The sequence below is a fragment of the Pseudarthrobacter sp. YAF2 genome (assembly GCF_052113345.1).
In the GTDB taxonomy this organism is placed as follows: domain Bacteria; phylum Actinomycetota; class Actinomycetes; order Actinomycetales; family Micrococcaceae; genus Arthrobacter.
Window position 1 is genome coordinate 1 of record NZ_JBFRDA010000020.1, and the last position, 55,369, is coordinate 55,369.

The window sequence follows — 55,369 nt, forward strand, 5'->3', positions numbered from 1 at the left end:
TCTAGACGATATGAAGTGAAACGGTTACTCCTGTCCGGGTCCGGCCCATTATCGCCGGGCGGTCCTGCAGCGCCGGCTGGATGTGATGCTGCTGGCCCTAGGCGGGAACTGGCGCTGCATGCCCTGTTCCCGGCGCTGATGTCCCTTATCCCGGACGGGTAGGGTCTGGCCAGGAGTATGGGGGCCGGGGCCTTCTGTTTCACAGGGGTCCGTGGGTTGCCATTAACGGCTCCCGTGCCTGSGAGGCCCATCCGGGGTGCAATGGTAGTGCCACATGTGAGGTTTGGGAGGTCCCGGCTATGTTTGAGCATACTTTCATTGGTCTGGATGTTCACGCGGTTARTGTGGTCGGCCATGCGCTGAACCCGGGCACCGGTGAAATCAGCCACCATACGATGGCTGCTGACCCGGCCCTGGTCCTGGAGTGGGTCCGGCGGTTTGAGCCGCCCGTCAAGGTCGTTTATGAGTCGGGTCCGACAGGGTTTGTCCTGGCCAGGTATTTGCGGGCCGCGGGCGTCAACTGCGTGGTGGCGGCGTCATCGAAGCTGCTGCGTGCGCCCGGTGACCGGGTGAAAACTGATCGGCGGGACGCCCGGGTGTTGGCCGAAATGCTCGCGGTAGGTTCGGTCACCGAGGTGCGGATCCCGGACCCTGACGAGGAAGCCCTGCGGGATCTGTCCCGGTTGCGCTCCGGTGCAGCGAAGGATCTTGCGCATGCCCGCCAGCACGTGAATGCCATCCTCCTCCGGCACGGCCTCCGCTATCCCAAGGACACCAGATGGACGCAGGAACACCGCCTATGGTTGCACCGCCAACGCTTTGACGAACCTGCTCTGCAGTTCACTTATGAAGCCGATGTCGAGCAGGCCGAACTACTCGCCGCACATCTGAAACGAATCGATCAGCAGGTCGCTGCCACGGCCGCGGCGTGCCCTTACACGGCGGTGATTAATGCGTTGATGTGTCTGCGCGGCATCCAGCTCACAACCGCGTTCGGGCTGGCGGTGGAGATCGGGGACTGGACCCGCTTCACCGGCTCGTCCATTGGTTCCTACCTCGGCCTGGTCCCCAGCGAGGAGTCCTCCGGCCAGTCGCGGCACCAAGGCCCGATCACCAAAGCCGGGAATACTTACGCCCGCAAACTCCTCATCGAAGCGGCCTGGCAGCACCGGCGCCCCTATACCCGCCCCGGCGAACGGCTGCTGCGCCAACTTGACCAGGTCGCCCCGGCCACCCGCATCCGCGCTTTGGAAGGAAACCATCGGCTACACCGCAAATGGGAACACTTCGATGAACGCCACAAAATGTCGGTGAAAGCCAACACCGCGATCGCCCGCGAACTCGCCGGTTGGTGCTGGTCACTGGCCGCCCCGCTCCAGAAAGGAAGAGCTATGAGCGCGGCCTGACCAGAGCGCGCCGGCCGAAAGTGAACGGCAGGGGCAGATGGCAGCAAGCGGGAGCTAACTCGAGACAGCGCTATGAGCAGACAGGCCCCAAACCCGTTGACGCTCGATTCTAGACACCGATACGCTCCAGCCGAACAAATCGTCATGCGGTAACCAACCCGCGAATATCAGCCTGACACTGCCAGCCGAAAAACGACCAGCTACCCCCCGCGTCCTTTGAGCATGTTCAGGCCGAAGGACGCCAACAGGGGATTGGACGGATCATCAGTGATGCCTCGTGCCGCGGCCTTCAGTTCCGGGGCCAGGGGGACCGGCTGGATCACCGCGTCCAGCCGGGGCGACCAGAAGAACGGTACCGAGTAGCGGTCAACGCCCGGTGGCGGCGCCTGGACGCGGTGGATGGTGGCGGCCAGGTACCCCTCGGTGGCTACTTCCAGCATCTCACCCAGGTTCACCACCAGCGCGCCCGGCAGCGGTTCCACCGGCAGCCAACGGCTGGTACCCGGCGGCAGCACTTCAAGTCCGCCCACATTGTCCTGCAGCAACAGGGTTACGAAGCCGTAGTCCGCGTGCGAGCCCACGCCCTGGTCACCCGCGGCCTCCACCACGCCGCCCACATAGTGCACCAGCTTGCCCATCCACGCGGGGGCATCCCGGAAAGGTTCGTCGAAGTAGTCTTCCGGCAGCTGCAGCGAGACCGCAATGGCCCGCAGCAGTTCCATGCCCACTCCGGACATCAGTTCGGCCCACTCCATGGCGGTCCGCCGGAGTTCGGGGAACGTCTCGTCGGGCCAGAGGTTGGGGCCCTGTAAGAGCCAGTACGGCTGGTCTGCCGGAAACTCCGAGACCGGCTCGCGGTCCGGCGAATAGTCGATCTGCTCCCGGGCGTCCGCACGCCCCTGCGTGACTTCCGTGCCCATCCGGGTGTAGCCGCGGAAGTGCGGTGACAAACGGTTGTCCAGCTTCATCCGTTCGTCCAGGGGCAGGCTGAACAAGCGCCGGATGGTTTCCAGGAGCTGTTCGGCCTGCCCGGGCCGGCCCCCGTACCCCGTGATTTGGAAGAACCCGACAGTGTGGGTGGCGTGCCGCAGCTGTTCGATGAACTCCGGGCTGAAAGAGCCGTCCGCCCGCCGTGCGGAACGCAGGTCCAGAACAGGTATGGCGCCCTGGTCGTGTGACATGCTCGCAGACTAGCACCGCGCAGGCCGGCTTTATAGGCTTCCTTCATGGACCCAACTGAGCTGAGGAACATCTGCCTTTCGTTTCCGGGAGCGTACGAGGATTTTCCTTTCGGACCCGAAACCTCAGTCTTCAAGGTCCGTGCTCACATTGCCGGGGGCACCCGGCACGAGGCCAAGTTGTTTGCCGTGTCCACCATGGATGAGCGCGACTTTTCGGTGAGCCTGAAGTGTGAACCGTCCCTGGCGGTGCAGCTGCGCGCCGTGCACCCGGAGATCACCGGCGCATGGCATATGAACAAGACCCACTGGAACGGTGTACGCCTGGACGGCAACTTGCCCGCGGGGATGATCCGGGACATGGTGGAGGACTCGTATGACCTGGTGGTGGCCGGCCTGAGCCGGAAGCAGCAGGAGCAACTGGGGTGGGCACGCCTTGAAAGGGCCGGCAGTGATGACTGACAACGCACACGGGGCAGGCGGCCTTAATTACCCCGGCATTGGAAGCACTGAAACCGGCGCGGCGCCGGCGGGGTATGACCGTGTCCTGGAGGAGGCGCTCCTTGGCTCCGGGCTTGAGGTCTACCGGCGCGTCGCGGACGGCATCCTGGGCTGGGAACTGCAGCGACGGGCGGGGCTGCGGGTCCGTGCCGGGTCGCCGAGGGCGGTGCCTGGCGCGCTGGTGGTGAGCGGATTCGGTGCAGGGCCCTTCCGCCTGGATGCGCCCTGCCAGGTGGTGTGGGTCCACGAGCCCGCGGACCTGGATGGGCCGCAATCGGCAGGCTTTGGTTACGGCACGCTGCCCGGCCACCCCGCCCGTGGCGAGGAGTCCTTCGAAGTGGAGATCAACGGCCAGGGGGAGGTATGGCTTCGAATCCGTGCTTTCAGCAAGCCCGCCAACTGGTTCTACGCCGCCGGCGGACTGGTCACCCGCGCGGCGCAGCGGCACGTTACTTCCCGGTACATTGAAGGCGCACGCTCTCTCGCCGCGGAAGGAACATCCCAGTGATCTTTATCGTCGTCAAGTTCAAGGTCAAGCCCGAATGGTCGGAACGCTGGCCGGACCTCGTTGCGGACTTCACCCAGGCCACCCGGCAGGAACCGGGCAACCTGTGGTTCGACTGGTCCCGCAGCCTGGAGGACCCCAACGAGTACGTCCTGGTGGAAGCCTTCAAGGACGACGCCGCCGGCGACCACGTCAACAGCGGCCACTTCAAGAAGGCCATGGCGGACATGCCGCAGGCCCTTGTGGAAACACCGAAAATCATCAGCCGCCAGCTCGATGGCGAAGGCTGGGACCTGATGGGCGAACTCACCGTCTAATCCTCGTCGATTGCTCCGTACCTGTCGTTTCGAGCCGCTAAAACGACAGGTACGCAGCAGTCGATAGCATGAACTCATGTGGATCGGCTGGATCGAGTTCGATATCCTCCTGGGCGACGTGCACAGCCTCAAGGAGAAACGCTCCGTGGTCCGGCCCCTCCTCGCTGAACTCAAGCGCCGCTTCGAGGTCTCGGTCGCCGAAGTGGGTGACCACAGCCAGTATCGGCGCACGCAGCTTGGTGCTGGCCTGGTGGCAGCAGACCGGCCGCACCTCATCGAGGTGCTCACCGCCGTCGAACGCTTCGTGGCCGGCCTCCCCGAGATCGAACTGCTCAGCGTCCGCCAGCGGGAGCTCCACAGCGAAGACTAGTCACCGCCTTCACCCTTCGCCTCTCAAGCCCGGCCAGGGAAACCCTGGTGGCGTGGGCCCCCATCGATTGCTTAGCACTTGTCGTTTTCAGGCCCCAAAACGGCATCTACACAGCAGTCGATGAGGGGTGTGGATAACTTCTGCGGCCTTTGCCCGATTCTGGTCTTATGGACCGATGAAGACCCCACGCCCCCTGCCGGAGGTGCTCCGCGGCCGTCCATTCACCCTCGTCGACGCCTCGATCGCCGGGGTATCACCGCGCCGCTGGCGGCACAGTTCCATGGAGCGCTTTGGCCGGGGCATACGGATGGAACGTGCGACGGCGGAACTCCCGTTGAGCACGCGGGTGCGGCCATTCATAGAGGCCAATAAGAGATGCGCAGCATCCCACCTCACTGCCGCAGAGCTGCTTTCGCTGCCTCTTCGGCTGCGAAAGGAGAATCCAGACATGCACCACATCATCCGTCCCGAAGGCGAAGCGTATCTGGACCGGCCGCACGTCATCGTGCACAGGATGAAGCTCTACGATGATGAAGTCACGGTGCATCAGGGCATACCTGTCACGACACCGGAACGGACCTGGCTGGATCTCGCTGAAGTCCTGAGCCTGGACGCGCTTGTGGTGGCTGGCGACAGCTGTGTCCGGGTGCCTCGGCCCGAACTTGAGGGCCGGGACATGCCGCTGTGCACCATCGCTGACCTTCAAAGAATGATCGACCGGCACAAGGGGAAGCGCGGCCTGCGCAAGGCCAAGGAAGCCATCAAGCTGGTGCGGGTGGGCTCCGATTCGCCGCAGGAGTCCCTCCTGCGGCTCGCGATCATCCGTAGTGGGCTGCCCGAACCCGAGCTGAACGTCCCGATCATCACTGATGACGGCACCAGGCACCACGAGCCGGACCTGTCCTACCGAAAATACAGAATCGGCATCGAGTATGAGGGCGAACACCACGGCGACGACAGCCAAATCGCCCGGGACATTGCGCGGTCGGAACGCTACGCCGCACTGGGGTGGACGGAGGTCAGGATTTCCAAGCGACACATGGTCAATGACGCCAAGCCCGCTGCGGCCAAGGTCCAGGTTGCGCTGGTCCAGGCCGGTTGGCGCGGAGGTGATTAAAAACGATTGCTCCGCAGTTGTCGTTCTGAGGACTCAAAACGACAACTGCGGAGCAATCGATGGGAGGGCCCACGCCGCCAGGGTTCCCTGGCCGAGCTTGCGAGGCGAGGGTGGCGGTAGGGAGGGTCAGCCGAAGTACTTCGGCAGCGTCCCCTCGTGGGCTTCGCGGAGGGCGTCCAGGGACAGGCCCTCCACGCCGTTGATCTCGAGCTTGCCGCTGGCCGCGTCCACCACGCCGATGCGGGTGTGGGCGAAGCCGCGGGCGGTGCACATGTCCGTGAACCGGACTTCCTCGGAGCGGGGGACGCCCACGACGGCACGGCCCTGCGATTCGGAGAAGAGCGCCGTGAACAGATCCACGCCGTCCCGGTCCATGACGTCCTGCAGTGCGATCCGGGCACCCACGCCGTAGCGCAGCGAGGACTCCACCAGCGCAGCTGCAAGGCCGCCTTCGGAGAGGTCGTGCGCGGAGTCGATCATGCCATCGCGGGATGCGTTGATCAGGATCTCGCCCAGTGCGCGTTCGGCCTCAAGGTCCACCTTCGGCGGCTGGCCGCCCAGGTGGCCGCGCATGTTCGCCCACTCGGAACCGTCCAGCTCGGCACCCGTGGTGCCCAGCAGGTAGATGGCCTGGCCGTCCTCACGCCAGCCCGACGGCGTGCGGCGTGCGACGTCGTCGAGCTTTCCCAGGACCGCCACCACGGGGGAGGGGTGGATGGGCGTGGTGCCCGTCTGGTTGTACAGCGACACGTTGCCGCCGGTGACCGGGATGCCCAGCACCATGCAGGCGTCGGACAGGCCGCGGATGGCTTCGGCGAGCTGCCACATGACGTCCGGGTCCTCGGGGGAGCCGAAGTTCAGGCAGTCGCTGACGGCCATGGGGATGGCGCCGGCGGTGGCCACGTTGCGGTAGGCCTCTGCCAGTGCCAGCTGCGCGCCGTGGTACGGATCGAGGTAGGTGTAGCGGCCGTTGGCGTCGGTGGCCAGGGCTACGCCCAGGCCTGATTCCTCGTCCACGCGCACCACGCCGGCGTCGTCGGGGAACGCCATGGAGGTGTTGCCGCCGACGTAGCGGTCGTACTGGTTGGTGATCCAGGACTTGGAGCACATGTTCGGTGATGCCACGAGTTCGGTGACGGCCTTGGCCAGTTCAGCGGGGGCGGCCGGGCGGCCGGCGTCCTGCACCGAGCCGGTGAAGGTGTCGGCCTGGACGGCGTCCTGCCACTCGGGACGGGCGAACGGGCGGTCGTAGACCGGGCCGTCGTGGGCCACGGTGCGGGGATCGACGTCGACAATCACGTCGCCTTCCCAGGTGATGATGAGGCGGCCGGTGTCGGTCACCTCGCCCAGCCAGGAGTATTCAACAGCCCACTTGTCCATCACGGCCTCGAACGCTTTCACGTTCTCCGGCGTGACCACGGCCATCATGCGTTCCTGGGACTCGGACATCAGGATCTCGCCCGGGGTCAGCGTGGGGTCGCGCAGCAGGACCGAGGTCAGCTCAACCTGCATGCCGCCGTCGCCGTTGGAGGCCAGCTCCGACGTGGCACAGGAAATACCAGCGGCGCCAAGGTCCTGGATGCCTTCCACCAGGGAGCCCTTGAAGAGCTCCAGGCAGCACTCGATCAGCACCTTCTCCGCGAAGGGGTCGCCCACCTGCACGGCGGGGCGCTTGGAGGGCTTGGTGTCGTCGAAGGACTCGGAAGCCAGCACAGACGCGCCGCCGATGCCGTCACCGCCGGTGCGCGCACCGAACAGGACCACCTTGTTGCCCTTGCCGGAGGCGTTGGCCAGGCGGATGTCCTCGTGGCGCATGACGCCCACTGCCAGGGCGTTTACCAGCGGGTTGCCCTGGTAGACGGAGTCGAACACCATCTCGCCGCCGATGTTCGGCAGGCCCAGGGAGTTGCCGTAGCCGCCGATGCCGGCCACTGCACCGTGCATGACGCGGGCGGTGTCCGGGTGGTCGATGGCGCCGAACCGCAGCGGATCCATCACGGCAACGGGGCGGGCACCCATGGAGATGATGTCGCGGACAATGCCGCCGATGCCGGTCGCGGCGCCCTGGTAGGGCTCAACGAACGACGGCGAGTTGTGCGATTCGATCTTGAAGGTCACGGCCCAGCCGTCCCCGAGGTTGGTCACGCCGGCGTTTTCGCCGATGCCCACCAGCATGTCCTTCTTCATTTCCTCGGTGACCTTCTGGCCGAACTGGCGCAGGTGGTTCTTGGAGGACTTGTAGGAGCAGTGTTCGCTCCACATGACGGAGTACATGGCCAGCTCGGCACCGGTGGGGCGGCGGCCCAGGACCTTGACGATCTCGTCGAACTCGTTCCGCTTCAGGCCCAATTCGGCCCAGGGCAGCTCGGTGTCCGGAGTCTTGGCTGCGTTCTCGACGGTATCGATGTTGAACTTCTTGGTGGTTTCGGTGGTCACTTGTCGCCTCCCACAATCTTGTTCAGTACGGAGGTGAAGAAACCCAGTCCGTCGGTGTCGGAACCGCCGATGCCATCGAGCGATTCGGGGCCGAAGCCCGGCTCTACGGCGTGCTCGGGGTGGGGCATGAGGCCCACCACGTTGCCTGCTGCGTTGGAGATGCCGGCGATGTCGCGGCGGGAGCCGTTCGGGTTGAAGCCGACATAACGGAACACCACGCGACCCTCGGCCTCAAGGGCGTCCAGGGTCTTTTCGTCCGCGATGTACTGGCCATCCTGGTTCTTCAGCGGAATGGTGATCTCCTGGCCCGCCTGGTAGTCCAGCGTCCACGCGGTGTTGGCGTTCTCAACACGCAGCACCTGGTCGCGGCAGAGGAACTTCAGGTGATCGTTCTTGATCATCGACCCGGGCAGCAGGTGCGATTCGGTGAGGATCTGGAAACCATTGCAGATGCCCAGGACGGGCAGCTTGGCGTCACTGTTGGCGGCGTCGATGATTTTGGACATCAGCGGCGCAAAGCGGGCAATGGCGCCGGCACGGAGGTAGTCGCCGTAGGAGAAACCACCGGGGATAACCACGGCGTCCACGTCGCCGAGCTCCGTGTCGCCATGCCAGAGTTCGACGGCGGTGGCGCCGGCCAGGCGCACGGCGCGGGCAGCGTCGCGGTCATCCAGGGTGCCGGGGAAGGTGACGACGCCGATCCGGGCGCCTGCCAGGCGCGGCTCCGCCGCAACGGCGACGGCCTCGCCGATCAGGGGAAGTTCAGTCATCTCAGGCCTCGACAACCTCGACATTGACGACGTCCTCGATGACCGGGTTGGACAGGAGGGTTTCGGCGGCGTCGCGGGCCTGTGCCAGGATTTCCTCCGTCACCTCGCCGTCGACCGTCAGTTCGAAACGCTTGCCCTGGCGGACAGAGCTGAAGCTGGTGAAGCCCAGCCGGGGGAGAGCGCCAACAATCGCCTTCCCCTGCGGGTCCAGAATCTCGGGCTTGGGCATGACGTCAACAACGATCCGGGGCATCCGGCAACTCCTGTGCGTGAGCTTGGGTAAGGGCGCCGCGGAGTGGTGCCGTCTCACGCCGTACCGGGATGTGGGAGACAGTTGGTCACCTGCGTTGGTTCACCATGAGGTCGGGCGCTCCGCGAGCTTGCCCTATCATTCTACCGGCCCGGGCTCGTCCCTCCGCATTCGGCAGATTCATGGAGCAGAACCCGTTCCGGCAAGTTCAGGACAGGGGCCAGGCGGGTGTGCTTCTGGAGTTGCCGGAGGGCGTTCACTAGGATTGGTTGATGGCGCAAAATTCAAGGTCCGTGCTCTTGCCGATGGTTGCCGCGGCCGTGTTTGCCGGCTTGGGCAGGATGGTGCTGCAGAAGGTGAAGGCAGACCGTTTGGCCCGCGAGACGCGGGTGGCCGGCCCACTGGACGAAAAAACCCGGCAGTGGATCAGCGACGTGGTGCGGACCCCCCGCCACTAGCTGCCCGCATCCTTCCCCAGTAACGCCGGGGCGTCCTTCGAGGCGCCCTTTTTGTGTGTTCGGATGCTCCGGCGGCCGCGCATATGACAAGCGAAAATTTCCCGAATGTGCTCTATGTCATATCTCGCTCTCAGTCTGTACTCTGTGAACAGTCTGGTCTCAGCAAATTACAAGATCTGTAATTAACTCTGCAGTTCCAGTCGTTTGGGGCGCCCACCAAGGCTGGGCGGTACATCGTGAAAGGGTTGCGCGTGAAATCAACTGGAAAGAGCCCCTTGCGGGCCGGGGGACTTCGGAAAGCGGCCGCCCTGGCCGTCGGGTTGCCCCTTCTTATAAGTTCGCTGGCAGTTGGGCCGGCCACGGCAGCCCCGGTGGGCCAAAGCCCGGAGAAGGCCGCCGCCAACGCGAAAGCCAGCCAGTTCAAGGACGGCCGGTACATCGTGGTTCTGGCCGGCCCGGCTGCCGCAGCCTACGAAGGGGGAGCCGCCGGGCTTGGCGCCACCAAGCCGCAGCAAGGCCGGAAGCTCGATGCCGGCAGCCCAAACTACAAGGCCTACGACGCGCACTTGCGCCAGCAGCAGCGTGACGTTGCGGCCGCCCAGGGGGTATCCCCGGCCAAGCAGTACACCGCCGCCCTCAACGGGTTCACTGCGGAGCTGACCGCTCACCAGGCGACGGAATTGTCCAAGGACAAGCGCGTGCTTGTGGTGGCGCCCGACGTTGAGAACAAGCCCGACTACACCACCACCGACTTCCTCAAGCTCACTGGTCCGGACGGGACCTGGGCCAAGCAGTTCGGGGGTGAAGCCAACGCCGGCAAGGGCGTCGTGGTGGGCGTCATTGACTCCGGCTACGCACCGGACAATCCCTTCCTCCAGGGCGATCCGGTGCAGCCGCTGCATGGTGCCCCGCAGGTGGGCGTCCCCTACCGCACCGGCGACGGCAAGATTGCCATGCTCAAGGCGGACGGCACCACCTTTGAGGGCGAATGCCAAAAGGGCCAGGGAACCGGGGCTGCCTTTGACGGCTCGCTCTGCAACTCCAAGGTCATCGGCGCCCGCTATTTCGCCGACTCCTTCCTCCAGTATGTGACTCCCGGCAACCGTGCTCCCGAGGAGCAGATTTCCCCGGTGGACGTGGGCAGCCACGGCACCCACACGGCAACAACGGCAGCCGGCAGCGCCAACGTGGAGCAGGTGATCGACGGCGCCAGCTTCGGAAAGAGCTCGGGCGTGGCTCCGGCGGCCAAGGTCTCGGTCTACAAGGTCTGCTGGGAGGACACCAACCCTGACACCGGCGGCTGCTACTCGTCATCTTCGGTTGAGGCCGTTGACGCGGCCATCAAGGACGGCGTGGATGTCCTGAACTACTCAATTTCGGGCAACAACGACAGCACCACCGACCCCGTGGCGCTCGCATTCCTGAACGCCGCCGCCGCCGGCGTCTTTGTGTCGGCCTCTGCAGGCAACTCCGGTCCGACGGCGTCAACTGTGAACCATGCCTCACCATGGCTGACCACCGTGGCGGCCTCCACCTTCCCGAGCGACCTGTTGGGAACGGTCAAGGTTTCCGATGGTTCGCTGTACCGCGGGGCGTCCATCATGAAATCGGAGGTTGCGGACAAGCCCGTCGTGGTGGCCGCTGCTGCCGCGGCCCCCGGGGCTGCAAACGCCAACCTGTGCGGACCCGGAACCTTGGACCCCGCCAAGGTAGCCGGCAAAGTGGTGGTCTGTGACCGTGGAGTGGTGGACCGCACCGCCAAGAGCCAGGAAGTCTCGGACAAGGGCGGCGTTGGCATGATTCTGGTGAACCTCACCAGCAGCTCCGAGGATGCCGACAACCACGTTGTTCCCACCGTCCACGTCAACGCCCCCAAGAGCCTGGAACTGAAGTCCAAGCTGCAGGCGAACCCGGCACTGACGGTAAGCCTGGTCAAGGGCGACCTGACCGGACTTCCCCCGGCTCCAGCGCCCCAGATCGCGGGCTTCTCGTCCCGCGGGCCCACCCTCGCATCGGGCGGTGACCTGCTCAAGCCTGATATCTCGGCCCCGGGCGTGAACGTCCTCGCCGGCGTCTCTACGATCGGCAACCACGGCGACCAGTTCGGATTCATGTCCGGCACCTCCATGGCCGCGCCGCACATCGCCGGTTTCGGCGCCCTGGTGCTCAGCAAGCAGCCGAAGTGGTCGCCCGCCGCAGTGAAGTCCGCCATGATGACCACCGCATACCCGCTGGTCAATGCGGATGGTTCGCCCAACACGGATCCGTTCCAGGGCGGCGCCGGCCACATCGACGCCACCCGCGTCCTCGATCCAGGCCTCGTTTACGACTCCGGCATCCAGGACTGGCTTGGTTTCCTGAACGGCCAGGGCGTCGACACGGGCGCCCCGGGGGCCGGCTCCATTGCTGCCCGGGACCTCAACCTTCCCTCCATCGCTCTGGGCAGCCTCGTGGGCGAAGTCCAGGTCAAGCGCAAGCTGACGGCCCTGGTGCCGGGCATGTACCGGCCCGAGGTGAACATGCCGGGCTTCAACGTCAACGTCGAACCTAAGGCGCTGAACTTTGCCAAGGCCGGCCAAACCCGTGACGTTACCCTGACCATCCGGAACGTCAGCGCACCTGTGGGCCAGTTCAGCACCGGAAGCCTCACCTGGAAAGGGCCGCGGTCCGCAACATCGCCGATTGCGATCCGCCCGGTCGATGCCCAGATCGCTCCGTCGTTCTCGTACAGCTCGGCCACCGGCACGGGCAGCGGCTCCATGGAGCTGGTGTCCGGCTCGGACAGCCCCATCGCCGTTGGAGTGGAGGGTCTGGCGCCACTGAGCCAGACCGCCATCACCAAGACCCCGGGCGAGTACGCACCCACGAACGACGCCCACAATGCCTTGGTCCAGGTGCAGGTTCCCGCCGGCTCCACCTTCGCGCGGCTGGGCATCCAGGCGCAGTCGAACGACGTCGACTGGGACATGGTGGTGTACGCACCCAACGGGTCGGGTGGCTTGACGGCCACCCAGGTGGCAACGGCCTCCGCGAGCGAGTTCCTGGACCTGGAAGCGCCGCGGGCCGGCACCTACTACGTGGTGGCCAACCTGTACGCCACCCCGGATAACGGGCCGGCCACTGCCTCGGTACAGGCTGTGAGCTTTGCGGGCGATGCCGGCAACCTCACCGTCAACCCCAACCCGATCGTGGCGCCCAACGGGACGGCAACCTCGGCCACCCTGAACTGGACCGGCCTTGCTGAGGGGTCTTACCTTTCGCGGCTGAGCCTGGGCAGCAACGGCATCAAGACCTGGGTGAACGTGCAGGTGGGTTCCGGCTCTGCCCCGGCTCCGGCCGGCGCTCCCCAGATGGGCCTTGCGCAGGCTCTACCCGCAGCCTGAGCATCAACTAAGTATTGGGGGGAGGGTCCCGGACGGTTCGTCCGGGACCCTTTTTTGTGCCCGGCCGCTGAAGACTAGGTGGCGTTACCGCCCAGCAGGGGAGCCATGGCCCTCCACCGGGCGATCTCGCAGCCATCCGTCCGGGTGAAGACCGAATGGACCGCGCGTCCATGGAACGTGCCGGAAACGACGGCAACCTGTGGTCCCCCGTACTGCTGGGTGCACAATTTCGGGGGCCCGGGCTTGGGAAAGAAGACGTCTTCCCCGAATTCCTCCACGGCAGCCAGGGCGGCCTCCGGTTCCGGCAGGGTGGTCCCGGCCGCCGGAGCTCCGTCCTCTGCCACCAGCCGGAACACATACTCGGGAGCGTCCGGATCCTCCCGGACGCTGATGGCCAGGTCGATCACTTCTGCGCTCCTTCCGCAAGGGCGCCAAGGTCCAGGGCAAGCCTCTCCCGCAGCGTGGTGGCCTCCGCGGCAAAATTGCGCTGGTGCTCAACGTAGGAGGCCTTGCCCTGCGGGGTTTCGATGGGAATGGCGGGGTAGCCCCACTCGGCGAGGTCATACGGAGAAGCCTGCATGTCCATGGCCCGGATGCGCCAGGAGAGCTCGAAACAGTCCATGACCAGTTCGCTCGAAAGTGCGGGCAGCAGCTTGTACGCCCATTTGTAGAGGTCCATGTTGGCGTGCAGGCATCCCGGCTGCTCCAGATGGCGCTGGGTTTCACGGCTGGGTGAAAACTCGTTGAGCGGGACGGCGTCCGGGGTGTAGAACCGGAACGCGTCAAAGTGGGTGCACCGGATCTTGTTGTCCTCCACCACCTTGTCCGTACCCGCTGATCCCAGCCGCAGCTTAAGGTATTCGTGGCGGAGGTCGAACTTGTCCTGCCGGTAAACCATGGCCCACTCGTGCAGGCCGAAGCAGCCGAACTGTGCGGGCCGTGCCGCCGTGCCGCGAAGGATGACCTCGGCGAACGCCATTGCGTCCTTGCGGTCGGCGAGGAAGGCGGCCCGGTCAAAGGTGACTGCCGTGCTCCCCGCAGCCAGCCCCAGCGAGGCAAGCTCGCCGTCGTCGAGCGTCCGGTAATGCTTCCACCCTTGCCGCGCGGCTGCCTGCCCGCCGGTGAGGACGGTGCCGGCTCCCGGGTGCCAGCGCTTCAACTGGCCCGGCTTCTGGGTGTAATAGGTGAAAAGGAAATCCTCGACCGGATGCTTCTGCCCAGCCGACCGGCGGGCAAGGTAAGGATCGGCGTAGCGGCTGACGCGCTGCAGGTGGGCTTCCTCCCGTGCCTGCGCGCTGTCCTCCGCCAACAGGCTAAGAGGCTCCACCGGCGGCACCGAGCACATCCTTGGCAGCGTCCCACGAACTGATTTCACATCCGTTGGTCCGGGCGAAGGAGGACTCGACGGCGATTCCATCCACGACCCCCGTCACGGTCGCTTTTTGCGGGCCACCATACTGCTGGGTGCAGGGCTGGGCGCTTCCAGGTGCGGCCGGAGCCAGGATGGCGGGGTTTGCCTTGAGGGCCGCGCAGGCAGCGTCCGCATTTGGGTGGCTGCTTTCCGCGGCGGGGTTCCCGGAGGTGCAGACCAAGGTGTAGTCGAGTTCGGGTGCGCTCTCGGACGGCACCACGGTAATGGCAAGCTCGGCGTTTCCCTGCCCCGGCCCGTTGCCGGGACGGGAAGTTGTGGGAGCTGGGGCGGCAGCCGAGGTTTCAGTGTCGGGGGATGGGGCTGCAGGGGCGCTGCCGGACGTGGACGGCCCGCTGTTGGGTGAGCCGCCGCATCCGGAGAGCAGCCCGGCGCTTATGGCCAGGACCGCTATGAACAGCCGTAAGTTACGCATCAGGCCGCCTCCCTTCGTCAGGCAATTCTAGTCGCCCGTGGTTCGGGAAACCCCCGGCGGGCAGGTGGGACTGTCTCGAAGCCGACGTTCAGCGGGTGTTTTCCGACGTTGCAGCGATCAGTCCCATCATGGAGGCGTGCAGCTCGGAGACCTGTTCGCGGGTGAGGCCCAGCCGCTCCATCATGGTTCCCGGGACCTGCAGTGCCTGCTGCCGGAGCGCCCTGCCCTCGGGCGTCAGCACCACCGCGAGTGCACGTTCGTTACCCTCCGCACGGCCCCGCGTGATCAACCCCGCAGCCTCGAGCCTGCGCAGGAGCGGAGAGATGGTGGCCGGCTCCTGGGCCAATGCCTCACTGATGTTCCGTACCGTGCGCGGGCTGGTCTCCCAGAGGCAGAGCATCACCAGGTACTGCGGATGCGTGAGGTTGAGCTTCTCCAGTACCGGCTTGTAAGCGCCCACGACGCTGCGCGCGGCCACGGTCAGGGCAAAGCAGAGCTGATGTTCCAGGAGCAGGTCTTCGTCCTGGGTGGCATCGACGGGTGTGGCAGTCATGGCATCCTTACATCGTTAGTGCACTAATGATTAGTGTACACTTGTTGGACATCAGCAGTTAATGGAAGGAACGCCTTCATGGGCAGGGACAGGTCCAAGGACAAGGGCAATGCCTCCCAGCGCTTCATGCGCGCCACGGGAAAACTCAGGGCTGTTTTCGGCCCGGCCAACCGCTCCGCGCTGGCGCATGACATGACCGAGGAAAACCGACGGTTGCTGGCCCAGCGCCAAGCCGAAACACAGCAGTGGGAGACCATCACCAGGCCGGACGGCAGCACCTATGTGGTGCCCAGGAACCCTGAGGACCGCTCCCTGCGCTAGGCTTTCCACCCTGTGCGGCCGGCGCCTTTTTCCCACCCCGGGCTTAGAATGAGGGCACTGCTTCCCGTTGGAAGCAACAGCGCTTTCGCCCGAGTTTCGGGGAAGGGGGTGGAAAATAGTGGCACATGTCCTCAGCGGCTTCATGGGCCTGACCGAGAGGCTCCGCTTCATCTTCGGTCCCGCCACCCGACTGGATGCCGACACGCCCGTGGTACACAAACACGACGAATTTGAGCAAGCCTCCGAAGAGGACCTTGCGCATTTCGTGGTGGAAACCGATTCAACAGGCCACCACTACGCTGTGCGGCGGGAAGACCTGGAACGCGAAACCTGATACTAAAAAGCCGGGCTGTCGTTACGAAGGTAACGGCAGCCCGGCTTTTCTTTGTCCACTCAGCGGCCGGTGCCGCCGTAAACCGTCGCTTCGCTTTCGCTGTCGAGGCCGAACGCCTGGTGGATCACGCGGACGGCCTCATCCAGCAGGTCGGCGTGGGTCACCACCGAGATGCGGATTTCAGAAGTGGAGATCATGTTGATGTTGATGCCGGCGTCGGACAAGGCCTTGAAGAACGTGGCCGAGACGCCGGGGTGTGAGCGCATGCCGGCGCCGATCAGGGACAGCTTGCCGATCTGCTCGTTGTATTCGATGGACTCGAACCCGATCTGGTCCTGGGCGGCGTGAAGGGCGGCCAGGGCATCGGCACCCTCGACAATCGGCAGGGTGAAGGAGATGTCCGTCTTGCCCGTGCCGTGGGTGGAGACGTTCTGGACGATCATGTCGATGTTCGAGTGGGCGTCGGCGATGACCTGGAAGATCGCAGCGGCCTTGCCGGGAATGTCGGGGACGCCGACCACGGTGACCTTCGCTTCGGAACGGTCATGCGCAACGCCGGAGATGATTGGCTGCTCCAAGGCAACTCCCTCTTGAGTGGTGATCTTGTCGTCGGCGCTGGGAATGACCCAGGTGCCTTCATGTTGGCTGAATGAGGAACGCACGTGCAGCGGGACCCCGAACCGGCGGGCATATTCCACACAGCGCAGGTGCAGAATCTTCGCGCCCGAGGCGGCGAGTTCCAGCATCTCCTCGCTGGAAATGGTGTCGATCTTCTGGGCCGAAGGGACAACGCGGGGATCGGCGGTGTAGATGCCGTCAACGTCCGTGTAGATCTCGCACACATCCGCTTCGAGCGCCGCCGCAAGCGCCACAGCCGTGGTGTCCGAGCCGCCACGGCCCAAAGTGGTGATTTCGTTGGTGGCCCGGCTCATGCCCTGGAAGCCCGCAACAATGGCGATGTTGCCCTTGTCCAGCGCGGTGCGGATACGGTGCGGGTCGACGTCGATAATCCGGGCCTTGCCGTGGATGCCGTCGGTGATCATTCCGGCCTGGGATCCGGTGAAGGACTGTGCGGACGCGCCGAGCTTGTTGATGGCCATGGCCAGCAGCGCCATGGAGATGCGCTCGCCGGCGGACAGGAGCATGTCCATTTCGCGGGCGGGGGCGGAATCGGTCACCTGCGCGGCCAGGTCCAGGAGCTCGTCCGTCGTGTCGCCCATCGCCGAGACGACCACCACCACCTCGTTGCCGGCCTCCTGGGCATCGACCACGCGCTTGGCAACGCGTTTGATCCCTTCCGCGTCCGCCACGGACGAGCCGCCGAATTTCTGCACGATGAGCTGTTTGGTCACCGCGCCGGCGGCGGGCGCCACCTGCGGCTGGGTTGCGTTGTGCAGTTCGGTAGTGGGCGTACTCATGCGCGTACCTTCATCGGATCAGTTGGAGTTTTGGAGGCCATGAAGCCTGGCGGCGCGACTTCCTCCGACAGTTTATCGCCGCGCCCGGAGGGACGTTGAATTATGACCACATACCGGCCATGGCCGGTGCCGGTGGCCTGGGGGGCCCACCTTTGGTGGAGTACGACGGCGGGACGCCCCCGCGTGCCTCAGGCCAGGGCGTTTCGACGGCCTTCGAAGGCGCGGCCCAAGGTGACCTCGTCCGCGTACTCGAGGTCGCCGCCCACCGGGAGGCCGGACGCCAGGCGGGTGACGGTGATCCCGATTGTCTTGAGCATGCGGGCAAGGTAGGTTGCCGTGGCCTCGCCCTCAAGGTTCGGGTCTGTGGCGATGATGACTTCCTGGATGGCGCCGTCATTGAGGCGGGTCAGCAGTTCCCGGATCCGCAGTTGCTCCGGTCCGATGCCGGCAATCGGATTAATCGCGCCGCCGAGGACGTGGTACCGGCCGCGGAAGGACCGGGTGCGCTCCACGGCCAGGACGTCCTTGGACTCCTCGACCACGCAGATCAAGGCGGGATCCCGGCGCGGGTCCCGGCAAATATTGCAGAGCTCCTGCTCAGTGACGTTGCCGCAGACCGTACAGAACTTGACCCTCTCCTTGACCGTGGTGATGGCCTCAACCAGCCGCTTCATATCCTGGGGATCGGCTTCAAGGATATGGAACGCCAGCCGTTGCGCCGACTTGGGTCCCACCCCTGGAAGGCGTCCGAGCTCGTCAATCAGCTCCTGGACAGCACCTTCGTACACAATTCCCTCTTTAAATTCGATGTGAATGGCGGCCCTGTCACCAGGTGCGGACCGCCCGTTCGTTGTGGCGGCCGGTCAGTACCGGGGCGTTATGGGACTTCCGTCCGTGGACCGTTCCTCGATCAGCTTTCCGCCCAGAATACGCTCCACTGCTGCGCGTCCGAAGACACCGGACTCCTCGATGGTTTCGTCGTCGGCGCTCGGGATGTCCTGGACGTACGCGCTTGGTGCCGCTACGGCCCTGGAGGGCGCCTTCGCACGGCCGGCCTCAGCTTCCGGGCTGTTGGACAGCCGTTGGTAGAGGCTCTGCCGCGTTTCAGGCCTTCCGGCTGACGGTGCGGCCGCGGGAGCCTGTGGCCGGGACGGGGCAGCCGTAGCGGGCCCGGCTGATGCCATGGCGAGTTCGGGTTCCGGTGCGGGCTGGGCCGGTGCCGGCTGGTACGTTACCCGGGCGGAGTCCTCATGGCTGCTGTGGTTAACAGTTCCCACACCCCAGTCCGCCTCGTCCGGTGTCCTTGTCGCAGAGGCCGGGATGGTAGGCGGTACCTGGGCGGTGGCCGGCTCGTAACGCGGAGCCGGGGCCGGCACAGCCGGCGATTCGTCCACGGAAGCACCGACGGGTGGTGCACCAACGTTGCTCTTATCTCCGACCACCCAGACGCCGGGCGCCTGCTCCACGGCCCGGGCCCAAGGATCGTGCGCGCCGCCGGCAGGTGGGGTCTCTCCGTGTCCGGTGGCACTGGCCGGGGCGGTGGCGGGTCCCTCGTTCCGCGCGGCTTCCGAGTGGTTGCTGCTGGCGGGCCTGCCCTTGCCGGCAGCGGTGGCCGGCGGTGCGGCGGGGCTGGCGGTACGTGCCGAAGGTTCCCAGTCCATGGGGGGTTCCTCGTCCAGCGGCGGCGCATCCTCGTCCCGGGGCGGGCCCCAATCGTCGTCCGAGTAGGAGTAGTCCCCGCCCGAGGAGGGGAAGGAGGACTGCGCGACTGCGGGGCCGGACGCCTTGCCCGGGGCTCCGTCGCCTTCGGATGCCGGCTGGATGGCCTCCCTGCGCTGGTTGTCTTCGGCGGGAGTGGCTGCGGCGCGTGCGGGCGAAGGTGCCGGTGCGGCCGGGGGAGGTGCGGATCCAGGTGCCGCCAAAGGTGAAGGTGCGGATGCAGGTGCATGTGCCGTTGCGGGTGCAGCTCCAGGTGCAGCCGGTGCAGGTGCGGCCGTGGCGGCGGCAGCCTTGCCTGCCGTGCCCGCAGGTGATTCGGCGGGAGCGGGAGCAAGTCCCCAGGCAACGTCAGCTGAAGTGGCCGGAACCACCGGGCTGGCCGGCACTTTTGGGTTTGGCTCAGAGCTCGCCTGGCTGGCGCCGCCGGCAACCGCGTTGATCTGCAGATCGATGCCAACCGTCTTGTGGATGGCCTGGCGCAGATTGTCGGAATGGTCCGCCCGGCCGAAGGCCCCGGCGAGTCCCGACGTGGTGAAGGAGAGGGTCAGGATACTGCCGTCAAAGGCACTGACCTGGGCGTTGGGCTCCACCAAGGCCCAGGTGCTGCGCTTGATCTTCGACAGGGTCTGCAGGACATCAGGCCAGGCCCTGCGGAGGACTTCGACGTCACCCATCGCCGGAGGAGCTGCCGGGGCGGACCGTACCGGGTCTTCTGCTGGCGTTGCGTGGGAGGCTGCAGCCGCGGTGGGCGTCTGAGGTGCTTTACCGCGCGCGGGTTCCTCCACAGGCCAATCGTTGGTGCTTACCCGTGGGGGAGTGAGGGCACTGCGGGAATCCGGAGCGGGCGGGGCGCCCTGGCTGTCCCCGGATTCCGGTCCTGCAGACGGGGCCGATCCTGCAGACGGGGCCTGTCCCGCGGAAGGGGCCGCTACCGCGGGCGCGGCGGGCCCGGCATGCGCTGGGCTGGCCTGTTCGGGTTCCTGCGGGCGGGCGGCAGGTGCTGCCGCCGTAGCGCTCGTTGACTGGTCCGGCGAGTCCCGGCCAGGCCGGGGCACGGGCGGGACCGCTTCCCGGGCAGGCCGTGGGCTGGAGGAGGCGGGACCGGAAGCCGCGCCGGCGGGCATCTGTGCAGGTACTGAAGGCGCAGGTGCGGAGACTGTAGGCACAGGTGCGGGAACTGGGGCCGCCGGTGCTGGGGCCGCCGGTACTGAGGGCGCCGGCGCGGTTGCCGCTGCCGGCGTGGCCGGGGCGGCAGCACCGACGTCGTTCCCGGCATAATTGAGGCGCCGCTCCACCCGGTCGATCCGTGCTGCCATGCCGCGTTCGTTCTGCTCGGAGCTGGGCAGGAGGATCCGGGCGCACAGCAGCTCAAGATGCAGCCGTGGCGATGTGGCTCCCGTCATCTCGGTCAGGGCCGTGTTGGTGACATCTGCTGCCCGCGAGAGCTCGGCGGCACCCAGGTTGTGCGCCTGGTTCTGCAGCCGGGCGATCTGGTCCGCCGGCATGCCGCGCAGGATGGCATGGGCGCTTTCCGGCATGGCCTGGACAATGATGAGGTCGCGGAAACGCTCCAGCAGGTCTTCCACGAACCGCCGCGGATCATGGCCTGTCTGGATGACGCGGTCCACGGCACGGAAGACCGTTGCGGCATCAGAGGCGGCTACGGCCTCCACGACGTCGTCCAGCAGTGAAGCGTGGGTGTAGCCGAGCAGTGCGACGGCGAGTTCATAGTCCAGCCCGTTGGGTCCGGCCCCTGCCATGAGTTGATCAAGGACGGACAGGGAGTCACGGACAGATCCGCCGCCGGCACGGATGACCAGTGACAGGACGCCGGGAGCCACAGGAACGTTCTCCTGGCGGCAAAGGAGCTCAAGGTACGCCATCAGTGGCTCGGGCGGCACCAGCCGGAACGGGTAGTGGTGCGTCCGGGAGCGGATGGTGCCGATGACCTTGTCCGGCTCCGTGGTGGCGAAGATGAACTTGATGTGTTCCGGCGGCTCCTCAACGATCTTCAGGAGGGCGTTGAACCCGGCGGAGGTGACCATGTGGGCTTCGTCGATGATGAAGATCTTGTACCGGTCCCGAACCGGGGCATAGGTGGCGCGCTCCCGGAGGTCCCTGGCGTCATCCACGCCGCCATGGCTCGCGGCATCGATCTCGATGACGTCGAGGGAACCCGAGCCGCCGCGGGCCAGTTCCACACAGCTGGGGCAGGTTCCGCACGGGGTGTCGGTGGGGCCCTCGGCACAGTTGAGGCAGCGCGCCAGGATACGGGCGGAGGTGGTCTTGCCGCAGCCCCTGGGGCCGGAGAAAAGGTAGGCGTGGTTGACGCGGTTCTTGCGCAAAGCCATCATCAACGGTTCGGTGACATGCTCCTGCCCGATAACGTCAGCGAACGAGTCGGGACGGTATCTGCGGTACAGGGCGGTAGTTACTGTCACAGAGAAAACCCTACCAATCCGGGCTGACATCCTGCCGCCCTGTGGGGGAATAGTAAAGACCCCCCATGCACCCGCCAGAGCCCATTTACCCTTGCTACCTTCCGGTCCTGGGGGAGTTCAACAGGATGACGCCACATGAGGGGCCGTCAAACACTTTACCTGAACATACGGCGCGACTCGAATCGACCATCCGCGACCGTGACAGCGGTGGCGCAAAGCGGAAAACGTCGGTCAGGTCGTGGAATTCCATTGCTTATCCCCCGGACACCCACGATCATTTGTATATACACCGATTGGGGCAATCTCAAGATTGTGAGCTGCGTGGCCTGGCTGAACGGACCGGACCCGGCAGCTCAACGGTGCGGCAACACGGAATGGGCGCGTTGGGGGCGTCCATTGCCGGGCCGGGGACGCAGCCTGGCGGGGCCCTGAGGGTCCTGCCGGGCACGTTCGAAAACAAGCCCTTCCCGGGCCAATTGGGCGATGCGGAAAAGTTCAGGTAATCTGGTACCTGCTTTTGATTCAGAAGCAGTTGGAGAATTCGCCTAGCGGCCTATGGCGCACGCCTGGAACGCGTGTTGGGTTAACGCCCTCGGGGGTTCAAATCCCCCATTCTCCGCCGGTTGGGACCCGGTCCTGGCAGCTGCCAGGACCGGGTTCTTTCTTTTAATCAACCCGGCATTCCCCATGGGATGGCGGGCAGCAGGTCAGGCCAAATCCGCGGCGGGTCCGCCCAGGCGCCGCAACCGCTCCAGCGCAGCTGATTCACTGGGACCCTTACGCCTGCGAAGTCCGCCAAGGGCGAGATGGACGACGCCGAGCACCACCTTCGTTGCCAGCCTCACCGGCAAGGGGAAGGGACCCAGCCGTGGAACAGTCAGGCCCAGCATCCGGCGGTACCGGGGCTCCAAACTGTAGACGGCACCGGCGAACAAGACGCGGTAACCCGGCCTCAAAAGTGGATGGAGGGGAGCGTTGCGGATGAACTCCACCGTTTCCTTTACCCGGCTGTCTGCCCGCAGTTCGCCCTGCTCATACCAGGCGTCCAACTGGCTGCGCATCTGCGCCCCGCTGACCGGCGGCTCCTCCACGCCCATGAGCAGGCCGGCCTGGGCCCACTCTCGGACATACGCATCCTCTCCGCCGGGGATGGGGCCGCCCCAGATTTTGTGGGCGGCCAGGAACCCGTCCGTAAAGGCGATGTGGATCCAGGCCGCCAGCCCTGGATCGTTGGCGCTGTACGCGCGTGCCGCGCCGCCGTTGTCCTGGTAGCTGCCTTGCACCGGCTCATGGAGGCGGCGGACGCGCCGTGATGCCTCTTCCGAGGCAGCCGTAGAACCGTAGGTCACCGTGAAAATCCAACGGATGGTATTGGCGAGCCGGCGGAGGGGATCCTCGCGGAAATTGGAGTGCTCGTGTACGCCTGCCAAGGCCCCGGGATGGAGCGACTGCATGAGCAGCGTCCGGATTCCCCCCACGATGGGTGACATGGAGCCGTGCACCGCCCACACCGCCGAACCTGGCAAGTGGTAGCCGGCGTCGTCGCCCTCCGCGAGCCGCAGGGACCATTCCGGCGGTGCGTCGGCGTTCCCGGAGAACGTCTTCTTGATTTCATCCCGCCACGTACGAAGGGCATTGCGCATGAGCCATTCTTGCCCATTTCAGCCAGCGCGTCAGTCTTCGGAGCAGGGTGCAGGCGCCGCCCACCCCTAAGGCCCACAAAAAACCCGCATTGTCCTGCTCCAGGGTTCCCCGGCGGACTGACCTGTGGTCCCATGGGACGTACCGTCGAGACAACGTGCGGCACGCCCCGTCCTGGAGTGAATCAATGGGCAAGCATTGGGTGCCCGGTAACAGCAAGCCGGTCCAGCGTACATTCCCCCACGTGGCCCGTGCCCTGGCCACTGCCGGTGTGCTCGCGGCTTCCGTCTATGCCGTCAATCTTTCCATCGATTCAGCAGGGCCGGTACGGTTGGCCGGCGCGGTGGACCGGACCGGGACTCCCGGTGCCGTGGCGTCGGCCGGGGTGTTCGGGGCTGCCAACACCCAGCCGGTGCAAGGCAACCCTGAGACGCCGGCCTCGGACCAGGTTGGTGCCGGGTCCCTTCCGCCGGCGATCGCCTCCGATCCCCATGCCACCCTGGCTTTCCCGCATGCAGCGATCGGCGGTTTCCAGGATCCAGCGGCCGGCCTGACAGTCGGACCGGCAGGTGTGGGCCGGCCACCGGAAGGCTTCCTGATGGCACCGCTCCAGTTGCTCGTTCCGAGCTCGCCCTTCGGTTTCCGGGTGAGTCCACTCAGTGGGACGGCGGGGGACTTCCACCTTGGCCAGGACTATGCGGCCGCCTGCGGAACCCCTGTCTATGCGGCCGACGCCGGGGTGGTTCGGGCTGCAGGATGGCATCCCTGGGGCGGTGGCAACCGGGTGGAGATCGATCACGGCGACGGCCTCGTCACCACGTACAACCATCTTGAGTCGATTGGCGTCCATACCGGAGACCGGGTCCAGGTGGGCCAGGTCATCGCCCGCGTGGGAACCACCGGCTGGTCCACGGGCTGCCACCTGCACTTCGAGACCATCCAAAACGGCCGCTACACCAATCCGTTGAACTGGAGCTTCCTCCAGCTCCGCGCCCTGGGCCAAGCGCTTCCGGCCGGCATGGTTTCCTACGGTCCCGGCCCGGGGTTGTCCGACGGCAGGATCAGCTGGACCATCCCGCTCCTGGTGGACCGGGGCACGTCCCCGGCCGCCGGCCTGGAAGCATCGCCCGTGCCGTCGCCGCTGCTGCCTGCCACGGAGCAATACGGCACCGTCCTGCCAACGTCCAACGGGCAGTTGACGACGTCGGCCCCGCCGGCGGCTGCGGCGCCTTCGCCCGGTGCGCCGTCGCCATCGTCCGACCCTGCACCCAGCGTCCCGACGGCGTCCCCGTCGCCGTCACCGACGGATCCAACTGCCACACCCACTGATCCAGCTCCGGCGCCCGCTCCGACGACTGATCCGACGACGTCGCCCACTGATCCGTCGCCGTCGCCGTCGCCGTTACCGACTGATCCGACTCCCGCACCCACTGATCCAGACCCGGCGCCTGTCCCGACGACGGTTGACCCGGCGCCTGCCCCGACGACGGTGGACCCGGCGCCTGCCCCGACGACGGTGGACCCGGCGCCTGCCCCCACGACGGTCGAGCCCACACCCGCCCCGACGACGCTCGAGCCGGCGCCTGCCCCCACGACGGTCGAGCCCACACCCGCCCCGACGACGTCGTAGGCCAAGGAATTTTTGGTCCGGACCCGTACACCGTGCCGACGGCAACGAATTCCCCGTATGAGCTTCCTTCCGCAGACACAGCGCCCGGCACCCCTCTACCCGATCCCGCTGCACCTCAATGACGGCACCAGGACGAGTTTCGGCCAATTCAAGGGAATAGTCGTGTTGGTGGTCAACGTCGCCTCCAACTGCGGCTTCACGCCCCAGTACGCCGGCTTGGAGGCCCTCTACGGAAAGTTCCGCGAGCGCGGGTTCGAGATCCTGGGTGTCCCGTGCAACCAGTTCGCCGGCCAGGAGCCCGGAACGGACAGCGAAATCGCGGAGTTCTGCGAGCGCAACTTCGGGGTTACGTTCCCACTAACTGCCAAGGCGGACGTCCGTGGCAGGAACCAGCACCTGCTGTATTCCGAGCTCACCAAGTTCCGGACCGGCCTGCTTCCGGGGGTGGTGAAGTGGAATTTCGAGAAGTTCCTGGTGGGCCGTGACGGCACTGTCGTGGCCAGGTTCGGTCCCACCGTCGAGCCGGATTCGCCCAAGGTCATCGAAGCGATCGAGGAAGCGCTGGGCTGAAAGGCCGGGCCGGCCGAATTAAGTCTGCAGAAGCGCAGTTCTTTTTATTTTTTCCACATCAGCTCCGGCGATTCACCCCAAGTTTGCCAAATGTCTGATTGGATAAATATTACTGAAGGGTACAAGGGAAGAACGGCTTCCCACCGACCATAGAGGTAGCAATGGAGCACATCGAGGCCGAGCATCCCCGGCCACGCCACTTCCTACTCCACTTGAGCGATCCCCACCTGTTGGGAGGTCCAGAACCCCTCTACGGAACCGTCGACAGCGAAGCACGCCTCATCCAGCTCTTCGAGGAAGTCAAGGCGTCCGGCGCGAGGCCGGAGGCAGTGATTTTCACCGGCGACCTTGCCGACAAGGGCGATCCCGAAGCGTATGTGAAACTGCGGGCCATCGTGGACCCTGCGTGCGAGGAGCTCGGCGCCGAGGTGATCTGGGCCATGGGAAACCATGACGACCGCGCAAACTTCCGCCGGGGCCTGCTGGACCAGCCCGGCACCGATGAACCGGTGGACCACAGCTATTTCATCAACGGGTTGCGCGTCATCACCCTGGACACCACCGTCCCCGGGTTCCACCACGGCGAGCTGAGTGCCGGGCAGCTGGAGTGGCTGGCGCGGCAGCTGGAAACGCCTGCCCCGGACGGAACCATACTGGCGCTCCACCACCCGCCGGTCCCTTCGGTACTCGATCTTTCGGTGCTGGTGGAACTGCGTGACCAAGCCTCGCTGGCAGCGGTGGTCCGTAACTCTGACGTCCGCACCATCCTGGCCGGCCACCTGCATTACTCCACCACGGCCAGTTTCGCCGGCGTCCCGGTCTCGGTCGCTTCCGCCTCCTGCTACACCCAGGACCTCAACGTTCCGGTGGGAGGCACCCGCGGGCAGGACGGCGGCCAGGCCTTCAACCTGGTGCACGTGTACGAGCACACGATTGTGCACTCCGTGGTGCCGATGGGCCATGCGGCCACTGTGGGTGAGTACGTCTCGCCTGAGGAAACCGCCCGGCGCCTGGAAGCTGCCGGAGTCCGGATCCCGGAAACCGCCAAGCAGCGTCGCAGCACCAAGCAGGGAGTGAGCAGCCGGAACTAGGAGCGGCGGGTTCCTGGGAGAGTCAGTCGGTAAGTCCGGGCATTCGTGCCTGGACTTACTTTTCCCAGGGCGCCTTGATAGGGAAGTACTTTTCCAGGAAGTCGGTCACGGCTTCTGCGCGCTCGTCGGCACTGACTTCGGGGAAACTGCCGTCGTTCAGGCAGAAGAAGTCCATGTTCCGCTTGGCGAGGAGCTTGGGCAGGTAGTTCAGGCCCGCCCGCATGGTGGTGTCCACGTAGCGCACCTTCGCTGCTGTCTGCGTGACGGCGCGCCCCGTCAGCAGGGCGTAGTAGTGGTAGAACGAGTTGGTGACGGAGATGTTGTCGGCCGCGCGGAACCTGCTGGCCGCCGTCTTCCGGAACTCCTCCGGGAACTCCTCCTCCATCTGGGCTACGAGGCTGCGCCGCAGGGGAGCGGCGGTGTGCTCCAGGTGGCGGGTGGTGATCCGGCCGAACCGGTTCCAGAGGAGCTTGCGGTTGACCCGGGCGGCGTTTTCAAACCCGCTGCGCTCCGCGGCGTTCTCGCCCAGGCCGATCCTGGTTTCGGCCTCGATGAACTTGGTGATGCCGCCAGGGGTGAAGAACATGTCCGGGCCTACCGGCCGGCCAAAGAACATGTCGTCGTTGGAGTAGAGGAAGTGCTCGGACAACCCCTCGATGTGGTGCAGCTGGCATTCGACTGCCTGGGAATTGTGCGTGGGCAGCACGGAGGAATCGGCAAAGAACTCTTCGCTGCGGACGATCGTGACGGACGGGTGCTCTGCCAGCCAGGCGGGAGCGGGGGAGTCCGTGGCGATGAAGATGCGGCGGATCCATGGTGCGAACATGTATACGGAGCGCAGTGCGTACTTCAGCTCGTTGATCTGCCGGAACCGGGCCTCATGGTCGTCGCCCTCGCCAAGGACCACGCCCTGCTGCTGTGCGCGGCGGGCGGCAATGTATTCCGGAGAGCTTCCGTCCACCCAGGAAAAGACCAGGTCGATGTCGAAGCTGATGTCGCTGGCATGGTCGGCAAACATGTTCTCGATGGTGGGCCAGGTGTGGCCGTAGCGTTCCACGGTGCCGCGGACAGCGTCCTGCCGCAGCATGGTCCGGCGGGTCAGGGAGTTCTCGATGGGGAGGATCAGTTCCTCGCCTTCGAAGGACCACAGCTCGATCTGGACGCCGGCGGACGCGCCGAATTCGAAACCGCCCACCGGTTCCACCCGCGGGCGGTACAGGCGGAAGATCCGGGCCTGCCGGTTGGAGGACAGCTCACCGTCGGCCACCAGGACGGAGGTCTTCTTCTTGGCATCCACGGTCATGGAGTAGAAGGGCTCGTCCCGGCACGCCTCCACCAGGGCCGCGCGGAGTTTCTTCCGGTTCTTCCAGTCCAGCGCCACCACGGGCCGGTCGTTGTTGCCGCGGACCAGGAGGTAGGCGAGGCCGGCGTTCGCCAGGACGTTGCGCAGGAACAGCAGGTCTTCCACCATGGCCTGGTAAGGGGTCCTGGTGTCGTTGATCAGGGCGTATCGGCCCTTGTGCCGGATGACGTCGGGGCGGTGCCTGAGCCGCTGCTCCGCCGCCGCCGACGTAATCTCAGCGTGAAATTGTTCCTCCACGGACGCTTGGCCGCCGTAGTAGACCTCGTCCTGGACCGGTGCTTCTGTAATGGTTGTCTCCGTGGTGGTCGAAGTAAGCTTTCTTACCTGCATGATAGTCCTGCCGTAGTAACAGCAGGTTTCGGACCGCCGCGGCAGGGGCTCAGGCGCCCAGTGCCTCCCGCCAGGCACGCAGGAAAGCGCCGCCGGCGTCGTCGTGGATCACCGTGGTGTCCAGCCCCAGGTCCGCTGCCGTAAGAACCGGGTAGGGCTTGCTGGGCACGCCATCCGCGGGCCGGACGTCAACGTGCTTTACCGGGTGGTCGTTGTGGTGCAGCCAGTCGGCCATCGCATAGTCGGTCCGGGAATCGCCCACCGTCCGCCAGGCCTGCGGCGTGATGCCTTCGGCGGCCAGCAGTTCCACCGCGCGGCTCGCGCCGAGGTCCTTGCCCAGCCGCACGGACTCGATGTCCGTGGAGATGATGGTGGGATCCACCCGGTAGTCCACTTCGTCGTCGGAATTGGGCGCATGGTGGTCCAGCCGCACGACGCCCAGGCCGTGCCGGCCCATGAGCTCCATGGCGTCAGCGTCGAACAGTTTCTGCTCGGCCAGGTAATCGGCGCTGGGCACGTCGATGTGCTGCTCCACCGAGACCATGGCCCGTTTGGTTTCGTCAAAGAACATGTGGGCGGCGTAATCCTCCGCCACCAGGCGCCGGACGTCATCGCCGTACCCTGCGGGCACGGCCAGCTCCCGGTCCACGTGGATGGGACCGGGCCCGGTGGAGGTGTAACTGAACCATACGGCGCCCTTTTCGCAAACAGCGTGGATGACGGTTCCTGCCGGGATCCCGGCGGCGATCATCGGTTCCATGACCTGCTCCCGGATGAACGCGTCCGAGCGGCCAGTGTTGAAGACGACCGGAATTCCGGCCGCTGCGAGTGCCACCAGGTCAAGGATGATGTCCGGCTTCACGTCGCGCGTCACCGGGCTTGCCACCGGCCCGTCCACATCCAGCAGCAGCGCCAGCGGGGGCGTGGCAGGCAGGCGGGTTCCGGGCGCGGACATGGCAGGGGACTCGGATGCGGTCATGGTTCCATTCTGTCAGCAGGGACCGCCCTGTTGCCCGGGAACGGAGCGATGTGACGGATGGTCACTGTTTGGCTACAACCTGGCGCCGGACCGCCGGGATACTTTCGCTGGGGCAACGCGGTGCCTACTGTTGCATGGTGATATTCAAAGCTGTGGGCGAGGGCCGCCCTTACCCCGACCATGGTTACAGCACCCCGAAACAGTGGGCGTCGCTGCCGCCGCGGCCGGTCCGGCTGGACGAACTGGTGACCACCAAACGCACGCTGGACCTCGAAGCGCTGCTGGCCGAAGACTCCACCTTCTTCGGCGACTTGTTCCCGCACGTGGTGCAGTACCAGGGAACCCTTTACCTGGAGGACGGCCTGCACCGTGCGGTCCGGACGGCACTGCACCAGCGCACCGCGATCCACGCCCGGGTCCTGGTGCTCGATGGCTAGCCGCGGGCCGAAGGACCTCAGCGTCCTGCACGGCCACCGTGTGGTGTCCGGCGCCGAGTTGCGGGCTGCGATGGAGGCGGCCAAAGACGCCGACGAAACGGCCCGGGTCCGCCGCCGCGTTCTGCACGGTGTGGTGCTGGTCCTGTTAATGGGGATGATCGCCGCCGCCATCATCGTTGCCCTGGCCATCATTAACGGGCGCCTGAAGGTGCCGACGGCCGAGCCGAGCCAGAAGCCTGTGTCGTCGTGCCCTGCTGCGGTGTTCGACTACACGCCCAATGACAAGATCAACCTCAACGTCTATAACTCCACCACCCGGGCCGGCCTGGCCCGTTCCGTGGCGGATGAGTTCCTGGCGCGGAAGTTCGTGGTGGGCAACGTGTCGAACGTCAACGCCGGCTACCGGGGCGTTGCAGCGGTGGTCTCGGGCGCGGCCGGGCAGGCCGCCGCCTTCACGGTGCAGCGCAATGTGCCGGGGTCCGACTACTTCCAGGACAGCAGGACCGACGCCAGCGTGGACGTGATCCTGGCCCATGACTTCGCGGCGCTCGTCCCGGCCGAGCTGGTGGACCAGACCCCCGGCACACTGGGCTGCCCCAGGGAAAGCCGCCGCACGGCGGACACCAACAAGCTTCCCGTTACGCCGGCAGCCGTCCCGGCGCGCTGACCAGGCCTTGGCCGGCTGCCGCCGGGAGGCCGGCCACGGGCAGGGGCTGCCCGCCGTCGTCGAACCTTGCCCCGGCCCCCAACTGGATGAACCGCACAGTCCTGGCCACGCGCGCTTCCAGCTCGGCAGGTTCGTCACTGCCCCTGGCGGCACTGGAGGACAGTGTGCCCAGGATCAACTGGGCCTGCTGCCCCACGTCAGCCACCGGCAGGTAGCCCTGCTCCATGCCATCACGAAGGATGCCCTGCAGCAGGGTGCTGAGCTCGCTGACATGGTCGGAGAGTTTTGCAAAGGACGACGGCGACAGCACCGCCCCCATGGCCGGTCCGGGCGGGAGGTGGCGGCGGCTGAGGTCAACCACCTGGGCACGGACGTACAGGGCCAGCCGTTCCACCGGGTTCTGCAGGCGGCCCAGCGAGTCGCGCAGCTCCGTGAGGAACTTCTCCGTCTCCTCCAGCGCGTACGAAATCAACAGTTCTTCGATATCCGCGTAGTAGTTGTAGACGGCGGTACGGCCCACCCCTGCGTGCCGGGCCACGTCCGTCATGGTCAACCCGGGAAGGCCGTGGGTGAAGAGGAGCTCGCCGAAGGCTGTGAGGATACGGCGCTGGGTGTCAGCGCGTTGTTCGGCGTTGCTGGCCGCTGAAATCCTGGGCATGCAGACACTTTACCGCGATGTGTCAGTAAAAGGCGCTAGATTGCGCAGCCGTCCGGCCCGCAGGCCCCGGCCTCGGCGGAATTGACGAGCACCAACGGGTCGGCTTCCTGCCACGCCTGGTTGAGCGCACGCGTGAACGTCTCCGCGGGCTGGGCGCCGGACAGCCCGAACTTGCGGTCGATGACAAAGAACGGGACACCGCTGATGCCCAGGGACTGGCCTTCCCGGAAATCGGACCGGACAGCGTCCGAGTACTTGTCAGTGGTGAACAGTTCGTCCACCTCGTTGTCCGGCAGGCCCAACTCCCGGCCCAGGCCGGCCAGGTACTCCCGGCTGCCGATGTCCTTGCCGTGCTCAAAGTGGTCGCTGAGCAGGCGCTCCTTGGCCGCGTCCTGCTTGCCGTGGGCGGAAGCGAGGTGGATCAGCCGGTGTGCCGTGAAGCTGTTGGCCACCACCACCTTGTCGAAGCGGTAGTCCAGGCCCTCGTCCCTGGCCTGGTGCGCCACATGCTCGAACATTTGCGAGACCTGCTGGGCCGGCATCCCCTTGCGGCTGCTCAGGTATTCCAACTCGGTGCCATCGAAGTGATCCGGCAGGCCGGGATCCAACTGGTAGCTCCGCCACACGACTTCAACGGCATCCCGGTGCGGGAAGGATGCCAGGGCAGCCTCAAAGCGGCGCTTGCCAATGAAGCACCACGGGCAGGCGACGTCGGACCAGATCTCAATCTTCATGGTCTGCATAACCGGCCGGCAGGGGTTGCCATTCCGGCCGGCGGCTATGAGTTATCCCACAAGGGGGTCTTGTGCGCTGCGCCGTGGTGGGCAATAGTTCTGAAGTAGGTGAAGCAGACGCCACAAACTTAGAAGACCACGGGACCTGCATGTCCCGCGGCGGGATGTGCCTGGCGGCTGGGGAGCTCGGGCCTCGTTCCTTGGAGGCCAGATATGCGAATTGGACTTATTGCGGGGCCATGGATTCCCATTCCTCCTGTCACCTACGGAGGCATCGAAAGGGTTGTGGATACCTTGGCGCGGGGCTTTCTGGCCGCCGGCCACGAGGTACTGCTGGCCGCGCCAACCGAAAGCGCCTGTCCTGTTCCGCTGGTACCGGGAATGCGGCCTGCGTCCCGGGACGATCTCGGCTTGACCATGTCCGAACTCAGCCACGTGATCCGGGCCTACAAGGGGCTGCAGGACGTGGACGTCATTCACGACCATACGTTGGCCGGCCCCCTCTATGCCGGCCGTCCCGCCAATGTCCCGGTGGTCACCACCATCCACGGCCCCCTCCACAAGGAGGCCGAGGACCTGTACCGGGCCATGGCGCGGAATGTGGCCATCGTGGCGATCTCCCGTGACCAGGCGTCCCATGCTCCGGAAGTTCCTGTCACCCAGGTGATCCATCACGGAATGGACGTTTCCGCCGTCCCTGTTGGCAGCGGACGTGGCGGGTACCTGTGTTTCGTGGGGCGCGCGTGCCATGACAAGGGTCTGCTGGAGGCCATCACGATTGCCCGGCGCGCCGGTATGCACCTGAAGATCGCTGTCAAGATGAAGGAACCGGACGAGATCCGCTATTTCCGGGAGGTCATCGAACCGATGCTCGGGCCCAACGAGGACTTCGTGGGGGAAGTCGACGATGCCGCCAAGTACCGCCTGATGGGTGAGGCTGCGGCCTTCCTGAACCCCATCCAGTGGTCAGAACCCTTCGGCCTGGTGATGATCGAGGCGTTGGCCACCGGGACTCCCGTCATCGGGACGCGGATCGGCTCGGCCCCCGAGATCGTGGAGCACGGCCGCACGGGCTTCCTGGGGCAGCTGGAGGAACTGCCGGGTTTCGTTGAGGCTGCCCCAGGCCTCAGCAGGGAACGTTGCCGGGCGTCAGTGGAGGAGCGGTTCAGTGCCCAACGGATGGTGGCGCAGCACCTCAGGCTCTTTGACGACCTGCTGGCCGGGAGATTGCCGGGAGGGGTTCCGGTTACCCCGCCGGTGCACCAGAATCGTTAAGGGGGCAGGCTGGCTTTCAGCTCCCCGGCAACATTCCGCCTGAGAAGGGAGCCCTTCCATGACCGCTTGGAATGAGGACAACGAGGCTGGAGGATCCGACGTCGGGGCCGTCACCGTCCTGGAGGGTTCTTCCTTTTGCATCTCCTCCGGCACGGGTGACATCAGCCCTGACGCCGGCACCAACGGCGCCTTCTTCCAGGACACGCGCATCATCTCGCGCTGGATGCTCCGCATCAACGGCTCGTTGCGCGAACCCTTGTCTGCCCAGCGTCCGCAACCGTTCGAGGCCACATTCGTGGGCCGCGCCAAATGGCCCGGCGGCAGGTTCGATAGTCCCCTGGTGGTCCGCCAAGTCCGCCACATCGGTCCAGGGCTGCAGGACGACATTTCCCTGGAAAACTATGCCGCCGAACCCGTGGAGTGCGACATCGAGCTGCTCGTGGACGCGGACCAGGCAGACCTCTTCGAAGTGAAGGGCGGCCGCACCAGCGGCCTGGACGACACGACCCGGGCCGTCCAGGACGGCAGGCTCGTCATCGAAGCCTCACGGCATGGCCAGCAACGAGGCTCCGCCGTCGGCGCACGGGGAGCAGAGGTCAGCACGGACGGGCTGCGGTTCCATGTCACTGTTCCTGCCCGCGGCAAGTGGAGCACCAGCGTCATTGTGGTGCCCCTGGTCAACGGTGAGCCACCGGAGGAGCCCTTCAAGGAGGGGCGGCTGCCGCACCACCGCGAAGGCGTGCGCCGGCACCTGGACTGGGAGGAAGGCGTTCCGCGGATCAGCATTGAGGACTCCGGCTTCCAGAACGTGCTCAACCGGAGCCAGAGCGATCTTGGTGCCCTGCGCATCTTCGACCCGCACCATCCCAACCGTGCCGCGGTGGCGGCCGGGGCGCCCTGGTTCATGGCGTTGTTCGGCCGGGACTCGCTGCTGACGTCCTACATGAGCATGATGGTCAACCCCAACCTCGCCCTGGGCACGCTCCAAACGCTGGCCGGGATCCAGGGCAGGAAAGTGGATGTGGATTCCGAGGAGGAACCCGGCCGCATCCCGCACGAGGTCAGGCTCGGGGTCACTGCCGGCCTTTCCCTGGGAGGTACGGCGTACTACGGCACGGCCGACGCAACCCCCCTTTTCGTGTCCACTTTGGGCGAGCTGAGCCGGTGGGGACTCTCGCGGGACGCGATCCGGCCGCTGTTGGCGCACGCGGACCGGGCCCTGGAATGGATCGAGAAGTACGGCGACCGCGACGGCGACGGCTTCGTGGAGTACCTCCGGCCCAACGACCATGGCCTGGTGAACCAGGGCTGGAAGGACTCCTGGGACGGCATCAATTTCGCGGACGGGACCATCGCGGAAGCCCCCATCGCGCTCTGCGAGGTCCAGGCCTATGTCTATGCGGCCTACCTGGGCAGGTCGCTGCTGGCCCACTGGACCGGGGATCCGGACCTGGAAAAGCATTGGTCCGACAAGGCCGCGGCCTTCAAGGAGGAGTTCAACAAGAGGTTCTGGCTGCCGGACAAGGGCTACTTCGCGGTGGCCCTGGACAAGGACAAACGGCCCGTCGATGCGCTGACCTCCAACATCGGCCACTGCCTCTGGACGGGCGTCGTGGACGAAGACAAAGCCGTGTCCGTCATGGAGAACCTGATGTCGCCGCAGATGTTTACCGGCTGGGGCATCCGAACACTGGCTTCGGACATGGGCGCCTACAACCCTGTCAGCTACCACAACGGCTCGGTGTGGCCCCATGACACGGCATTGGTGGCCACCGGTCTGATGCGGTACGGGTTCGTGGACGAGGCCAAACGGGTGGCCTTGGGGATCCTCGATGCCGCCCGGCATTTCGACGGCCGCCTGCCGGAACTGTTTTGCGGGTTTGACCGTGGCGAATACCCCGGCCCGGTTCCGTATCCCACAGCATGTTCGCCCCAGGCCTGGGCCGCGGCGGCGCCGGTGCAGCTGGCGCGGATTCTGTTGCGGTTCGACCCCGTCTTCACCCGCGGGGTGGTGCACCTGGCTCCGATCCTGCCGGAATCCGTGGGAACCTTCCGGGCGGAAAATGTCCTGCTGGATACCAGCCGGGTGACCATCAGTGCCACCGGATCCAGCGGCACCATCGAAGGCCTGCCGCCAGGCCTGAAGCTCCTGGCCGAACCGCGGCCGCCGCTTGCCTACCCGTTGGAGGAGGCAGCCGCCGGCCCCGGTGTCCGCAGGCTCAACTAAGGAGGAGCACTGGCACGGCTGCACTGGCCAGGCCCCGCCGGGGGTCTTTGCCCCTAAGGGAGGGGCCGTTGCAGCACGAAGTCGTGTTCCACAGTGCTGCCCAGCCGGAAGGACTTGGTTCCTGCCTTGCGGAAACCGGACTTTTCATAGAAGCGGATGGCCCGGGCATTCTGGCTGTTGACGCCCAGCCAGGCTCCGGCGGCGCCGGATGCTGCGGCAGCCTCGAGGCTGGCGTGCATGAGCTCAGCGGCAGCGCCCAGCCCGTGGTAATCCGGGTGGACGTAGCACTTGCTGATTTCCACTGACGGCAACAGCGTCAGCGCGGAAGCCACGTCCGGGTCCGCGGCGGGCCGGTCCACCAACAGACTGTAGCCGGTGAGTCGGCCGTCAGCGTCGATGACCAGGATGGTGGTGTCCGGATCCGCGAGGTAACCCCTGAAGTGTTCTTCGCTGAGCGTGTTGGCCAGGTGCGCGGCAATGTCGGACGGTGACGACGACGGCGGGCACGCCAGCGGGAAGGTGACGGCCGCCAGCGCGGCCAGCGGGCCGGCGTCGTCCGCTGTTGCTGTCCGGATGGTGTGGGTCATGCGGTTCCTCCCGGCTCAGGCCGTGATGGTGCGGATGGCCGAGCCGGCCAGCCAGGCGGTGATGTCCTCGACGGCTCCGCCGTAGAACTGCCGGTAGCTTTCCTGCGTGACGTAGCCCAGGTGGGGCGAGAGCACCGTGTTTGGTGCGGCCAGGAGCGGATGCCCGGCCTGCAGCGGTTCCTGGTCGAAGACGTCCAGGGCGGCGCCGCGGATCCACCCCTCGGTCAGCGCCCTGAGGAGCGCGTCCTGGTCAACCAGGGGACCGCGTGCCGTGTTCACCAGGATGCCCTCTGGGCCGAGCAGCCGCAGTTCCTCCTCGCCCACGATGTTTTCGGACCGCGGGGAGAGCCGCAGGTGGAGGGTTGCGACGTCGGCGATAGTGAAGAGTTCCTCCTTGGAGACCAGGCGCGCGCCGGCTTCCGCCGCGGACTCCGCCGTCAGGTTCCGGCTCCACGCCACCACGTCCATCCCGAAAGCCTGGCCGTACGCTGCCACCCGCCGGCCGATCTTGCCCAGCCCCACGATGCCAAGGGTCTTCCCGGCCAGCTCAAAGCCCACGGTGGACTGCCAGGTACCGGCGCGCAGCGAGTTTTCCTCGGCCGGCAGGTGCCGGGCGAGGGCCAGCAGCAGGGCCCAGGTCAGCTCCGGGGCGGCGGTGGGGGAGCCGGGCGTGCCGCACACGGTGACCCCGTGCTCGCTTGCCGCAGCGACGTCGATGGAGGCGTTGGCCATGCCCGTGGTCACCAGCAGTTGAAGGGCCGGAAGCTCCTCGAACACCTCACGCGGGAACGCGGTCCGCTCCCGCATGGCGATAACCATGGTGGTGTCCGCCAACGCCGAGACCAGGGCGTGGCGGGAAGCGAAGGGCTCCCGGTACGAGGTGACGGTGACGCCCGCCGCCTCCAGTGCCGTGAAGTCGGCGAAGCCGTGGGCCACGTCCTGGTAGTCATCAAGGATGGCAAGCCGGTGCGTCATGGTGGTCCTTTGCGGTGTCCATTCGTCCAAGGTCACGTTCATCGTATGGCAGGGTTTTCCGGGAGGGCGCCTGGAGCCCGGGGCACGCGCGGCGTGATAGCAATGAGGGTGATGAATCCAAGCCCATTCCCGATGTTGTCCCTGTGAGCGCCGGCGTCCTTTCCCGCATGCCCAAGAGCTGGATCCTGCTGGCCTGCATCGGCCTGCTGGCCCTGAACCTTCGGGGTCCCTTCGTGGCGGTCGCGCCCGTTGTGGACCTCATGCAGGCGGAACTGCACTTCTCGCCGGTCCTGCTCGGCTTGCTGACCAGCATCCCCGTGCTCTGCTTCTCGCTCGCTGCTCCGCTGGCCTCCCTGGCGGCGCGGAGGTTTGGGGCGGAGTTCGCCGTCACCTTGACCATCCTGGGGGTGCTGGCCGGAGTGCTGGTCCGCTCCGCCGGCGGCCCGGTACTGGTGGTGGCCGGTACCGTGCTCATCGGGGTGGCCATCACGGTGGGCAACATTGCGGTGCCCCTGATCATCCGCCGCGATTTCGCGCCGCGCCGGCAGGGGACCGCCATGGGGATTTACACGGCAGCGTTGAATATCGGGTCATTCCTGACCTCGGTGGCCATGGCGCCGCTGGCCGCGTTCACCGGGTGGCGGCTTGCGCTGGCCGCCGTCGCCGTCCTTGCGGTCGCCGCCATTGTGGTGTGGGTCCTGGCCGTGGGGCCGCGCACGGCTTTCCTGGTATCGGGTGAGGGGGACGACGGGGACGGGCCGCAAGCCCCGGCGCGCAGTTCCGGCTGGACCACCTTCGGACTGACTGCGGGCTTCGGCGGCCAGGCCTTCTCCTACTATGGCGTGACCGCCTGGCTGCCCAGCTACCTGCACGACGAACTGGCCATGTCCACCACCGAGGCCGGCGCCGCGTCCTCGATCTTCCAGATCCTGGCGATCGTGGGCGGACTCGGCGTTCCGTTTGCAGCCAAATACATGAGCACGACGGCGGTGGCGGTCACGTTGGGGACGTTGTGGCTTGCCGTTCCCGTGGGGCTCCTGGTCCTGCCGCAGCTGTGGTGGCTGTGGTCCACGTCCGGCGGCATCGCCCAGGGCGGCGGCATCACGCTGATCTTCATCGCCATCATCAAGCTGGCCCGCGACCAGGCCTCCGCCGGCCGGATGTCCGCAACGGTCCAGGGCCTTGGCTACTGCCTCGCCGCCGTTGCCCCTCCGCTGGTGGGCTTCGTCCACGACACGTCCGGGTCCTGGACGCCGGCCCTGCTGGTCATCCTGGCCTCCGTGGTGACCTTCTTTGCCAGCACCACCCTGTCCGTGCGAAAGGTGCCCAAGGGCCGCTAAGGCGCGGTGCGCCATCGTCCCCTACCCGCCCGACATTCCCCAACGCCCGCTCATCTAATGCAGGAATTACGGGGACGCCCGCTCACTTTCTTTGGGAAAGTGAGCGGGCGTTTTGGGTTTTCCCGCATCAAATGAGCGGGCGTTTGATGGTGCTCCGTCGCCGGGCCGGCGCCCCGGATTTCTGGGGGCCTGTTGCGGAGGGCGTGCCGGCCCGGCGGACGGAAGTTCCCGATGGGTCAGGCGGCCGCCAGTTCCTCGACCGTGGCTTTCTCGCGGGCCTCGGTGAGGTAGCGGGCGTAAGCGGGGAGGGTCAGGAAGGACGGGAACTCACGGCTGAGCGTGACTTCCTCGAAGATGTCGCGGGCGTCCTCGAACCGGTCGCCGTCGAAGCGTTCCAGCCGGGCGAATTCCTCGTCCAGGAGTTCCTCCACCCATTCGTGGCTGATGATCTCGCCGTGGTCCGTGATGGCCCGGGCGTAGATCCACTGCCACAGCTGGGAGCGGGAGATCTCCGCGGTGGCGGCGTCCTCCATGAGGTTGTGGATGGCAACGGCGCCGTTGCCGCGGAGCCAGGACTCGATGTAGCGGATGCCCACTTCGATGTTGTTCCGGATGCCCTGTTCGGTGATGGTGCCGGTGGTGGCGGCCACGTTGATCAGGGCGCGGTCATCGGGGGTGACGTCCTCGCGAAGCCGGTCCAGCTGGTTGGGCTTGGCGCCCAGGACGCCGTCGAACACTTCCCGGCACACGGGGACCAGGTCGGGGTGGGCCACCCAGGAACCGTCGAAGCCGTCGTTGGCCTCGCGGGTCTTATCGGCGCGGACCTTCTCCAGCGCGTTGGCGTTGGCTTCCGGGTCCTTGCGGTTGGGGACTGCTGCCGCCATACCGCCGATGGCCATGGCGCCTCGCTTGTGGCAGGCACGGACCAGCTGTTCGGTGTAGGCGCGCATGAAGGGTTGGGTCATGGTCACCTGGCCGCGGTCGGGGAGGACGAAGCGGGGTCCTCGGGTGCGGAAGTTCTTGATCAGGGAGAAGATGTAGTCCCAGCGGCCGGCGTTCAGGCCTGAGGCGTGGTCCCGCAGTTCGTAGAGGATCTCCTCCATTTCGAACGCGGCCGTGATGGTTTCAATCAGCACGGTGGCGCGGATGGTGCCCTGCGGTATGCCCAACAGGTCCTGGGCCAGGACGAAGATGTCGTTCCACAGCCTTGCTTCGAGGTGGTTCTCGATCTTGGGGAGGTAGAAGTAGGGGCCCTTGCCCTGGGCCAGGAGGCGGCGTGCGTTGTGGAAGAAGAACAGGCCGAAGTCCACGATGCCGCCGGCGATGGGCTGCCCGTCGATGAGCATGTGCTTCTCGGGCAGGTGCCAGCCGCGGGGGCGGACCACAATGGTGGGCAGGTCACCGGCCGGCTTCAGCTTGTACTCCTTGCCTTCCTCGCTGGTGAAGTCGATCCGGCGTTCCAGCGCGTCGGTGAGGTTCAGCTGCCCCTTGATGACGTTGCGCCAGGTGGGGGTGGAGGAGTCCTCCATGTCCGCCAGCCATACCTTGGCCCCGGAGTTCAGGGCGTTGATGGTCATTTTCTTGTCCACCGGACCTGTGATCTCCACACGGCGATCCTCCAGACCCGGGGCCGGGGGAGCGACCCGCCACGACGGATCATTCCGGATTTCCTCGGTTTCCCGCAGGAAACGGGGGTCCGCGCCGGCAGCAATATCGGCCCGCCGTGCCCGCCGTGCCTGCAGCAGCTCCTGCCGCCGCTCAGCGGTAGCCCGGTGCAGCTTTGCAATGAAGGCCAGTGCATCCGGCGTGAGCACCTCGTCCTGCCGGCAAATGGGCTGCGCGGTGAGGGTTATGCCATTGATCGTAAAACTGTCAGTGAAGCTGTTCATTTCAGTCTCCTTAAAGACGAAAGGGAAGTTCGACGGCGGCGCTTGGCACATGAGGTGAGCTTGGCACTAGGCCGAGGAGCCGGTGTCGCGGCAGCGTGCGTAAAAGGGGCCCTGTGGCCGGCTTCGTCCTCGCTCAGCGAGGTAAGAAGCCGGCCATGGGGAATAGCACGCCGAGCGATGCCGGTCCGAAGGCCGGAGGCAAAGCCCGCCGAGCGATGCCGGTCCGAAGGCCGGAGGCAAAGCCCGCCGTCGTAAGTTACTAGTGGAACTGGCCCTCTTCGGTCGATCCGACCAGTGCGAGGGTGGAGGCGTTGGGGTTGAGCGCCGTGGAGATGGTGTCGAAGTAGCCGGTGCCGACTTCGCGCTGGTGCTTGGTGGCGGTGTAGCCGCGGGATTCGGAGGCGAATTCCTTTTCCTGGAGCTCGACGTAGGCGCTCATGCCTTCACGGGCGTAACCGTGGGCGAGGTCGAACATCGAGTAGTTCAGGGCGTGGAAGCCGGCCAGGGTGATGAACTGGAAGGTGAAGCCCATGGCGCCGAGTTCGCGCTGGAACTTGGCGATGGTGTCGTCGTCCAGGTGCTTGCGCCAGTTGAACGACGGCGAGCAGTTGTAGGAGAGCATCTGGTCCGGGAACTCGGCCTTGACCGATTCGGCGAACTTGCGGGCCAGCTCCAGGTCCGGGGTACCGGTTTCCATCCAGATGAGGTCCGAGTAGGGGGCGTAGGCCTTGGCGCGGGCGATGCAGGGTTCGATGCCGTTGCGGACCTTGTAGAAGCCCTCGGGGGTGCGTTCGCCGGTGATGAATTCCTGGTCCCGTTCGTCCACGTCCGAGGTGATCAGGGTTGCTGCCTCGGCGTCGGTGCGGGCGATGACGACGGTGGGGGTACCGGCGACGTCGGCGGCCAGGCGGGCGGCGTTCAGGGTGCGGACATGCTGCTGGGTGGGGATGAGGACCTTGCCGCCCAGGTGGCCGCATTTCTTCTCCGAGGCGAGCTGGTCTTCCCAGTGAACACCCGAAGCGCCGGCCTGGATCATGGACTTCATCAGTTCGTAGGCGTTGAGGGGTCCGCCGAAGCCGGCCTCTGCGTCAGCAACGATGGGGACCATCCAGTCCTCGACGGTCTGGATGCCTTCGGAGAATTCGATCTGGTCGGCCCGGAGCAGGGCGTTGTTGATGCGGCGGACCACGGTGGGCACCGAGTTGGCGGGGTAGAGCGACTGGTCCGGGTAGGTGTGGCCGGAGTTATTCGCGTCCGCAGCGACCTGCCAGCCGGAGAGGTAGATGGCGCGGAGGCCGGCCTTGACCTGCTGCACCGCCTGGTTGCCGGTGAGGGCACCCAGGGCGTTGGTGTACTTGCCTTCCTTGTGCTCCTCGGTGAGCTGCTTCCACAGCTTCTCCGATCCGCGGCGGGCCAGGGTGTGCTCTTCGGAGACACGGCCCCGGAGACGGACGACGTCGGAAGCTGAGTAGTCCCGGGTCACACCTTCCCAGCGGGGGTTGGCGGCCCACTCGAGCTCCAGGGCGGCGGCCTGCTGTTCGGGCGTCTGCTGGGTGGGCTCAAATGCTGCAGTCATCGTTGATCTCCTTGATTGAGCTCCGGAGGAGGTGGGTGGGAACCGCGTCGTTGAGGTTCCCACCGGCCTATCCGGTGCGGTGTTTCTTTCCGTAGCCACTACTTTTCAGCACTTTCAACCCCCTTTCTAGATAGAAAGTATGGAAAGAAATGCACTTCTTCCCGTATTCTTCAAAAATGTCACCTTCAAGCTGGAACCGGGACGTTTCGCAGCCGCCGTCCGCCGCCGTGGCGGAACTGGACGTCATCGCCTTGGGCCGCCGTGTCCGCCATCTGCGCAAACAAGCCGGGCTTACCCTCGATGACCTGAGCGCCGCCGTCGGCACCGCTCCAAGCCAGCTCAGCCTGATCGAAAACGGCAAGCGTGAGCCCAAGCTGACCCTGCTCCAGCACCTCGCGGGGGCGCTCAATGTCAGCATCGACCAACTGCTGGGGGCCGAGCCGCCCAGCCGCCGCGCCGCCCTTGAAATCGAGCTGGAGCGGTACCAGCGCGGACCGCTGTACGAGTCCTTGGGCCTGCCCAGGATCCGCATCAGTTCGCGGCTGCCGGTGGACGTGCTGGAAGCCCAGGTGGGGCTGCTGCACGAGCTCGAACGGAAGATGAACGAGCAGGTGGCCACCCCCGAGGAAGCCCGGCGGGCCAACGGCGAACTGCGGGCCATGATGCGGGAGCGGGGGAACTATTTTCCCGAATATGAAGCGGAGGCCCAGAAGGTCCTCAAGGAGGTGGGCTACACCACCGGTCCACTGAGCCAGCACGTTATCGCGGACATCGCCGCGCACCTGGGTTTCACCCTGCACCATGTGGGCGATCTGCCGCACTCCACCCGTTCCGTGACCGACTTGAAGAACCGCAAAATTTACCTGACGCAAAGCCAGCGGCAGGACCACGACCCCCGCTCGGTGCTGCTCCAGGCCCTTGGCCATTATGTCCTGGGGCACGAGACGCCCAAGAACTACGGCGACTTCCTGGCCCAGCGCGTGGCCACCAATTACTTTGCCGCCGCCCTGCTCCTGCCCGAGCAAGCCACGGTGGAATTCCTGCAAAAAGCCAAAGCCGCCAAGGAGATCGCGGTGGAGGATATCCGCGACGCGTTCGCGGTCTCCTACGAGACAGCAGCGCACCGGTTCACCAACCTGGCCACCAAGCACCTGGGGCTCACCACGCATTTCCAGAAGACCCACCAAAGCGGCATCATCTACAAGGCGTATGAGAACGACGGCGTGAACTTCCCCCAGGACCACACCGGCGCCATTGAGGGCCAGCCGTCGTGCAAGGCCTGGACGTCAAGGGCAGTGTTCGACGTTCCCGACAAGTTCAGCGCCTACAGCCAGTACACGGATACACCGTCGGGCACGTACTGGTGCACCGCCCGCACGGAGCGCTCTGCCGCCGGAGAATTCTCCCTGAGCATTGGGGTGCCCTACCAGCACGTGAAGTGGTTTCGCGGCCGGGAGACCACCGCCCGGGCCACCTCCAACTGCCCGGATCCCACCTGCTGCAAGCGCCCGCCTGCCGAGCTGACCAACCAGTGGGCCGGGAACGCCTGGCCCTCGGCGCGGGCGCACTCGCACCTGCTGGCCGCCATGCCCCCCGGTGCCTTCCCGGGCGTGGACGAGACCGAGGTGTACAGCTTCCTGCAGGCCCACTCGGGGAGCTAAGCCACGCCCGCTCACATACTGCCGGTTTTCCCCACACGCCCGCTCAGGTCTTGCCGTTATTCCATACACGCCCGCTCAATTTCTTCGGAAAGTGAGCGGGCGCTTGGGTTTAAGCCGCCAAAGGTGAGCGGGCGTTTGGTGATTTGGTGCAGGAAGTGAGCGGGCGTGTGGTCAGCCGTGCAGGGCCCGGTAGGCGTCGGCAGCCGCAGGGTGCAGCGGGACGCCGGCGGTATTGATGAGGCTTTCCGCACTGAGGAACTGCACGCCCAGGCTGGACTGCGGTATGAGCTCACCGGCGTTGTGCACCAGCAGTTGCACAGTCCGCTCCACAGTGGCACCGTCCAGGTCCCTTCGGCACAGGAGCAGGTTGGGAGCTCCCACCGTCCACACCGCCGGAATACCCGGGTAGCTTCCTTCCGGGATCAGGACGCGGTCGTACATGCCCCCGTACCGCCGGCGCAGTTCCGGCAGCAGCCCTGACAGGTCCAGCAGCCCCAATGCCACCTGCTGCTGCGCCGCGGCGATGGCCGCCGTCGGAACGCCCCCGGACCAGAACAAGGCATCGACGGTTCCCGCCTTGAGGGCGGCAAGGCCGTCATTCAAACCCAGATTTTCGACGGCGGCGGTTCCGGCTGCGGGCGCAGCGGCATCTCCCGAGGTGCCCAGGCCGGCCGCCTCGAGGAGCCGCGGAGTGGTCAGCGATGTGCCCGACCCGGGCTGTCCCACGGCAACCCGCCGCGCCGCGAGCCCGGTGAGGTCCCTGATGCCGCTGTCCTTGCGCACCACGCAGTGGACGTAGTTTTCGTAGACCTTGCCGATCGCGGCAATCCCGGCTGCGTCGGCATCCGCGGCCTGGCCTGCAGCGTCCGCCAGGGCCACGGCAAAGGCGGCGCGTCCCGCCTGCAGTTCGGCGATATTGTCCAGGCTTCCGCCGGTGGGCACGGCGTTTGCATGGCGTGCCACCCCGTGGCGCTCCAGCGCAGCCGCCAGGAGCGTAGAGAACTCAAGGTAGAAGCCGCCCGGTTCGCCGCCGGCCACCGTCAGCAGGTCCGGCCGGTCACCTGCAGTACAGGCACTGAGGGCCGGCGGCAGGCAGGCTGCAAGTCCGACGCCGAGGGCCGACTTCAGCACGAGCCGGCGGGAGGGGCCCGTTGCAGCGGAGGAAACGCTAGGCACGGTCGCCACCGCCTGGAATCCGGGGAGGGACCAGGTCCGTGTACACCTGGAACTCGACCCGGGCCGACAACCCGTGCGGGGAGGCGTCGGCCAGTACCAGCCGGCCTCCATTGGCTGCCGCAAGCTCACCCACAATCGTCATGCCCAGCCCGGTTCCGGGAACCGAGGCATGGCGTGGCGACCGCCAAAACCTGGTGGCAGCAGAGGCGCGCTCGGCTGCGGAAAGGCCCGGGCCGTCGTCGGACACTTCCACCACCACCGCGTCCCCTTCCACCCGCACCGCGGCGGTCACTGTGGCCCCGGGCGCATACTTGAAGGCGTTGCCCAGAAGTTCGTCCAGCATCTGTGCCAGCTCGGCCGCCCGGCACGCTATCAGAGCCGCCGGATGGGGTGCGGGCGCGAGCACCAGCCGGCACCCCGCCTGGTCCGCCAGCGGGGCCACCCGTTCCATTTCGCCTTGGAGGACGGGGAACGGGTCGATGGGCGGGGCGCCGTCGTGTTCCTCCGGCCTGCCGGCAATCCGGAGGGAACCCTCGGAGGCCCGGTGCTCGGCAGCGGCAAGCTTCAAAACCCCGTCAAGGATCTCCTCCACCCGCTCCAGCTCCGCCATAGCCCGTTCGGCGGCGTCGTGCTCGCGGGCGGTCTTCAGCTCAAGCTGGAGCAGGTCCAGCCGCAGCCGGAGCGCGCCCACGGGGTTGCGCAGCTGGTGGGATGTGTCTGCGATCAGCTGCCGTTGTGCTTCCATGCTGGCGCTCACGGTCCGGGCCATCGCAGTGAACGAGCGGCTGAGCTCCCGCAGTTCCGGGGGACCTTCCTCCGGCAGCTGTTCGGTGCGCCCGGTCTGCTCCAGCTCGTGCACCGCCGAATCGAGCCGAAGGACGGGCCGCAGCACCCACCCGGTGACCCTGGCCGCCCCCACCAGGAGCACGGCTGCCAGCGCGAGGGCGGCAACGCCGACGCCGAGCCAGCGCTGCTGGAGCTTCTGCCGGGCCGTATCTGCATGGACGTCCAGGACCACGGCGCCCAGCACCTGACTGGCACTCCCGAACGGCCGGAAAATGACGTGGGAACCTGAACCGAATGGCTCCAGCGGTTCCAGGGATGTGTTGCTCACGTTCAGCCGGGCCAGGGACAATGCGTCCTGCACGTCGGACCGGCCGGCGTCCAGGCCACCCGAACGCAGGGTGTCTTGCTGGACGCGGACCACAATCCCCTCGTCATACAGCCCGGAATAGGTGTCCATTTCCCGCTGCAGGCGCACGGTGTCGCCGTCACCGGCGGCATCAAAAGCCACCTGGGCCAGGCGGTTCAGGGATGCTGCCCTGTTGATTTGCAGCTCCTGGGTCAGCTCCCGGGAGGCGGAGGTCAGGATGGTGCCCGAAATCAGGAAAACCACCACCAGGCACAGCACGCTGAGGACGCCCAGGACCCGCAGCCTCATGGCTCAGCCGCCTCCACGCGGTAGCCCACGCCGCGGACATTGATGATGAAACCGGGCTTTTGAAGTTTTGCCCGCAACCCGGTGAGGTGCACATCCAGGGACCGGGACGAGGCCAGGAAGGCGTCCCCCCACAAAGCATCGAGGATCTGTTCCCTGGTGACCACCGAGCCTGCATGGCGTGCCAGCAGCGCCAGGAGTTCAAACTCCGTGGCGGTCAGGGCAAGAGGCTGTCCGGCTTTGGAAGCGCTGCGACGGGCAAGATCGATTTCTACGTCGTCAAGCACAATGACCTCCTGCGGCGTCCCGCGCCTGCGTCCGGCACGCCGGGTCACAGCCTCGATCCGGGCCAGCAGCTCCACCAGCTTGACCGGCTTGACCAGGTAGTCGTCCGCGCCGGAGCGGAGGCCGAGCACCACGCTGCGCTCGTCGTCGCGCGCGGTCAAAATCAGGATGGGGACGTCGGTGATCTGCCGGAGCTTCCGCAGCACCTCCAGGCCGTCCATGTCCGGAAGCCCCAGGTCCAGCAGTATCACCTGGAATTTCCGGTGCGAGAGCAGCGCGTCAGCGCCCCGGGACAGCCGCTGCGGGTGGTGCCCGGCGCTTTCGACGGCGGCTGTGAGCGCGCCGGCCATGGCGTCGTCATCCTCGACGATCAGCACGTCCATGGCCATCTTCCTTGCCGCGTTTCCTGTGGTTGCCGGTTCATCCCCGCCCCGTGAGACTACCGCGTGGCGGAGCAATTTGCGCGACGGCGGAGGTCCGGCAGGAGGGGAGCGGGCCACCGGCGAATCCTAAGGAAGTGTTAGGAAAGTCCGTTCCGCGTTGGTTGTGCGGTGGATCACCCATACCGTGAGTTAGGTCCTCCGCCGCAGGAGGCCGAGGTTACTACCAGGAGGAACTCACCGATGAGCACCCAACAAGCCGCGCCCCAATCGGAGGCAGCCCAGACCCGCCGGGCGGTGGGCAACATCCTGAAGGGCTCCGCGGGCAACCTCGTGGAATGGTACGACGTCTACATCTACACGGCGTTCCTGGCGTACTTCCAGCCCCACTTCTTCAACTCCAAGGACCCGCTGCAGGGCGCACTGGAAGGCATGGCGGTCTTTGCCGTCACGTTCCTGATGCGTCCCATCGGCAGCTGGTTCTTTGGCAGGTTCGCCGACCGCAAAGGCAGGAAGGCGGCACTGACGCTGAGCGTGACGATGATGTCCGCGGGCTCATTCTTCATCGCCATCCTGCCCACCAAGGATGTCATCGGCGTCTGGGCGCTTGTCCTCCTGGTGCTGGCGCGCCTGGTCCAGGGCTTCTCGGTGGGCGGCGAATACGGCACCAGCGCCACCTACATGTCCGAGGCGGCCACCGCCAGGCGGCGCGGCTTCTTCTCCAGCTTCCAGTACGTCACCCTGATCGGCGGACAGATGCTGGCACTGCTGGTGCTGGTGGTCCTGCAGAACGTCCTGGACAAGAACGCCCTCACCGAGTGGGGCTGGCGCATCCCGTTCGCCATTGGCGGCGTTGCGGCCCTGGTGGTGATGTGGCTGCGGCGTTCCATGGAGGAAACCGTCTCTGCCAGCCAGGTGGAGGCCGCCGCCAAGGCCAAGGCGTCCGGTGAAGCCCAGCCCGGAACCCTGAAACTGCTCTTTACCAAGCACTGGAAGGCGCTGCTGGTCTGCATCGGCGTGACCCTGGGCGGTACCGTAGCGTTCTACACCTACACGAACTTCATCCTCAGCTTCATGAACACCACCAGCGGGATCGCCAAGGAAACCACCTCCGTCATCAACTTCTGGGCACTGTTCATCTTCATGCTCCTGCAGCCGGTCTACGGCATTGTCTCCGACAAGATCGGCCGCAAGCCCCTGCTGCTCTGGTTCGGCATCACCGGTGTGCTGTTCACCTGGCCGCTGATGTCCGCGCTCGCCGGGACGAAGGACCCCTTCGTGGCCTTCATGCTGATGATGGGCGGCCTGCTGATCGTGGGCGGCTACACCTCCATCAACGCACTGGTGAAAGCCGAACTGTTCCCTGCTTCCATCCGCGCCCTCGGCGTCGGCCTGGGCTACGCGATCGCCAACTCCCTCTTTGGCGGCACGGTTCCGCTGATCGGCGCCGCGCTGCAGAAGGCGGGGCAGGTTGAGCTCCTCTTCACGTACGTCACCGTGGCGATCGGCATCTCCCTGCTGGTCTACATCTTCGCCCTGAAGAACAAGAAGACCACCCACCTCGACGACGAGCAGGGCCACGCCTGGGAAACTTCCAAGGCGGCCGACGGCGAAGAACGGGTGGGTGCCGGACGCTAGCTTCCGGCGCTGGTGCTGCGCCGCCGGGCCAGCCGGCCGTGGGCGGCGAAGAGGCGGGGCAGCACCACGTAGACGGCGGTGGGCACCACCAGGGTCAGGGCCATCGCCCGGAAGACAGGGTGCCAGTTTTCCATCAGGGGAGCGGCGGCCATCATGCCCACGGCCACCAGGGGAAAAATGGCCAGCCAGGTGATGGCAGCCCGGACGTGGATCGACACCGCAGCGGGTGCCGCCGCCGGTGCCGCGGACCGGGGAGCCGTGAACGACACACCACGGACGGCGTCCTGCCACGGCTCCTGTTCTGGGAAGGCCTGGAGCGGGGCGGCGAAACCGTCAGCCGCGCCACCCGCTCGGACCACTGCACCGTCAAGGTGGCACAGGTCCTGGATGTCCTGCCCGGAATTGACCGCGCGGATGCCGCGGACCTCCTGATCACCGTCATCACCCTGTGCGACGGCTGGCCTGTCCTGCCACAGGTCGATACCCTCCTGGCGGGCAACGGTGCTGACCGCACCACCCGGCGTCGTGCATTCATTGTGCGGACCGCCACCCTGCTCGCCGGGGCGGACTATATTGGGCGAGTGTCAACACCACCACAAACGCGGGAGTCTGCACCCATGGCCAAGGAACTTGCGAACCAGCTCATCGAACAACTCCAAGCTGCCGGCGTGCAGCGGATCTACGGGATTGTGGGGGACAGCCTCAATCCGATCGTTGACGCCGTCCGACAGACTGGAGGCGCGGCCAAGGGCGGCATCGACTGGATCCACGTCCGCCATGAGGAAGCGGCCGCCTTTGCCGCGGCCGCCGAGGCCCAGCTCACCGGGAAGCTTGCCGTCTGCGCGGGGTCCTGCGGGCCCGGCAACCTGCACCTGATCAACGGCCTCTACGACGCCAACCGGTCCGGCGCGCCCGTGCTGGCCATCGCCTCGCATATCCCCAGCAAACAGATCGGCAGCAGCTTCTTCCAGGAAACCCATCCGGACCGGATCTTCAACGAATGCTCGGTGTACTCGGAACTGGTCAGCACCGCCGAGCAGGCGCCCCGCGTCATGCACAGCGCCATCCAGCACGCCGTGGGTCTTGGAGGAGTCGCGGTGGTCACGCTGCCCGGTGACATTGCCGGGCTGGAAGCTACCGCACCCACGCCACTGCCTGCCGCGTTCCGTCCGGCCAGCCTGGTGCCGGACCCCGCCAGCGTCCAGGCGCTCGCGGACGCCATCAACGAGGCCGGCAAGGTGGCCATCTTCGCGGGCGCCGGCGTGGAGGGCGCGCACGCAGAGCTGATGGCGCTCGCCGAGCTGGCCAAGGCGCCGGTGGGACACTCCCTGCGGGGCAAGGATTTTGTCCAGTACGACAATCCGTTCGACATCGGGATGACCGGCCTGCTGGGTTACGGCGCCGCGGCCGAGGGGATCGAGGACGCCGACCTGTTGATCCTGCTGGGTACTGACTTCCCGTACGACCAGTTCCTGCCGGACACCAGGACTGCCCAGGTGGACCGGGCAGCACAGCGGTTGGGCCGCCGCACCGACGTCGACATCGCCGTCCACGGCGACGTTCTCCCCACCCTGCGCGCGCTGCTGCCGCTGGTGACGGCCAAGAAGAGCCGCCGCTTCCTGGACCAGATGCTCAAGAAGCACGACCGGCTGATGAACAAAGCTGTGGGCGCGTACACCCGCAAAGTGGAGAAGAAGCAGCCCATCCACCCGGAGTACGCGGCCTCCCTGTTGGACCAGGTGGCGGCAGAGAATGCGATCTTCACCGCGGACACCGGCATGTGCAACGTCTGGACCGCCCGCTACATCAACCCGCTGGGCACCCGGCGCCTGATCGGGTCCTTCCTGCACGGTTCCATGGCTAACGCCCTCCCGCACGCTATCGGGGCGCAACTGGCAAACCCCGGCCGCCAAGTCATCTCGGTTTCCGGCGACGGCGGCCTTTCCATGCTGCTGGGTGAGCTCATCACGCTGGCCGCCTACAAACTGCCGGTCAATGTGGTGGTGTTCAACAACTCCACCCTGGGCATGGTCAAGCTCGAAATGCTGGTGGATGGGCTGCCGGACTTCGGCGTGGACGTGCCGGACGCCAACTACGCCGCCGTGTCCAAGGCCTTGGGCTTCCACGCCGTGCGCGTGACCGATCCAGCGCAGATCGAGGCGGCATACCGGGAGGCCTTCGCGCACCCCGGCCCCTCCCTGGTGGAGCTGATCACCGATCCGAAGGCGCTGTCCATCCCGCCCAAGATCTCCGGGTCGCAGGTGCTGGGGTTCGCCACCGCCATGTCCAAGGTGGTGCTGAACCGGGGAGCGGGCGAAGCCGTCAGCATGGCCCGCAGCAACCTGCGCAACATCCCCCGGCGGTAGGCACACGTCGAGTTCGCCGGAAACTGCCGGGTTCGCCGCAAAATCCCGGCGATCTCGAGGGTTTCCGGCGAACCAGGCGCGGGGAGAAAGGTTCTAGTGGGGGCCGCCCTGCCAGAGCGCGTCGAATGGGGCGCCTGAGGCGACGCGGTTGCGGATGCCGGCGGTAACGAACTCCTTGGCAGTCCGGGCAGCCTCCAGCGGGCTGGCGCCCTTGGCCAGTTCCGCGGTCACGGCGGCGGCGAGCGAGCAGCCGGCACCGGAGACGGCAACCTCGCCCACCTTCGGGGCGGTGAGGACTTCCAGGGTCTCACCGTCGTAGAAGACGTCGACGGCGTTCGGGCCCTCCAGCCGCACCCCGCCCTTGGCCAAGACCGCCGCGCCGCTGAGTTCGTGGATTCGGACGGCGGCGGCCTTGAGGGATTCAACGTCAGTGATTTCCAGGCCGGAGAGCGATTCCGCCTCGAAGTGGTTGGGCGTGACGAATGTGGCCAGCGGCAGGATCTGCGCTTTCAGGGCCTGATCCGTGTCCAGCGCGTGGCCGGGCTCCTGGCCCTTGCAGATCAGCACCGGGTCCAGGACAACGTTGGCGAAGCTGTTCTCCTGCAAGGCACCGGCCACCGTGCTGATCGTGGCCGGGCTGCCCAGCATGCCGATTTTCACAGTGTCCAAGGCCGAAGGCGCGCCCGACGCCGGGCCGTACGCCGCCGTCGTCGCCTCCAGTTGGTCAGCGATCACCTGCTGGTCCACCGGCACGAAGCGGTGGTTCCAGCTGTCCTTCGGGTCGAAAGAGACGATGCAGGTGAGGGTGGCGATGCCGAAGACCCCCAGCTCCTGGAACGTCTTCAGGTCAGCCTGTGCGCCGGCACCGCCGGTTGCCTCGGAGCCTGCGATAGTGAGGACGACGGCGGGACCGTTCGCGGACAGCGTTGCATCAGGGGTAGCGGAAGTCATGCCACCATCCTGCCACCCGCCGTCGGGCGCTTTCCATGTGGTGCCGTACAGGGCGCCGGGACGCCGTATGGTCATGGTTCCAGCGGCTCAGGGGCTGTCAGCGCCGCGGGCTGCGGGCCGGCCGCGTCGTGAACGGTGACAAGTCCCGCCACCGCCGCCCGCCCAAGGGCAGCGCGGAGAGTGTTCCGAAGAGATAGGCGGGGAAGCCCAGGGGGAATCCGAAGACTATGACGGCGAGGGCCGCGCCGGGCAGGAATGCCCCTGGTCCAAAGGTGACGCGGAGCGGGCGGTTCACGGCCGGGACCGGGCGATCTGCAGCAAGGCCTGCCCTAGCTCCGGCTGGCTGTAGACGAAGCCCGCGTCGAGCAGTTTCTGCGGCTGTACCCACCGGCTCTTCAGGACGAGCTCGGTCTCCGTGCGGATCAGGACAGCGCCTGCCCGGAGGAGCCATGCCGGAGTGGGTATGCCGAAGCGCGCGCCATAGGCCCGGCGCACCAGGCGCATCATCTCACGGTTGCTCACCACGTCCGGCGAGGCCACATTAACGGGCCCGGCGATGCCGGTCCGCGCGTGCAGGAAGCGGATGCTGCGGTACAGGTCCTCCACGTGGACCCAGCTGAACTTCTGCCGGCCATCACCCATGTGGCCGCCGAGCCCCAGCCGTGCCAGATTGGCGAACGGAGCCAGTGCACCGCCGCCGCGGCCCAGCACGATGGCGATCCGCAGGGGGATTTTCCGGGTTCCCGGCGTGACCGCCGCCTCGAGGGCGGCTTCCCAGGCCTTGGCCACGTCCACCGAGAATCCTGTGCCCAGATCGCCGTCAGCCTCGGACTGGGGACGGTCGCGGGCATCGCGGTAGATGGTTCCGGTGCTGGCGTTCAGCCAGGTCGACGGCGGCTCCTGGCACTGCGCGATGGCCCGGCCGAGTGCCTTGGTGGTGGCCACCCGCGAGTCCATGATCACCGCCTTGTTCCGCTCGCTGTAACGGCACGAGACGGAGCGTCCGGCGAGGTTCACCACCAGTCCGGCGCCGTTGAGCACCCGGGCCATGCCGGCGTCGTCTTCCCATGCTGCCGCGGAACTGCCGGATCCCTTGCGCCCTATGGTCCGCACCGTCCAGCCGTCCTCCTGGAAACGCCGGCGCAGGTGGGTGCCAATGAAGCCCGAAGCGCCTGCCAGTACCACTGTCCTTGTGCTGTGCATCTTTTCCCCCAATGGTTGTTGTCTTTCTAACCGCGGATGCTGCGGCTCAGGTCGAGGACGTCGTCGAGCACCTTGCTGACTCCCGGGATGCGGGCAAGTGCCAGTCCGCGGGCCACCAGTGGGGCCGCTCCGTCCACCAGTTTCCTGGTCCGCCGCTGGCCTTCGGAGGTGTCGTAGACCCAGAACAGGGTGATGCCCATGTAACAGAGCCAGAGCAGTTCCGGCAGGTCGCCCCGCAGCTTCTTCGGCACGGCGGGGCGGGCCCCGGCTACCGTGTTCCTGAAGATATCCAGGGATGCCTCCCGGGCGGGGGTTGAGCCCGCGGAGAACGGGTCTACCGGTGATGTTGGCCTGATGGCGGTGGCCACGAAGTCCGCACCGAAGCGGTGGTACGGGGCCATGACGTCGAGGCCGGCATGCAGCGTGGCCTTCAGGCGGTCAGCCAGGGAAGCGGTCCCGTCCAGCGCTTCGGAGGCCAGAGCGGCGTGCTCGGCCTGCACCTGGATGTACAACTCGTGGACAAGATCGTCCTTGGACGCGAAGTAGTAGTAGGCATTTCCCACGGACACGCCGGCCTCCGAAGCGATGCCCCGCATGGTTGTCTTTTCGAAGCCGATCTCACGGAACATGCGCAGGGCGGCCGCGGCCACCTTCTGCCTGGTCTGTTCGCTCTTGACAGCCATGCTGTGTCCCCAATTCTTGAACGTGTTCAAAAGCAGTGTGGCATAAAACTGAACGTGTTCAAAGCGTGCCTGGGAGCCTATACCCTCTGTGGTCCGGCACCCGCTCGGTTACGGCCGCCTCCTGCCGCACGCCGGAAGGATGCCAGATCGCCGGAAAGAACCGGCGATCTCGACCCTTTCCGGCGATTTCGCGCACCGGCCGGGGTGGCTACCGCTGGAGCGCAGCGAGGATGCGGGCTTTGAATTCGTGTTCGCGGAAAAGGTCAGCCCATGTCATGCGCACAAAGGTCCAACCGTTCTCGGTGAGGGCCTTCTCGCGCTGCCGCTCCTGAAACAGGACCTCGGCCGTCGGCTTGTAGTCGAAGTACTTCGTTTTCCCGTCGAATTCGAGGGCCACCTTCTTCTCCTTCCAGGCGAAATCCAGCCGGTACCGGCCAGCACGCGTAGCCACCGCGACCTGGGGCTCGGGCAGCGGAAGTTTCAGCCGCACCAGGAGTTCGCGGGTAAGTGTCTCACCGGCTGATTCCGACCGTGGATCTGCGTGAGCGAGCGCGAGCCGGAGGGTCCGGATGCCGCGGCGCCCCTGCAGGCCGTCAGCCATGCTTTCCATGAGGGCTTTGTCAGCACCGAGCCGGAGCGCGTGGTCCATCAGTACCAGCGCCCGCCGGTAACCCAGCATCATGGCGCAATCCACCACCGTCCGCTCCAGCGAGGTCACCCTGAGGCCGCCGAGGGTTATCACCTCCGACGCTGTCCACGGCCGGGTATGGCCCCGGACGTCCTTGCCGAGCCGCTCGCTGGAAGGGTTCCCTGGCAGCAGTAGGTGGATGACGTCATCGACTGCCCACAGATACAAACAGTGCAGCCGGGCCGCCGAGGTATGGCTGTAGACGTAGCCGCCCGCTGAGGTGGTTAGCGTCCCGTGCGCATGGGCGCGAATCAACTGCTTGCTGCGGACGGGACTTGTCTGCCTCTCCCACAGCTCAGCGCGGATGTAGCAGCCGTGCCGGAGACGAACCAGCTTCCCGTGGAGGACCAAGGCCTTGATGGCCCGGGAATTGAGCCCCCTCTCGTGCAATTGCTCCGTGCGCCACAGGTTGCCGGTGGTCGGAAGGGAGGGGAGGCGGACTGGCGGTTGTTGTGTCATTCCGACAGGATCCTGCCGCCGCCGCAGCTCCGAAAGGCGCCGCCGTCGTCATGTGGAAAACATGCCAACGCCGTCCTGCCTGCCGGGATCGCCGGAACCCGTCCGGCTCGCCGTAACGTTCCGGCGACCGGGCAGCTTTGCGGCGAGTTCGACGGCGGACCGCCGGCTCAGGCCTTGAGCGTCCCGTCCAGCAATGCCCTCAGCTCCCGGAAATGCCGTTCTGTTGCCTCGGGGTGGAAGACGGAGGTGTCCGCCATGGTGTAGCCGTGCGGCGCTCCGGCATAGATTTCGTTGGCAGCCTGCAGGCCTGCGTCCCGGAGCGCTTCGCCCAGACGGGCGACCGCGTCGGGGGCCATGCTCCGGTCGTTGTCGGCGTGCCCGAACACGAAGCGGGCCCGTGCGTTGCCGAGGCCCAGGTGCGGGCTGTCCGGCGCCTCAGTGGCCAGTCCGCCGCCGTGGAAGCCGCCGCAGGCCGCCACCACCTCAGGGTGCGCGGTGGCGGTACGGACAGCGAGTCGCGCGCCCATGCAGTAGCCGGTGGTCCCGATGGGGCCGGGGGCGACGTCGTCAAGCGCGGCCAGCGCGGCAACCCACGCATCGATGTCCGCCAGTGCCTTGTCCGGCGTCAAGTGGCCGACCCGCGGAAACGCTGCCTTGCCGGCCGCTTCCCGGCCTTCCTGGGTGGACATGTCAACGGCCGGGGCGAGCTGGTCCACGGTTCCGTCGCGGTAGAACACGTTTGGCGCCAGCACCACGTATCCCCAGTCGGCGATGCGCTGGGCCATCTCCTCGATGCGGGGGCGCAGGCCAAAGGCGTCCATGTAGAGGATCACGCCGGGGAACGGGCCCGTTCCCGTGGACGGGCGGGCGACAATGGCTTCGGCAGGGCCTGCTGGGGCCTGGATCTCGATGAGCATTTGGTCAGGATAGCGGAGGCAACCGGGAGCAACGCTCAGGCGTAGTACCGGCCCAGCGTTTCTGCCTTGAAGTCGAAAAACGTGCCGCTTTCGATGGCCAGCCGGGCATCGTCCACCATCTTCACCACGAACCGCTCATTGTGGATGGAGATCAGGGTGGCGGATACCATCTCCTTGGCCTTGAACAGGTGGTGGATGTACGCCCGCGAATAGTTGGCGCAGGCGTAGCAGTCG

At 66.3% G+C, this 55,369-nt stretch carries 52 protein-coding genes, 1 tRNA gene and 1 other RNA gene (1 of these 54 cut by a window edge); 22 read left to right on the forward strand and 32 right to left on the reverse strand.

Annotated features, from left to right (window positions below; translation table 11 throughout):
• Window positions 1–299: 299 nt before the first annotated feature.
• Window positions 300–1,406, forward strand: a complete 1,107-nt coding sequence (locus tag AB4Y79_RS18575; RefSeq protein WP_441864957.1) for an IS110 family transposase — start codon at window positions 300–302, stop codon at window positions 1,404–1,406.
• Window positions 1,407–1,606: 200 nt separating this feature from the next.
• On the opposite strand, the gene AB4Y79_RS18580 is transcribed toward AB4Y79_RS18575, so the two are convergent.
• Window positions 1,607–2,587 carry an isopenicillin N synthase family dioxygenase gene (locus tag AB4Y79_RS18580; RefSeq protein ID WP_441864960.1) on the reverse strand — a complete coding sequence of 327 codons (981 nt, stop codon included), beginning with the start codon at window positions 2,585–2,587 and terminating at the stop codon, window positions 1,607–1,609.
• A gap of 45 nt (window positions 2,588–2,632) precedes the next feature.
• Between AB4Y79_RS18580 and AB4Y79_RS18585 the strand changes: the two genes are divergently transcribed.
• The 5 genes from AB4Y79_RS18585 (at window position 2,633) to AB4Y79_RS18605 (ending at window position 5,394) form a co-directional block, all read left to right on the forward strand.
• Window positions 2,633–3,046, forward strand: coding sequence for an MmcQ/YjbR family DNA-binding protein (locus AB4Y79_RS18585; protein WP_441864962.1), 414 nt, complete (start codon window positions 2,633–2,635; stop codon window positions 3,044–3,046).
• Complete coding sequence (locus AB4Y79_RS18590; protein ID WP_441864964.1) at window positions 3,039–3,593, forward strand: DUF1990 family protein; 555 nt, start codon at window positions 3,039–3,041, stop codon at window positions 3,591–3,593. Before AB4Y79_RS18585 ends, AB4Y79_RS18590 begins: the two co-directional genes overlap by 8 nt.
• Entirely contained in the window at window positions 3,590–3,907 is a 318-nt protein-coding gene (locus AB4Y79_RS18595) for a putative quinol monooxygenase (protein ID WP_441864967.1), read from the forward strand. Before AB4Y79_RS18590 ends, AB4Y79_RS18595 begins: the two co-directional genes overlap by 4 nt.
• A 76-nt stretch (window positions 3,908–3,983) precedes the next feature.
• Complete coding sequence (locus AB4Y79_RS18600; protein WP_441864969.1) at window positions 3,984–4,277, forward strand: DUF503 domain-containing protein; 294 nt, start codon at window positions 3,984–3,986, stop codon at window positions 4,275–4,277.
• Window positions 4,278–4,725: 448 nt separating this feature from the next.
• Window positions 4,726–5,394: a hypothetical protein gene (locus tag AB4Y79_RS18605; protein WP_441864971.1), complete on the forward strand. Its 669-nt coding sequence runs from the start codon at window positions 4,726–4,728 to the stop codon at window positions 5,392–5,394.
• Between the two features lie 126 nt (window positions 5,395–5,520).
• On the opposite strand, the gene purL is transcribed toward AB4Y79_RS18605, so the two are convergent.
• The 3 genes from purL to purS are packed head-to-tail and all read right to left on the reverse strand — an operon-like array spanning window position 5,521 to window position 8,853.
• Window positions 5,521–7,830 carry a phosphoribosylformylglycinamidine synthase subunit PurL gene (purL, locus tag AB4Y79_RS18610; protein WP_441864973.1) on the reverse strand — a complete coding sequence of 770 codons (2,310 nt, stop codon included), beginning with the start codon at window positions 7,828–7,830 and terminating at the stop codon, window positions 5,521–5,523.
• Window positions 7,827–8,600, reverse strand: coding sequence for a phosphoribosylformylglycinamidine synthase subunit PurQ (gene purQ / locus AB4Y79_RS18615; protein WP_441864975.1), 774 nt, complete (start codon window positions 8,598–8,600; stop codon window positions 7,827–7,829). The genes purL and purQ overlap by 4 nt, the downstream gene beginning before the upstream one ends.
• Window position 8,601: 1 nt before the next feature.
• A complete protein-coding gene (purS, locus tag AB4Y79_RS18620) occupies window positions 8,602–8,853 on the reverse strand; it encodes a phosphoribosylformylglycinamidine synthase subunit PurS (protein ID WP_015935902.1) in 252 nt (83 codons plus the stop codon).
• A 269-nt stretch (window positions 8,854–9,122) separates the two neighbouring features.
• Between purS and AB4Y79_RS18625 the strand changes: the two genes are divergently transcribed.
• Both AB4Y79_RS18625 and AB4Y79_RS18630 read left to right on the forward strand, forming a co-directional pair.
• On the forward strand, window positions 9,123–9,308 hold the full coding sequence (locus AB4Y79_RS18625; RefSeq protein ID WP_441864978.1) for a hypothetical protein: 186 nt from the start codon (window positions 9,123–9,125) through the stop codon (window positions 9,306–9,308).
• A 275-nt stretch (window positions 9,309–9,583) separates the two neighbouring features.
• Window positions 9,584–12,691 (forward strand): S8 family serine peptidase, encoded by a 3,108-nt coding sequence (locus AB4Y79_RS18630; protein WP_441865142.1) that lies wholly within the window; start codon window positions 9,584–9,586, stop codon window positions 12,689–12,691.
• 74 nt (window positions 12,692–12,765) lie between these two features.
• Here the strand turns inward: AB4Y79_RS18630 and AB4Y79_RS18635 are convergent, their stop codons facing one another.
• From AB4Y79_RS18635 to AB4Y79_RS18650, 4 genes are all read right to left on the reverse strand, one after another.
• Entirely contained in the window at window positions 12,766–13,098 is a 333-nt protein-coding gene (locus tag AB4Y79_RS18635) for a serine protease inhibitor (RefSeq protein WP_441864981.1), read from the reverse strand.
• Entirely contained in the window at window positions 13,095–14,036 is a 942-nt protein-coding gene (locus AB4Y79_RS18640) for a 3-methyladenine DNA glycosylase (RefSeq protein ID WP_441864984.1), read from the reverse strand. The genes AB4Y79_RS18635 and AB4Y79_RS18640 overlap by 4 nt, the downstream gene beginning before the upstream one ends.
• On the reverse strand, window positions 14,005–14,535 hold the full coding sequence (locus tag AB4Y79_RS18645) for an SSI family serine proteinase inhibitor (protein ID WP_441864986.1): 531 nt from the start codon (window positions 14,533–14,535) through the stop codon (window positions 14,005–14,007). Before AB4Y79_RS18645 ends, AB4Y79_RS18640 begins: the two co-directional genes overlap by 32 nt.
• An 88-nt stretch (window positions 14,536–14,623) precedes the next feature.
• Entirely contained in the window at window positions 14,624–15,088 is a 465-nt protein-coding gene (locus AB4Y79_RS18650; RefSeq protein WP_441864989.1) for a MarR family winged helix-turn-helix transcriptional regulator, read from the reverse strand.
• 78 nt (window positions 15,089–15,166) lie between these two features.
• Between AB4Y79_RS18650 and AB4Y79_RS18655 the strand changes: the two genes are divergently transcribed.
• Window positions 15,167–15,409: a hypothetical protein gene (locus tag AB4Y79_RS18655; protein ID WP_308928719.1), complete on the forward strand. Its 243-nt coding sequence runs from the start codon at window positions 15,167–15,169 to the stop codon at window positions 15,407–15,409.
• Between the two features lie 118 nt (window positions 15,410–15,527).
• The gene (locus AB4Y79_RS18660; protein WP_441864992.1) at window positions 15,528–15,743 is read left to right on the forward strand and encodes a hypothetical protein; all 216 of its coding nucleotides are present in this window, start codon (window positions 15,528–15,530) and stop codon (window positions 15,741–15,743) included.
• 59 nt (window positions 15,744–15,802) lie between these two features.
• Here AB4Y79_RS18660 and AB4Y79_RS18665 read toward each other — a convergent pair whose 3' ends face one another.
• The 4 genes from AB4Y79_RS18665 to ffs form a co-directional block, all read right to left on the reverse strand.
• Window positions 15,803–17,161 carry an aspartate kinase gene (locus AB4Y79_RS18665; protein WP_308928717.1) on the reverse strand — a complete coding sequence of 453 codons (1,359 nt, stop codon included), beginning with the start codon at window positions 17,159–17,161 and terminating at the stop codon, window positions 15,803–15,805.
• 188 nt (window positions 17,162–17,349) lie between these two features.
• A complete protein-coding gene (recR, locus tag AB4Y79_RS18670; protein ID WP_285242176.1) occupies window positions 17,350–17,949 on the reverse strand; it encodes a recombination mediator RecR in 600 nt (199 codons plus the stop codon).
• A 75-nt stretch (window positions 17,950–18,024) separates the two neighbouring features.
• The gene (locus tag AB4Y79_RS18675) at window positions 18,025–21,351 is read right to left on the reverse strand and encodes a DNA polymerase III subunit gamma and tau (protein WP_441864996.1); all 3,327 of its coding nucleotides are present in this window, start codon (window positions 21,349–21,351) and stop codon (window positions 18,025–18,027) included.
• Window positions 21,352–21,372: 21 nt separating this feature from the next.
• Window positions 21,373–21,469: signal recognition particle sRNA small type (gene ffs, locus AB4Y79_RS18680), an RNA gene on the reverse strand.
• 386 nt (window positions 21,470–21,855) lie between these two features.
• Between ffs and AB4Y79_RS18685 the strand changes: the two genes are divergently transcribed.
• Window positions 21,856–21,940 (forward strand) — tRNA-Ser (locus AB4Y79_RS18685).
• Window positions 21,941–22,028: 88 nt separating this feature from the next.
• Here the strand turns inward: AB4Y79_RS18685 and AB4Y79_RS18690 are convergent.
• On the reverse strand, window positions 22,029–22,964 hold the full coding sequence (locus AB4Y79_RS18690; protein WP_441864998.1) for an oxygenase MpaB family protein: 936 nt from the start codon (window positions 22,962–22,964) through the stop codon (window positions 22,029–22,031).
• A 185-nt stretch (window positions 22,965–23,149) separates the two neighbouring features.
• Here AB4Y79_RS18690 and AB4Y79_RS18695 point away from each other — a divergent pair, with 185 nt between their 5' ends.
• The 3 genes from AB4Y79_RS18695 (at window position 23,150) to AB4Y79_RS18705 (ending at window position 26,253) form a co-directional block, all read left to right on the forward strand.
• On the forward strand, window positions 23,150–24,592 hold the full coding sequence (locus AB4Y79_RS18695) for a peptidoglycan DD-metalloendopeptidase family protein (protein ID WP_441865001.1): 1,443 nt from the start codon (window positions 23,150–23,152) through the stop codon (window positions 24,590–24,592).
• Window positions 24,593–24,649: 57 nt separating this feature from the next.
• Window positions 24,650–25,162: a glutathione peroxidase gene (locus AB4Y79_RS18700; RefSeq protein ID WP_441865004.1), complete on the forward strand. Its 513-nt coding sequence runs from the start codon at window positions 24,650–24,652 to the stop codon at window positions 25,160–25,162.
• A gap of 161 nt (window positions 25,163–25,323) precedes the next feature.
• Window positions 25,324–26,253 carry a phosphodiesterase gene (locus tag AB4Y79_RS18705; RefSeq protein WP_441865007.1) on the forward strand — a complete coding sequence of 310 codons (930 nt, stop codon included), beginning with the start codon at window positions 25,324–25,326 and terminating at the stop codon, window positions 26,251–26,253.
• Window positions 26,254–26,308: 55 nt separating this feature from the next.
• On the opposite strand, the gene AB4Y79_RS18710 is transcribed toward AB4Y79_RS18705, so the two are convergent.
• Window positions 26,309–27,946: a stealth family protein gene (locus AB4Y79_RS18710; protein ID WP_441865010.1), complete on the reverse strand. Its 1,638-nt coding sequence runs from the start codon at window positions 27,944–27,946 to the stop codon at window positions 26,309–26,311.
• Between the two features lie 49 nt (window positions 27,947–27,995).
• Entirely contained in the window at window positions 27,996–28,925 is a 930-nt protein-coding gene (locus AB4Y79_RS18715; RefSeq protein ID WP_441865013.1) for a hypothetical protein, read from the reverse strand.
• A 137-nt stretch (window positions 28,926–29,062) separates the two neighbouring features.
• Here AB4Y79_RS18715 and AB4Y79_RS18720 point away from each other — a divergent pair, with 137 nt between their 5' ends.
• Both AB4Y79_RS18720 and AB4Y79_RS18725 read left to right on the forward strand, forming a co-directional pair.
• Complete coding sequence (locus AB4Y79_RS18720; RefSeq protein ID WP_026264985.1) at window positions 29,063–29,362, forward strand: type II toxin-antitoxin system VapB family antitoxin; 300 nt, start codon at window positions 29,063–29,065, stop codon at window positions 29,360–29,362.
• Window positions 29,355–30,029 (forward strand): LytR C-terminal domain-containing protein, encoded by a 675-nt coding sequence (locus tag AB4Y79_RS18725; RefSeq protein WP_441865015.1) that lies wholly within the window; start codon window positions 29,355–29,357, stop codon window positions 30,027–30,029. Before AB4Y79_RS18720 ends, AB4Y79_RS18725 begins: the two co-directional genes overlap by 8 nt.
• Here the strand turns inward: AB4Y79_RS18725 and AB4Y79_RS18730 are convergent.
• Window positions 30,001–30,687 carry a TetR/AcrR family transcriptional regulator gene (locus AB4Y79_RS18730; RefSeq protein ID WP_441865017.1) on the reverse strand — a complete coding sequence of 229 codons (687 nt, stop codon included), beginning with the start codon at window positions 30,685–30,687 and terminating at the stop codon, window positions 30,001–30,003. The genes AB4Y79_RS18725 and AB4Y79_RS18730 overlap by 29 nt on opposite strands.
• Window positions 30,688–30,722: 35 nt before the next feature.
• Window positions 30,723–31,421, reverse strand: a complete 699-nt coding sequence (locus AB4Y79_RS18735) for a DsbA family oxidoreductase (RefSeq protein ID WP_441865019.1) — start codon at window positions 31,419–31,421, stop codon at window positions 30,723–30,725.
• 213 nt (window positions 31,422–31,634) lie between these two features.
• On the opposite strand from AB4Y79_RS18735, the gene AB4Y79_RS18740 reads away from it, so the two are divergent.
• Both AB4Y79_RS18740 and AB4Y79_RS18745 read left to right on the forward strand, forming a co-directional pair.
• A complete protein-coding gene (locus tag AB4Y79_RS18740) occupies window positions 31,635–32,696 on the forward strand; it encodes a glycosyltransferase family 4 protein (RefSeq protein WP_441865021.1) in 1,062 nt (353 codons plus the stop codon).
• Between the two features lie 58 nt (window positions 32,697–32,754).
• Window positions 32,755–34,923, forward strand: a complete 2,169-nt coding sequence (locus AB4Y79_RS18745) for an amylo-alpha-1,6-glucosidase (RefSeq protein ID WP_441865023.1) — start codon at window positions 32,755–32,757, stop codon at window positions 34,921–34,923.
• A 53-nt stretch (window positions 34,924–34,976) separates the two neighbouring features.
• On the opposite strand, the gene AB4Y79_RS18750 is transcribed toward AB4Y79_RS18745, so the two are convergent.
• Window positions 34,977–35,510, reverse strand: a complete 534-nt coding sequence (locus AB4Y79_RS18750) for a GNAT family N-acetyltransferase (RefSeq protein WP_441865025.1) — start codon at window positions 35,508–35,510, stop codon at window positions 34,977–34,979.
• Window positions 35,511–35,525: 15 nt separating this feature from the next.
• The gene (locus AB4Y79_RS18755) at window positions 35,526–36,485 is read right to left on the reverse strand and encodes a D-2-hydroxyacid dehydrogenase family protein (RefSeq protein WP_441865027.1); all 960 of its coding nucleotides are present in this window, start codon (window positions 36,483–36,485) and stop codon (window positions 35,526–35,528) included.
• A 167-nt stretch (window positions 36,486–36,652) separates the two neighbouring features.
• On the opposite strand from AB4Y79_RS18755, the gene AB4Y79_RS18760 reads away from it, so the two are divergent.
• Entirely contained in the window at window positions 36,653–37,825 is a 1,173-nt protein-coding gene (locus AB4Y79_RS18760) for an MFS transporter (RefSeq protein ID WP_441865145.1), read from the forward strand.
• Window positions 37,826–38,061: 236 nt separating this feature from the next.
• Here AB4Y79_RS18760 and aceB read toward each other — a convergent pair whose 3' ends face one another.
• Window positions 38,062–39,714 (reverse strand): malate synthase A, encoded by a 1,653-nt coding sequence (aceB, locus tag AB4Y79_RS18765; protein ID WP_441865029.1) that lies wholly within the window; start codon window positions 39,712–39,714, stop codon window positions 38,062–38,064.
• Between the two features lie 259 nt (window positions 39,715–39,973).
• Complete coding sequence (aceA, locus tag AB4Y79_RS18770) at window positions 39,974–41,290, reverse strand: isocitrate lyase (protein WP_441865031.1); 1,317 nt, start codon at window positions 41,288–41,290, stop codon at window positions 39,974–39,976.
• A 149-nt stretch (window positions 41,291–41,439) separates the two neighbouring features.
• Between aceA and AB4Y79_RS18775 the strand changes: the two genes are divergently transcribed.
• Window positions 41,440–42,951, forward strand: a complete 1,512-nt coding sequence (locus AB4Y79_RS18775) for a helix-turn-helix domain-containing protein (RefSeq protein ID WP_441865033.1) — start codon at window positions 41,440–41,442, stop codon at window positions 42,949–42,951.
• Between the two features lie 171 nt (window positions 42,952–43,122).
• On the opposite strand, the gene AB4Y79_RS18780 is transcribed toward AB4Y79_RS18775, so the two are convergent.
• From AB4Y79_RS18780 to AB4Y79_RS18790, 3 genes are read right to left on the reverse strand one after another with little or no spacing between them, the layout of a single operon-like run.
• Window positions 43,123–44,127: a TAXI family TRAP transporter solute-binding subunit gene (locus tag AB4Y79_RS18780; RefSeq protein WP_441865035.1), complete on the reverse strand. Its 1,005-nt coding sequence runs from the start codon at window positions 44,125–44,127 to the stop codon at window positions 43,123–43,125.
• Window positions 44,120–45,568, reverse strand: coding sequence for a sensor histidine kinase (locus tag AB4Y79_RS18785; RefSeq protein ID WP_441865037.1), 1,449 nt, complete (start codon window positions 45,566–45,568; stop codon window positions 44,120–44,122). Before AB4Y79_RS18785 ends, AB4Y79_RS18780 begins: the two co-directional genes overlap by 8 nt.
• A complete protein-coding gene (locus AB4Y79_RS18790; RefSeq protein ID WP_441865039.1) occupies window positions 45,565–46,233 on the reverse strand; it encodes a response regulator transcription factor in 669 nt (222 codons plus the stop codon). Before AB4Y79_RS18790 ends, AB4Y79_RS18785 begins: the two co-directional genes overlap by 4 nt.
• 240 nt (window positions 46,234–46,473) lie before the next feature.
• Between AB4Y79_RS18790 and AB4Y79_RS18795 the strand changes: the two genes are divergently transcribed.
• Window positions 46,474–47,868, forward strand: coding sequence for an MFS transporter (locus tag AB4Y79_RS18795; protein ID WP_441865041.1), 1,395 nt, complete (start codon window positions 46,474–46,476; stop codon window positions 47,866–47,868).
• On the opposite strand, the gene AB4Y79_RS18800 is transcribed toward AB4Y79_RS18795, so the two are convergent.
• Window positions 47,865–48,086: a hypothetical protein gene (locus AB4Y79_RS18800; RefSeq protein WP_441865044.1), complete on the reverse strand. Its 222-nt coding sequence runs from the start codon at window positions 48,084–48,086 to the stop codon at window positions 47,865–47,867. The two genes, AB4Y79_RS18795 and AB4Y79_RS18800, sit on opposite strands and share 4 nt — an antisense overlap.
• Between AB4Y79_RS18800 and AB4Y79_RS18805 the strand changes: the two genes are divergently transcribed.
• Entirely contained in the window at window positions 48,075–50,234 is a 2,160-nt protein-coding gene (locus AB4Y79_RS18805; protein ID WP_441865046.1) for a pyruvate dehydrogenase, read from the forward strand. The two genes, AB4Y79_RS18800 and AB4Y79_RS18805, sit on opposite strands and share 12 nt — an antisense overlap.
• Window positions 50,235–50,327: 93 nt before the next feature.
• On the opposite strand, the gene AB4Y79_RS18810 is transcribed toward AB4Y79_RS18805, so the two are convergent.
• From AB4Y79_RS18810 to tgt, 7 genes are all read right to left on the reverse strand, one after another.
• On the reverse strand, window positions 50,328–51,185 hold the full coding sequence (locus AB4Y79_RS18810; RefSeq protein WP_441865049.1) for a hydroxymethylpyrimidine/phosphomethylpyrimidine kinase: 858 nt from the start codon (window positions 51,183–51,185) through the stop codon (window positions 50,328–50,330).
• Window positions 51,186–51,282: 97 nt separating this feature from the next.
• On the reverse strand, window positions 51,283–51,480 hold the full coding sequence (locus AB4Y79_RS18815) for a hypothetical protein (protein WP_441865052.1): 198 nt from the start codon (window positions 51,478–51,480) through the stop codon (window positions 51,283–51,285).
• Window positions 51,477–52,388, reverse strand: coding sequence for a TIGR01777 family oxidoreductase (locus tag AB4Y79_RS18820; RefSeq protein ID WP_441865055.1), 912 nt, complete (start codon window positions 52,386–52,388; stop codon window positions 51,477–51,479). The genes AB4Y79_RS18815 and AB4Y79_RS18820 overlap by 4 nt, the downstream gene beginning before the upstream one ends.
• Before the next feature lie 26 nt (window positions 52,389–52,414).
• Entirely contained in the window at window positions 52,415–53,071 is a 657-nt protein-coding gene (locus tag AB4Y79_RS18825) for a TetR/AcrR family transcriptional regulator (RefSeq protein ID WP_441865058.1), read from the reverse strand.
• A 208-nt stretch (window positions 53,072–53,279) separates the two neighbouring features.
• The gene (locus AB4Y79_RS18830; protein WP_441865061.1) at window positions 53,280–54,218 is read right to left on the reverse strand and encodes a type IV toxin-antitoxin system AbiEi family antitoxin domain-containing protein; all 939 of its coding nucleotides are present in this window, start codon (window positions 54,216–54,218) and stop codon (window positions 53,280–53,282) included.
• A gap of 167 nt (window positions 54,219–54,385) precedes the next feature.
• Window positions 54,386–55,135 carry a dienelactone hydrolase family protein gene (locus AB4Y79_RS18835; protein WP_441865064.1) on the reverse strand — a complete coding sequence of 250 codons (750 nt, stop codon included), beginning with the start codon at window positions 55,133–55,135 and terminating at the stop codon, window positions 54,386–54,388.
• 35 nt (window positions 55,136–55,170) lie between these two features.
• A protein-coding gene (tgt, locus tag AB4Y79_RS18840) for a tRNA guanosine(34) transglycosylase Tgt (protein ID WP_441865067.1) crosses the window boundary here: on the reverse strand, window positions 55,171–55,369 show its 3' portion. Its footprint extends 1,088 nt past the window's final position; the window shows 199 of its 1,287 coding nt (coding positions 1,089–1,287); the start codon falls outside the window, past its right edge; the stop codon is at window positions 55,171–55,173.

Excerpts from the sequence above, each read along its gene's own strand:
- AB4Y79_RS18580 (WP_441864960.1), bottom strand. The coding sequence starts at position 2,587 with ATGTCACACGACCAGGGCGCCATACCTGTTCTGGACCTGCGTTCCGCA.
- AB4Y79_RS18585 (WP_441864962.1), top strand. The coding sequence starts at position 2,633 with ATGGACCCAACTGAGCTGAGGAACATCTGCCTTTCGTTTCCGGGAGCG.
- AB4Y79_RS18590 (WP_441864964.1), top strand. The coding sequence starts at position 3,039 with ATGACTGACAACGCACACGGGGCAGGCGGCCTTAATTACCCCGGCATT.
- AB4Y79_RS18600 (WP_441864969.1), top strand. The coding sequence starts at position 3,984 with ATGTGGATCGGCTGGATCGAGTTCGATATCCTCCTGGGCGACGTGCAC.
- AB4Y79_RS18605 (WP_441864971.1), top strand. The coding sequence starts at position 4,726 with ATGCACCACATCATCCGTCCCGAAGGCGAAGCGTATCTGGACCGGCCG.
- purQ (WP_441864975.1), bottom strand. The coding sequence starts at position 8,600 with ATGACTGAACTTCCCCTGATCGGCGAGGCCGTCGCCGTTGCGGCGGAG.
- purS (WP_015935902.1), bottom strand. The coding sequence starts at position 8,853 with ATGCCCCGGATCGTTGTTGACGTCATGCCCAAGCCCGAGATTCTGGAC.
- AB4Y79_RS18625 (WP_441864978.1), top strand. The coding sequence starts at position 9,123 with ATGGCGCAAAATTCAAGGTCCGTGCTCTTGCCGATGGTTGCCGCGGCC.
- AB4Y79_RS18640 (WP_441864984.1), bottom strand. The coding sequence starts at position 14,036 with ATGTGCTCGGTGCCGCCGGTGGAGCCTCTTAGCCTGTTGGCGGAGGAC.
- AB4Y79_RS18645 (WP_441864986.1), bottom strand. The coding sequence starts at position 14,535 with ATGCGTAACTTACGGCTGTTCATAGCGGTCCTGGCCATAAGCGCCGGG.
- AB4Y79_RS18650 (WP_441864989.1), bottom strand. The coding sequence starts at position 15,088 with ATGACTGCCACACCCGTCGATGCCACCCAGGACGAAGACCTGCTCCTG.
- AB4Y79_RS18655 (WP_308928719.1), top strand. The coding sequence starts at position 15,167 with ATGGGCAGGGACAGGTCCAAGGACAAGGGCAATGCCTCCCAGCGCTTC.
- AB4Y79_RS18665 (WP_308928717.1), bottom strand. The coding sequence starts at position 17,161 with ATGAGTACGCCCACTACCGAACTGCACAACGCAACCCAGCCGCAGGTG.
- AB4Y79_RS18675 (WP_441864996.1), bottom strand. The coding sequence starts at position 21,351 with ATGTCAGCCCGGATTGGTAGGGTTTTCTCTGTGACAGTAACTACCGCC.
- AB4Y79_RS18690 (WP_441864998.1), bottom strand. The coding sequence starts at position 22,964 with ATGCGCAATGCCCTTCGTACGTGGCGGGATGAAATCAAGAAGACGTTC.
- AB4Y79_RS18695 (WP_441865001.1), top strand. The coding sequence starts at position 23,150 with ATGGGCAAGCATTGGGTGCCCGGTAACAGCAAGCCGGTCCAGCGTACA.
- AB4Y79_RS18700 (WP_441865004.1), top strand. The coding sequence starts at position 24,650 with ATGAGCTTCCTTCCGCAGACACAGCGCCCGGCACCCCTCTACCCGATC.
- AB4Y79_RS18705 (WP_441865007.1), top strand. The coding sequence starts at position 25,324 with ATGGAGCACATCGAGGCCGAGCATCCCCGGCCACGCCACTTCCTACTC.
- AB4Y79_RS18710 (WP_441865010.1), bottom strand. The coding sequence starts at position 27,946 with ATGCAGGTAAGAAAGCTTACTTCGACCACCACGGAGACAACCATTACA.
- AB4Y79_RS18715 (WP_441865013.1), bottom strand. The coding sequence starts at position 28,925 with ATGACCGCATCCGAGTCCCCTGCCATGTCCGCGCCCGGAACCCGCCTG.
- AB4Y79_RS18725 (WP_441865015.1), top strand. The coding sequence starts at position 29,355 with ATGGCTAGCCGCGGGCCGAAGGACCTCAGCGTCCTGCACGGCCACCGT.
- AB4Y79_RS18730 (WP_441865017.1), bottom strand. The coding sequence starts at position 30,687 with ATGCCCAGGATTTCAGCGGCCAGCAACGCCGAACAACGCGCTGACACC.
- AB4Y79_RS18735 (WP_441865019.1), bottom strand. The coding sequence starts at position 31,421 with ATGAAGATTGAGATCTGGTCCGACGTCGCCTGCCCGTGGTGCTTCATT.
- AB4Y79_RS18740 (WP_441865021.1), top strand. The coding sequence starts at position 31,635 with ATGCGAATTGGACTTATTGCGGGGCCATGGATTCCCATTCCTCCTGTC.
- AB4Y79_RS18745 (WP_441865023.1), top strand. The coding sequence starts at position 32,755 with ATGACCGCTTGGAATGAGGACAACGAGGCTGGAGGATCCGACGTCGGG.
- AB4Y79_RS18750 (WP_441865025.1), bottom strand. The coding sequence starts at position 35,510 with ATGACCCACACCATCCGGACAGCAACAGCGGACGACGCCGGCCCGCTG.
- AB4Y79_RS18755 (WP_441865027.1), bottom strand. The coding sequence starts at position 36,485 with ATGACGCACCGGCTTGCCATCCTTGATGACTACCAGGACGTGGCCCAC.
- AB4Y79_RS18760 (WP_441865145.1), top strand. The coding sequence starts at position 36,653 with ATGCCCAAGAGCTGGATCCTGCTGGCCTGCATCGGCCTGCTGGCCCTG.
- aceB (WP_441865029.1), bottom strand. The coding sequence starts at position 39,714 with ATGAACAGCTTCACTGACAGTTTTACGATCAATGGCATAACCCTCACC.
- aceA (WP_441865031.1), bottom strand. The coding sequence starts at position 41,290 with ATGACTGCAGCATTTGAGCCCACCCAGCAGACGCCCGAACAGCAGGCC.
- AB4Y79_RS18775 (WP_441865033.1), top strand. The coding sequence starts at position 41,440 with ATGCACTTCTTCCCGTATTCTTCAAAAATGTCACCTTCAAGCTGGAAC.
- AB4Y79_RS18785 (WP_441865037.1), bottom strand. The coding sequence starts at position 45,568 with ATGAGGCTGCGGGTCCTGGGCGTCCTCAGCGTGCTGTGCCTGGTGGTG.
- AB4Y79_RS18790 (WP_441865039.1), bottom strand. The coding sequence starts at position 46,233 with ATGGACGTGCTGATCGTCGAGGATGACGACGCCATGGCCGGCGCGCTC.
- AB4Y79_RS18795 (WP_441865041.1), top strand. The coding sequence starts at position 46,474 with ATGAGCACCCAACAAGCCGCGCCCCAATCGGAGGCAGCCCAGACCCGC.
- AB4Y79_RS18810 (WP_441865049.1), bottom strand. The coding sequence starts at position 51,185 with ATGACTTCCGCTACCCCTGATGCAACGCTGTCCGCGAACGGTCCCGCC.
- AB4Y79_RS18820 (WP_441865055.1), bottom strand. The coding sequence starts at position 52,388 with ATGCACAGCACAAGGACAGTGGTACTGGCAGGCGCTTCGGGCTTCATT.
- AB4Y79_RS18825 (WP_441865058.1), bottom strand. The coding sequence starts at position 53,071 with ATGGCTGTCAAGAGCGAACAGACCAGGCAGAAGGTGGCCGCGGCCGCC.
- AB4Y79_RS18830 (WP_441865061.1), bottom strand. The coding sequence starts at position 54,218 with ATGACACAACAACCGCCAGTCCGCCTCCCCTCCCTTCCGACCACCGGC.
- AB4Y79_RS18835 (WP_441865064.1), bottom strand. The coding sequence starts at position 55,135 with ATGCTCATCGAGATCCAGGCCCCAGCAGGCCCTGCCGAAGCCATTGTC.